Annotated in this window: 49 protein-coding genes (1 of these 49 running past the window's edge); 29 read left to right on the top strand and 20 right to left on the bottom strand. The window is 66.0% G+C overall.

The window, feature by feature from the left end:
* The 3 genes from CAG33_RS25105 to CAG33_RS25095 all read left to right on the top strand — a co-directional run.
* Positions 1 to 402: the 3' portion of a MaoC/PaaZ C-terminal domain-containing protein gene (locus CAG33_RS25105; protein ID WP_085582634.1), read on the top strand. The gene continues 453 nt to the left of window position 1, outside the view; the window shows 402 of its 855 coding nt (coding positions 454–855); its start codon lies beyond the left edge, outside the window; its stop codon occupies positions 400 to 402.
* Between the two features lie 356 nt (positions 403 to 758).
* Complete coding sequence (locus CAG33_RS25100) at positions 759 to 2,342, top strand: collagen-like triple helix repeat-containing protein (protein WP_085634059.1); 1,584 nt, start codon at positions 759 to 761, stop codon at positions 2,340 to 2,342.
* 133 nt (positions 2,343 to 2,475) lie between these two features.
* Positions 2,476 to 4,146 (top strand): ShlB/FhaC/HecB family hemolysin secretion/activation protein, encoded by a 1,671-nt coding sequence (locus CAG33_RS25095; protein ID WP_085640933.1) that lies wholly within the window; start codon positions 2,476 to 2,478, stop codon positions 4,144 to 4,146.
* A gap of 768 nt (positions 4,147 to 4,914) precedes the next feature.
* On the opposite strand, the gene CAG33_RS25090 is transcribed toward CAG33_RS25095, so the two are convergent.
* The 3 genes from CAG33_RS25090 to CAG33_RS25080 form a co-directional block, all read right to left on the bottom strand.
* Entirely contained in the window at positions 4,915 to 5,322 is a 408-nt protein-coding gene (locus CAG33_RS25090) for a response regulator (protein WP_085640931.1), read from the bottom strand.
* Between the two features lie 69 nt (positions 5,323 to 5,391).
* Complete coding sequence (locus tag CAG33_RS25085) at positions 5,392 to 5,604, bottom strand: Flp family type IVb pilin (RefSeq protein WP_085582642.1); 213 nt, start codon at positions 5,602 to 5,604, stop codon at positions 5,392 to 5,394.
* A 105-nt stretch (positions 5,605 to 5,709) separates the two neighbouring features.
* Positions 5,710 to 5,919 carry a Flp family type IVb pilin gene (locus CAG33_RS25080; RefSeq protein ID WP_085582961.1) on the bottom strand — a complete coding sequence of 70 codons (210 nt, stop codon included), beginning with the start codon at positions 5,917 to 5,919 and terminating at the stop codon, positions 5,710 to 5,712.
* Positions 5,920 to 6,262: 343 nt separating this feature from the next.
* Between CAG33_RS25080 and cpaB the strand changes: the two genes are divergently transcribed.
* From cpaB to CAG33_RS25040, 8 genes are read left to right on the top strand one after another with little or no spacing between them, the layout of a single operon-like run.
* Positions 6,263 to 7,213 (top strand): Flp pilus assembly protein CpaB, encoded by a 951-nt coding sequence (gene cpaB / locus CAG33_RS25075; protein WP_085640929.1) that lies wholly within the window; start codon positions 6,263 to 6,265, stop codon positions 7,211 to 7,213.
* Positions 7,214 to 7,233: 20 nt separating this feature from the next.
* Positions 7,234 to 8,457 carry a type II and III secretion system protein family protein gene (locus CAG33_RS25070; RefSeq protein WP_085640927.1) on the top strand — a complete coding sequence of 408 codons (1,224 nt, stop codon included), beginning with the start codon at positions 7,234 to 7,236 and terminating at the stop codon, positions 8,455 to 8,457.
* Entirely contained in the window at positions 8,454 to 9,644 is a 1,191-nt protein-coding gene (locus CAG33_RS25065) for a pilus assembly protein (RefSeq protein WP_085582648.1), read from the top strand. Before CAG33_RS25070 ends, CAG33_RS25065 begins: the two co-directional genes overlap by 4 nt.
* The gene (locus CAG33_RS25060) at positions 9,641 to 10,924 is read left to right on the top strand and encodes a CpaF family protein (protein WP_085582650.1); all 1,284 of its coding nucleotides are present in this window, start codon (positions 9,641 to 9,643) and stop codon (positions 10,922 to 10,924) included. Before CAG33_RS25065 ends, CAG33_RS25060 begins: the two co-directional genes overlap by 4 nt.
* Positions 10,924 to 11,808: a type II secretion system F family protein gene (locus CAG33_RS25055; RefSeq protein ID WP_085582963.1), complete on the top strand. Its 885-nt coding sequence runs from the start codon at positions 10,924 to 10,926 to the stop codon at positions 11,806 to 11,808. The genes CAG33_RS25060 and CAG33_RS25055 overlap by 1 nt, the downstream gene beginning before the upstream one ends.
* A 1-nt stretch (position 11,809) precedes the next feature.
* Entirely contained in the window at positions 11,810 to 12,694 is an 885-nt protein-coding gene (locus CAG33_RS25050; RefSeq protein WP_085640925.1) for a type II secretion system F family protein, read from the top strand.
* A 22-nt stretch (positions 12,695 to 12,716) separates the two neighbouring features.
* Positions 12,717 to 13,439: a tetratricopeptide repeat protein gene (locus tag CAG33_RS25045; protein WP_085582654.1), complete on the top strand. Its 723-nt coding sequence runs from the start codon at positions 12,717 to 12,719 to the stop codon at positions 13,437 to 13,439.
* 17 nt (positions 13,440 to 13,456) lie between these two features.
* Positions 13,457 to 13,729, top strand: coding sequence for a DUF3613 domain-containing protein (locus tag CAG33_RS25040; RefSeq protein WP_085640923.1), 273 nt, complete (start codon positions 13,457 to 13,459; stop codon positions 13,727 to 13,729).
* A gap of 219 nt (positions 13,730 to 13,948) precedes the next feature.
* Here the strand turns inward: CAG33_RS25040 and CAG33_RS25035 are convergent, their stop codons facing one another.
* The 3 genes from CAG33_RS25035 to CAG33_RS25025 all read right to left on the bottom strand — a co-directional run bounded on the left by CAG33_RS25035 (position 13,949) and on the right by CAG33_RS25025 (position 16,999).
* Positions 13,949 to 14,323: a DUF6124 family protein gene (locus CAG33_RS25035; RefSeq protein WP_085582659.1), complete on the bottom strand. Its 375-nt coding sequence runs from the start codon at positions 14,321 to 14,323 to the stop codon at positions 13,949 to 13,951.
* 1,308 nt (positions 14,324 to 15,631) lie between these two features.
* Positions 15,632 to 16,405, bottom strand: coding sequence for a response regulator transcription factor (locus tag CAG33_RS25030; RefSeq protein WP_085582965.1), 774 nt, complete (start codon positions 16,403 to 16,405; stop codon positions 15,632 to 15,634).
* Positions 16,406 to 16,528: 123 nt separating this feature from the next.
* The gene (locus CAG33_RS25025) at positions 16,529 to 16,999 is read right to left on the bottom strand and encodes a prepilin peptidase (RefSeq protein ID WP_085582661.1); all 471 of its coding nucleotides are present in this window, start codon (positions 16,997 to 16,999) and stop codon (positions 16,529 to 16,531) included.
* Positions 17,000 to 17,074: 75 nt separating this feature from the next.
* On the opposite strand from CAG33_RS25025, the gene CAG33_RS25020 reads away from it, so the two are divergent.
* Positions 17,075 to 17,515: a TadE/TadG family type IV pilus assembly protein gene (locus CAG33_RS25020; protein WP_085640921.1), complete on the top strand. Its 441-nt coding sequence runs from the start codon at positions 17,075 to 17,077 to the stop codon at positions 17,513 to 17,515.
* Positions 17,512 to 20,253 carry a PAS domain-containing sensor histidine kinase gene (locus CAG33_RS25015; protein WP_085640919.1) on the top strand — a complete coding sequence of 914 codons (2,742 nt, stop codon included), beginning with the start codon at positions 17,512 to 17,514 and terminating at the stop codon, positions 20,251 to 20,253. Before CAG33_RS25020 ends, CAG33_RS25015 begins: the two co-directional genes overlap by 4 nt.
* On the opposite strand, the gene CAG33_RS25010 is transcribed toward CAG33_RS25015, so the two are convergent.
* The 5 genes from CAG33_RS25010 to CAG33_RS24990 form a co-directional block, all read right to left on the bottom strand.
* A complete protein-coding gene (locus CAG33_RS25010; RefSeq protein ID WP_085640917.1) occupies positions 20,250 to 22,238 on the bottom strand; it encodes a pilus assembly protein TadG-related protein in 1,989 nt (662 codons plus the stop codon). The genes CAG33_RS25015 and CAG33_RS25010 overlap by 4 nt on opposite strands.
* Positions 22,239 to 22,576: 338 nt before the next feature.
* A complete protein-coding gene (locus CAG33_RS25005; RefSeq protein ID WP_085582670.1) occupies positions 22,577 to 23,134 on the bottom strand; it encodes a DUF4136 domain-containing protein in 558 nt (185 codons plus the stop codon).
* 52 nt (positions 23,135 to 23,186) lie between these two features.
* Complete coding sequence (locus CAG33_RS25000) at positions 23,187 to 23,798, bottom strand: DUF4136 domain-containing protein (protein ID WP_085640915.1); 612 nt, start codon at positions 23,796 to 23,798, stop codon at positions 23,187 to 23,189.
* A gap of 12 nt (positions 23,799 to 23,810) precedes the next feature.
* Positions 23,811 to 24,560 (bottom strand): methyltransferase domain-containing protein, encoded by a 750-nt coding sequence (locus CAG33_RS24995; RefSeq protein WP_085640913.1) that lies wholly within the window; start codon positions 24,558 to 24,560, stop codon positions 23,811 to 23,813.
* On the bottom strand, positions 24,557 to 24,862 hold the full coding sequence (locus tag CAG33_RS24990; RefSeq protein WP_085582676.1) for a MazG-like family protein: 306 nt from the start codon (positions 24,860 to 24,862) through the stop codon (positions 24,557 to 24,559). The genes CAG33_RS24995 and CAG33_RS24990 overlap by 4 nt, the downstream gene beginning before the upstream one ends.
* A 173-nt stretch (positions 24,863 to 25,035) precedes the next feature.
* Here CAG33_RS24990 and CAG33_RS24985 point away from each other — a divergent pair, with 173 nt between their 5' ends.
* Positions 25,036 to 25,329, top strand: coding sequence for a hypothetical protein (locus CAG33_RS24985; RefSeq protein ID WP_085582678.1), 294 nt, complete (start codon positions 25,036 to 25,038; stop codon positions 25,327 to 25,329).
* 50 nt (positions 25,330 to 25,379) lie between these two features.
* Positions 25,380 to 26,729, top strand: coding sequence for an MATE family efflux transporter (locus CAG33_RS24980; protein WP_085582680.1), 1,350 nt, complete (start codon positions 25,380 to 25,382; stop codon positions 26,727 to 26,729).
* Between the two features lie 4 nt (positions 26,730 to 26,733).
* Here CAG33_RS24980 and CAG33_RS24975 read toward each other — a convergent pair whose 3' ends face one another.
* From CAG33_RS24975 to CAG33_RS24950, 6 genes are all read right to left on the bottom strand, one after another.
* Positions 26,734 to 27,528, bottom strand: coding sequence for a DUF4123 domain-containing protein (locus tag CAG33_RS24975; RefSeq protein ID WP_085582682.1), 795 nt, complete (start codon positions 27,526 to 27,528; stop codon positions 26,734 to 26,736).
* Complete coding sequence (locus CAG33_RS24970) at positions 27,525 to 28,838, bottom strand: type VI secretion system Vgr family protein (RefSeq protein ID WP_085582684.1); 1,314 nt, start codon at positions 28,836 to 28,838, stop codon at positions 27,525 to 27,527. The genes CAG33_RS24975 and CAG33_RS24970 overlap by 4 nt, the downstream gene beginning before the upstream one ends.
* A 233-nt stretch (positions 28,839 to 29,071) precedes the next feature.
* Positions 29,072 to 30,985 carry an arginine decarboxylase gene (gene speA, locus CAG33_RS24965; protein ID WP_085582687.1) on the bottom strand — a complete coding sequence of 638 codons (1,914 nt, stop codon included), beginning with the start codon at positions 30,983 to 30,985 and terminating at the stop codon, positions 29,072 to 29,074.
* A gap of 219 nt (positions 30,986 to 31,204) precedes the next feature.
* Positions 31,205 to 31,576: a translation initiation factor Sui1 gene (locus tag CAG33_RS24960; RefSeq protein ID WP_085582968.1), complete on the bottom strand. Its 372-nt coding sequence runs from the start codon at positions 31,574 to 31,576 to the stop codon at positions 31,205 to 31,207.
* Positions 31,577 to 31,764: 188 nt separating this feature from the next.
* Positions 31,765 to 32,322 (bottom strand): NUDIX hydrolase, encoded by a 558-nt coding sequence (locus tag CAG33_RS24955; protein WP_085582689.1) that lies wholly within the window; start codon positions 32,320 to 32,322, stop codon positions 31,765 to 31,767.
* 3 nt (positions 32,323 to 32,325) lie between these two features.
* Positions 32,326 to 33,393, bottom strand: coding sequence for a DUF2333 family protein (locus CAG33_RS24950; protein WP_085582691.1), 1,068 nt, complete (start codon positions 33,391 to 33,393; stop codon positions 32,326 to 32,328).
* A 503-nt stretch (positions 33,394 to 33,896) separates the two neighbouring features.
* Here CAG33_RS24950 and gcbA point away from each other — a divergent pair.
* The 13 genes from gcbA to CAG33_RS24880 all read left to right on the top strand — a co-directional run bounded on the left by gcbA (position 33,897) and on the right by CAG33_RS24880 (position 51,973).
* Positions 33,897 to 35,567 (top strand): diguanylate cyclase GcbA, encoded by a 1,671-nt coding sequence (gcbA, locus tag CAG33_RS24945; protein ID WP_085582693.1) that lies wholly within the window; start codon positions 33,897 to 33,899, stop codon positions 35,565 to 35,567.
* 51 nt (positions 35,568 to 35,618) lie between these two features.
* Positions 35,619 to 37,565 carry a methyl-accepting chemotaxis protein gene (locus CAG33_RS24940; RefSeq protein ID WP_085640911.1) on the top strand — a complete coding sequence of 649 codons (1,947 nt, stop codon included), beginning with the start codon at positions 35,619 to 35,621 and terminating at the stop codon, positions 37,563 to 37,565.
* Between the two features lie 193 nt (positions 37,566 to 37,758).
* Positions 37,759 to 39,504, top strand: coding sequence for a protein-disulfide reductase DsbD (locus CAG33_RS24935; protein WP_085640909.1), 1,746 nt, complete (start codon positions 37,759 to 37,761; stop codon positions 39,502 to 39,504).
* Positions 39,505 to 39,636: 132 nt separating this feature from the next.
* Positions 39,637 to 40,089 carry a type II 3-dehydroquinate dehydratase gene (gene aroQ, locus CAG33_RS24930; protein WP_085582699.1) on the top strand — a complete coding sequence of 151 codons (453 nt, stop codon included), beginning with the start codon at positions 39,637 to 39,639 and terminating at the stop codon, positions 40,087 to 40,089.
* Positions 40,090 to 40,137: 48 nt separating this feature from the next.
* Positions 40,138 to 40,599 (top strand): acetyl-CoA carboxylase biotin carboxyl carrier protein, encoded by a 462-nt coding sequence (gene accB, locus CAG33_RS24925; RefSeq protein ID WP_085582701.1) that lies wholly within the window; start codon positions 40,138 to 40,140, stop codon positions 40,597 to 40,599.
* A 17-nt stretch (positions 40,600 to 40,616) separates the two neighbouring features.
* Positions 40,617 to 41,975 (top strand): acetyl-CoA carboxylase biotin carboxylase subunit, encoded by a 1,359-nt coding sequence (gene accC / locus CAG33_RS24920; protein ID WP_085582703.1) that lies wholly within the window; start codon positions 40,617 to 40,619, stop codon positions 41,973 to 41,975.
* 267 nt (positions 41,976 to 42,242) lie between these two features.
* On the top strand, positions 42,243 to 43,121 hold the full coding sequence (prmA, locus tag CAG33_RS24910) for a 50S ribosomal protein L11 methyltransferase (protein ID WP_085582707.1): 879 nt from the start codon (positions 42,243 to 42,245) through the stop codon (positions 43,119 to 43,121).
* Between the two features lie 30 nt (positions 43,122 to 43,151).
* Positions 43,152 to 44,441 (top strand): DUF3426 domain-containing protein, encoded by a 1,290-nt coding sequence (locus CAG33_RS24905; protein ID WP_085582709.1) that lies wholly within the window; start codon positions 43,152 to 43,154, stop codon positions 44,439 to 44,441.
* 185 nt (positions 44,442 to 44,626) lie between these two features.
* The gene (dusB, locus tag CAG33_RS24900; RefSeq protein WP_085582712.1) at positions 44,627 to 45,637 is read left to right on the top strand and encodes a tRNA dihydrouridine synthase DusB; all 1,011 of its coding nucleotides are present in this window, start codon (positions 44,627 to 44,629) and stop codon (positions 45,635 to 45,637) included.
* A complete protein-coding gene (fis, locus tag CAG33_RS24895) occupies positions 45,634 to 45,954 on the top strand; it encodes a DNA-binding transcriptional regulator Fis (RefSeq protein ID WP_085582714.1) in 321 nt (106 codons plus the stop codon). Before dusB ends, fis begins: the two co-directional genes overlap by 4 nt.
* Positions 45,955 to 46,037: 83 nt before the next feature.
* On the top strand, positions 46,038 to 47,645 hold the full coding sequence (gene purH, locus CAG33_RS24890; RefSeq protein ID WP_085582716.1) for a bifunctional phosphoribosylaminoimidazolecarboxamide formyltransferase/IMP cyclohydrolase: 1,608 nt from the start codon (positions 46,038 to 46,040) through the stop codon (positions 47,643 to 47,645).
* 155 nt (positions 47,646 to 47,800) lie between these two features.
* The gene (purD, locus tag CAG33_RS24885) at positions 47,801 to 49,093 is read left to right on the top strand and encodes a phosphoribosylamine--glycine ligase (protein ID WP_085582718.1); all 1,293 of its coding nucleotides are present in this window, start codon (positions 47,801 to 47,803) and stop codon (positions 49,091 to 49,093) included.
* Positions 49,094 to 49,195: 102 nt separating this feature from the next.
* Positions 49,196 to 51,973 (top strand): hybrid sensor histidine kinase/response regulator, encoded by a 2,778-nt coding sequence (locus CAG33_RS24880; protein ID WP_085582720.1) that lies wholly within the window; start codon positions 49,196 to 49,198, stop codon positions 51,971 to 51,973.
* Here CAG33_RS24880 and CAG33_RS24875 read toward each other — a convergent pair whose 3' ends face one another.
* Together CAG33_RS24875 and CAG33_RS24870 are read right to left on the bottom strand one after the other, a co-directional pair.
* On the bottom strand, positions 51,974 to 52,690 hold the full coding sequence (locus CAG33_RS24875; protein WP_085582722.1) for a hypothetical protein: 717 nt from the start codon (positions 52,688 to 52,690) through the stop codon (positions 51,974 to 51,976).
* Positions 52,691 to 52,752: 62 nt separating this feature from the next.
* Positions 52,753 to 53,547, bottom strand: coding sequence for a hypothetical protein (locus CAG33_RS24870; RefSeq protein WP_085722051.1), 795 nt, complete (start codon positions 53,545 to 53,547; stop codon positions 52,753 to 52,755).
* Positions 53,548 to 53,799: 252 nt separating this feature from the next.
* Here CAG33_RS24870 and CAG33_RS24865 point away from each other — a divergent pair, with 252 nt between their 5' ends.
* Complete coding sequence (locus tag CAG33_RS24865) at positions 53,800 to 54,396, top strand: MarC family protein (RefSeq protein WP_085582726.1); 597 nt, start codon at positions 53,800 to 53,802, stop codon at positions 54,394 to 54,396.
* Between the two features lie 62 nt (positions 54,397 to 54,458).
* On the opposite strand, the gene CAG33_RS24860 is transcribed toward CAG33_RS24865, so the two are convergent.
* Positions 54,459 to 57,671: TcdA/TcdB pore-forming domain-containing protein (locus tag CAG33_RS24860; protein ID WP_305880242.1), on the bottom strand; the 3,213-nt coding region annotated here is incomplete at its 5' end.

Here is a 57,671-nt window from a genome sequence, read left to right as displayed (position 1 = left end):
CGCGGCGTGAAGCTTGAGGGCGAGCCGCAGGCCTCGTCGTGGGAACCGTCGCTGCCCCTGACGGAAGTGGCGCAGTGGAACGCTCCGGCGGACATCGGCCGGCGATACGCCAAGGTGTCCGGCGACTGCAACCCGATCCACCTGAGCGGCCCCAGCGCGAAGCTGTTCGGCTTCCCCAGCGCCATCGCCCACGGCCTGTGGAACAAGGCCCGCACCCTCGCCGCGCTGGCCGACCGGCTGCCCAAGGCCAACCTGGAGGTGACCGTGCACTTTCGCAAACCGGTGCGCTTGCCCAGCGAGGTGACGCTGCTGGCCAGCGCCGCCGGTTCCAGCGGCGAATTGCGCCTGACCGGAGCCGCTGGACTGGAGCACATGGTGGGCGACTGGCGACCGGTCGCTTGAGCGGGGTTCCGGCCGGCGGCTGAGCCACCGGGCGGGAGCACGCTCCCTCGCCGAAGGCGGTGGGGCGACCTGGAAATTGTGTGTATATCACTTAAGTTTTTCCGCACCGCCCGCCCCTGCCGCGCCAAACGCCGCCATTGATTTGCAAGGCTTTTTTCGGCGCACCTATCACCACAGGATTAGTCCTTAGGCAGCATCCGCCGCCCCTTGCAGGAAGGCGTTAATACCAACTTGAGAATGGCGTGGATCCAACCGCTCGATTGAGATGACCACAACGGACGAAGGCATCGCCGGCGACAGAACCGGGGAGCCCTCGGCAACAACGAACGTTGTGACAGGTGCAAGGACTCTCAATCATGAACAATCAAGCGTGGTGCAAAACAGCGACAGCTCTGGCATTGATCCTCTCCCTCGGCCTCGCCGGCTGCAGCAGCGGCGGTGGCGGCCATCACAGCAGCTCCGGCAGTTCCTCGTCCGACGGCACCGCCGCCGGCACCAGCGGCACAGGCGGCTCGACCGGAACGGGCGGCACGGGCGGCACGGGCGGCAGCGGCGACACCGCCGGTACCGGAGGAACCGGTGGCACAGGAGGAACCGGAGGTACAGGCGGCACTGGCGGAACGGGCGGCACCGATCCGACCAACCCCACCAACCCGACGGATCCGACCGGCCCCACCAACCCCTCCGGCCCTCAACCCTTGGTGACCAGCACTCTGGTGCAGGACGTGGGCAACACCGTGGCAGGCGTCGGCAACGGCGTCGGTCAGGTCGGCGATGCGCTCAGCGGCCTGCCGGTGGCCGGCGGCATCGTACAGAGTTTCGCCACCACCGCCGGCAACGTCGTGAGCACCTTGGGTGACGGCGTGGCCAACGGCCTCGGCAAGCTGGGCACCACAGACAACGGCCTGGGCGTGACCGCCTCGGCGCTCGGCGGCGTGGTGCAGGATGCGGGCAACGGCGTGTCCGACCTGAGCGGCAAACTGGCCAGCGCCACCGGCAGCATTCCGGTGGTCGGCGGCGTGGTCACCCGGGTCGCGCCGGTGCTCGACGGCGTCGGCGAAAAAGTCACCATGCTCGGCGACACCCTGAGCACCGCCACCACCAGCGGCCCGCTCGGCTCGGCCACCCAACAGGTGAGCAAGCAACTGGTGCCGGTGATCGCCATGGTCGAAAGCACCACCGACAAGCTCGGCAGCGCCACAGGGCTGGGCGCCCCCCTCAACGGTGTGCTGCAGAAGGTCGGCGGCGCCGTCGACGGCCTGGGCAACAACGTCACCGGCGCCGGCAGCGGCAATGCGCTGACCAGCACCGTAGGCGGCGCCCTCAGCAACGTCGGCACCACGGTCGCCAAGGCCGGCGGGCTGACCGACAACGGCACCGGCGGCTCCACCGGCGGCATCGGCGGTGGCCTGGGCGGCACCGGCCTGCTGCAGACCGTCGGCGGCGCGGCGGTCAACGTCGGCGGCGGGGCGGCCACCGGCAACGGCAGCCTGACGGCGCCCGGCGGTGTCGTGGCCTCGGTCGGCAACGTGGTGGCTTCGGTCAACACCGTGCTCGGCGGCTCGGGCACCCCGATCACCAGCCCCACCACGCCGCTGGCAACCTTGGGCACCAACGTGGGCAGCGGACTGGCCCCGGTCACCACGGCCGTCACCAGCCTGACCCAGAACGTCGGCGCCGCCACCGGCGTCGGCAGTCCGGTGGCCAGCCTCACCGGCCAGGTCGGCACCACCGTCGCCAATGTGGGCGGCGCCATCGCCGGCACCGGCAGTAACCCTGTCGTCACCGCCGTGGGCAACACCGTGACCGCCGTGGGCGGCACCGTCTCCGCCGTCGGCGGCCTGGTCACCGGCGGCACCGGCAACACCGGCAATACCGGCGGCGGACTGGGGGGAGCCCTCGGCGGCCTCACCGGCGCGCTGGGCGGCACCCAACGCTAATTGCACCTGGCCGATTCGACGGCCATCCCTACAGCGCCTACGCTTGGTTGGAGGCGGAAGATCCCCGCGGATCTTCCGCCTTTTTCTTGGGAAAGCATCAGCCAAGTGCTGCGGTCTGAACATGGAGTGTCCTATGCGCATCATGGCGTCCCTGCTGTTCTTCGGTCTCAGTTGCACGGCCCTCGCCGATACCCTGCCCAGCTTCCTCAACAGCAACGAAACCATCCGCAACCTGCCGGTGCCCAACCTGCCGGCCGACGCCTACCGCCCCAGCGCCGCGCCGTTGCAGGTGCCAGAACCCGGCGCCACCGCTGCGCAACCGCTGATGATGGGCACCAAGATCCATTTGAAGACCGTGCAGATCGAAGGCGGCACGCTCTACCCGCTGAACGAACTGGCGGCCATCTACCAACCCCTGATCGGCCGCGAATCCAGCCTCGCCGACCTGATCGAGGCGACCCGCAGCATCAGCCGCCGCTACCAGCAGGACGGCTACCTGCTGTCCTACGCCTTCCTGCCGCAGCAGTCCTTCGACGACGGCGTGGCACGGGTGGTGCTGGTGGAAGGCTACGTGCGCGACGTGCAGGTGCAGGGCGACATCGGCCGGGTCAAGGGCCTGCTCGACCGGCTGGCGGCCAAGATCCAGGCCGAACGCCCGCTGACCCGCAAGACCTTCGAACGCTACACCACCCTGATGACCCGCATCCCCGGCGTCACCCTGCAGGCCCAGGTGCCGCCGCCCGGCACCACCGACGGCGCCACGACACTGCTGGCCCAGGCCAGCCGCAAGCCGTTCACCAGCACCCTGAGCACCACCGAGGACAACCGCAACGGCACCCAGGCCCTGCTCGGCGTCAGCAGCAACTCGCAGACGTCGATGGGCGAACAGCTGACCCTCAGCGGCCTGTTTCCGCCGGGGGACGACCACGAACATTACTACCGCGCGGACTACAGCCAGTTCATCGACGACGAAGGCTCGCAGCTGATCCTGTCCGCCTCACGCTACCGCGCCGACCCCGGCACCAATGTGCTGCTGGACAACGGTCTGCAACTCAAGCCGCACCGCGAGAACGACCGCTACTCCTTCGGTTTCAGCCTGCCGCTGATCGCTTCGCCCAACGAACTGCTGACCGCCGGCTCGCGCCTGTACGCGGTCAACGACAAGACCCGCTACAAGGTCATCGGCTACCCGCTGAGCGTCGAAGAACGCACCGACATCCGCGCCCTCGCCTTCGAAAGCGACTGGCGCAAGGCCGATGCCCGGCAACTGCGGATCCTCAGCGGCGGCGTCTACCAGGGCTTCGACAGCATGGGCGCCCACACCAACAACGACGCCATCGACCTGAGCTTCTTCCGCCTGCGGCTGTCCGGGGTGCAGAGCGACAAATTCCTCGACAACTGGCAGGGCGTGGCGTCGGCGGCGCTGTACTGGAGCGACGACACCTTGCCCGACAGCGAACGGGCGGTGTTCGGCGGCCAGAACTTCGGCCGCGGCTACCCCGACGACCAGGCCTCCGGCGACAAGGGCTGGGGCGTGGCCTACGAGATCAACTACAGCTTCAACCGCGAGGGCAACTGGGTGCGCATCCTGCAGCCGTACGTGGTGCTGGACCGCTCGCGCAGCTGGTTCAACCGTTTGCCGGTGCAGGCCAACGACCTGTCGTCGGCAGCGGTCGGGCTCAGGTTCGGCGACGCGAAGTACTACAACATCGCCCTGGAGGCGGCCAAGCCGATGTCGGACGAGGCGCTGGACACCTTCAACCGGCGGATGCGGTACAGCATCAGTTTCAGTTATCAGCTGTAGGTTGGTTTCCACAGTTTTGTTGGTGATGGGGGGTGTGCCGGCCCTGTCGGTGGCAAGTTGAGTCGTCGCACTGTAGTGCCCACAGGGATTGAGGTGGGCTGGGAGGGATTGGTTGGCTGGTAGGCCGTCATCGCCAGCAGGCTGGCTCCTACAGTTGGATCGGGTGGTGTCAGGTAGAGGTTGGTCGGCTGTCAGGCCGCCATCGCTGGCAAGCCAGCTCCCACAGGGTCTGAGGTGGTCTGGGAGGGATTGGTCGGCTGTCAGGTCGTCATCGCCAGCAGGCTGGCTCCTACAGTTGGATCGGGTGCAGTCTGGGAGGATTTGGTCGGCTGTCAGGCCGCCATCGCGCACGTCTCAAAAGGCCGAGTGTCAGCTCGCCTCGCTTTTGATCTTGATCTGCCGGCCCCTTCGGAAGGCTGAGCGGAGGGGTTCATCCGGGGGTGGGCGCGCAGCGCCGTTTGGCGCAGCCAAACACATCGGAAGGAGGTGCAGCGAAGCAAACCGTAGCCGATGCCCCCGGATGAATCCCGGAGCGAAGGAACCCCGAGCCTAGGCGAGGGGCCGGACGCCGGGGCCCAGCCTTTTTGGTTACTTTTTTCTGGGCCGGCATTCCGGGCGTTTGAAAAAAGTGACCCGCCGTAAGGGCGGAACCGCCAGCGGCAACACCCGAAGAAACGGATATACACACAAAACAACCCACAACCTGGTCGGCCCACAGGCCGCCAAGGCTAAAGGGTCAAAAGGCCAAAAGGCCAAAAGGCCAAAAGCTCAAGACACATTCACCTTCGGCTTAGGAAACAAATTATCCAGCGTCTCCAACAACCTGACGTGATAGATCGGCTTACGAAACAGATCCAGCACCTGCAACCGCAGCATGTCGCTGACGTCTTCCATGTCCGCATGCCCCGACGTCACGATCACCGGCAAATGCTCGCGGGACGTATGCTCGCGCAGTCGCCGGATCAGCGACATGCCGCTCTCCTCCGGCATCCGCAGGTCGGTGATCACCAGGGCAATGTCGGGATGCCGGGTCAGGTGGTGCAGGGCCAGCTTCACCGACGTCGCCGTGTGGCAGACAAACCCCTCGCCCTCCAGCAGCTCCGCCAGCTCCAGCAACGCGTCCTCCTCATCGTCAACCAGAAGCAACTGTTGGCGCGACAAAGAGGAGGCAGTCATGGGCAATCCCTGAAAGGCAAAAGGTGGAACCGAGTGTAGCGGGGCTTTCGCCGCAGGCGACCGGTCCGGCTACGGCATCTGCGCCGGAGCGGACTGCGCCGAGCCGCCCAGCGCCACCAGGATGTTGTTGAAGATCGCCAGCACCCTGCCCCCCACGGGGGTCACGAACACCACGACCACCACCGCCACCATCGCCACGACAATGGCGTACTCGATGGCCGACGCCGCATCGGTACGGGCCAGAAACAGACGCACACGCATCATCAGGTAATCAAGGAACATGATCGTTCTCCTTCCGACACCGGGGATCCGGTCGCTAGGGTAATGCCTGCACGCACCCTTTCAGGGGCCGCGGGCAGGCACCGACGAGAACAGGGGGGAATTCGCTCAAGGGATCACCGGACGGGTCACCGTTGTCCCGCCGAGGGAGGTCAGAATGGCGTTGAAGATGTTCAGCACCCTTGCGCCGACCGGGGTCACGAACACCACGACGACGACAGCCACCATCGCCACCACAATGGCGTATTCGATCGCCGAGGCGCCGTCATCCTTCTTGAAGAACAGCAGGGCCCGGGCCACCAGATAATCAATGATCATGCGAAGCATACGTCCACTCCTTTGCGCGCCTGGCGCCGATTCACGCAACGGCGGCAAAGCCTCCACCGTGCCATTTGAGCATTGCCAACAAAGCCCGGCGCAACAACTGTAAGAACGGATTAATCACAAAGGATTAATCCGTTCGTGACGCGGCGGTTTGCGTCTGCTAATTGGCCGCCGACCCTACTTTCGTAGGTTATTTTCCGGGCAGTAATGGCGTTTTGGCTCGGATCAGCTAGCGTGGAAATAGCCAAATCGTTGCATGTTCATAGCTGCCTGATTGCGAAGTTCCCTTGTTCAGGAAAGTGCGGGCCAGAGGTGCAGCAGGAAAGGGAGAGCCGTCATGAACAGTCGCGTCACCTTGGGCCTTGCGGCCCTGCTTATGCTCGGGGCAATCGTGGTGGGCTACTGGGGCCTGGTGCTCAGCCGCCAGCCGGCCCCCGTCGCCGAGGCCCCTACCGCCCCCGCCGCGCCGGCGGCCAGCGTCGAGAAAACCGTCGCCGCCGCCGAAGACCAGACCCGTCAACCGGTGGTGGTGCTGCTGCATGACGTGCCCCCCTTCACACCGCTGACCGCCGCCGACCTTGCCATCGAAAAGCTGCGCAGCGCGCCGGCCGGCAGCCTGGGCACCCTGGAGCAGGCCGTGGGCCGCATGCCCTGGCGCCACCTGAGCGCCGGCACCTGGCTCAACGAAGACAGCTTCACCGCCGGCGGCACGCTGGCGCGCATGATCCGCCGCGACGAGCGCGCCCTGGCGGTGGCGGTCGACGAGGTGATCGGCGCCGCCGGGCAACTGATCCCCGGCGACTACGTCGACGTGCTGCTGTACCTGCGCCAGGACGCCAGCAACCCGCAGCAGTCGGCGCAGACCGTGGTGCCGGCCCTGCGCGTGCTGGGCGTCGGCGAGCAGTACGGCCTGACCAACGACGGCCAGCCCGCCTCGCCGACCCTGGGCGCCGACGAAAAGCTCAAGCAGGACCAGCGCCGGATCGCCGCGCGCACCGTGGTGCTGGCCGTGCCCGAACCCCTGCTGAGCCGGCTGATGCTCGCCACCCAGGTCGGCACTTTGCGCCTGGCGGTGCGCAGCAGCGAAGAACAGCGCCTGGCCAAGTACTGGGCCGGCGAACACGAGGCGCCGCAACACCTCGACGCCGCCGACAGCCAACTCTTCCAGTTCACCCAACTGGCCCTGGGCAGCGCGCCGAAACCGCCGGCAGCCGAACGCAGCGCGGGCAGCCCGCGGGCGGCGGTGGAGATCATCCGCGGCAACCAGATCACCCAACAAACCCCATGACTGAGCAAGGATCCACGTGCATGCAGAGTCGCTTCCGGCCGACGTTCAAAAACGCGCTCATGGCCTTGCTGCTGACCGGGCTGTCGATGGACGCCGCCCTGGCGGCCACCGGCAACTGTGCGAGCCTGGGCCGGCTGCCGCCGGTGATCGAGATCGGCGAAGGGTTGCAGCAGGACATGCAGTCGCCGGTGGCGATCACCCGCCTGGCCATCGGCGACCCGAAGATCGCCGACGTGCATGCCAACGGCAGTTCCTCGTTCCTGCTCACCGGCATGGCCCCCGGCGCCACCAGCCTGATGGTCTGGACCGCCTGCGCCAAGGAGCCGCGCCAGAGCATGGTGTTCGTCCAGGGCGCCGCCACCGCCGCCCTGACCAGCGCCGGCGCGCTGCCGTCGGATGACCCGCAGCTGCCGTCGCAGGTGCAGACCGACATCCGCTTCGTCGAAGTCAGCCGCACCAAGCTCAAGCAGGCCACCGCCTCGCTGATCGGCACCCGCGGCAACTTCCTGTTCGGCTCCCCCGGCACCCTGCCGCCGGTGGACGGCGTGCCGACGCCGAAACTGCCGGTGGACAACTCGCTGTTCAACTTCTCGTGGATCGGCGGCAAGACCATGGCGATCATCAACGCGCTGGAGGGCAGCGGCTTCGCCTACACCCTGGCGCGGCCCAGCCTGGTGGCCCTGAGCGGGCAGAGCGCAAGCTTCCTGGCCGGCGGCGAGATCCCCATCCCGGTGCCCAGCTCCGGCAGCGACAGCGTGTCCATCGAGTACAAGGAATTCGGCATCCGCCTGACCCTGACCCCGACCATCATCGGCCACGACCGCATCGCCCTGAAGGTCGCGCCGGAAGTCAGCGAACTGGACTTCAGCAACGCCGTGAACATCGCCGGCACCACCGTGCCGGCCCTGACCATCCGGCGCACCGACACCAGCATTTCCCTGGCCGACGGCGAAAGCTTCGTCATCAGCGGCCTGATCAGCACCACCAACTCCTCCCAGGTCGACAAGTTTCCGGGCCTGGGCGACATCCCGGTGCTGGGGGCGTTCTTCAAGAGCTCGCAGATCAAGCGCGAAGAGCGCGAACTGCTGATGATCGTCACCCCGCACCTGGTGCAGCCGCTGTCGGCCCAGGCGCAGTTGCCGGCATTGCCGGGGGAAAAACTGCGCAACTACGACCCGAACTTCTACCGCATGTTCTTCCTGGAAAACGGCAACTTCGACAAGCGCAGCGGGTTATCCCAATGAGCCAGAGCCTGAGCCAGACGTTCCTCGCCATCACCCGCAACAGCACCGACCTGGAATGGCTGCAGAACGCCCTTGCGCCGCTGGGGCAAGTGGTGAGCGCCGGTGGCGGCAGCCTCGACGAACTGCTGGCGCTGGTGGACGTCACGTTCGCAAGCCTGGTGTTCGTCGGCCTCGACCGCGACCACGTGGTGGCCCAGTGCGCCCTGATCGAAGGGGCGCTGGAGGCCAAGCCGATGCTGGCCATCGTCGCCCTAGGCGACGGTATGGACAACCAGTTGGTGCTCAACGCCATGCGCGCCGGCGCCCGGGACTTCGTTGCCTACGGCTCGCGCTCAAGCGAGGTCGCCGGCCTGGTGCGGCGCCTGAGCAAACGCCTGCCGCCGGTGGCGCCGAACACGCAACTGGGCGGCCTCACGGTGATGTACGGCGTGCAGGGCGGCTCCGACGGCGCGCTGCTGGCCAACCACATGGCGCTGGTGGTGCAGAAGAGCGGGCAGCAGACGCTGCTGCTGGACCTGGGCCTGCCCCGAGGCGACAGCCTGGCGCTGCTGGGCCTGGAGAGCTCGTTCCACTTCGGCGACGCCCTGCGCCATCTGCGCCGGCTCGACGCCACCCTGATCGACAGCGCCTTCACCAGCGCCGAAGCGGGCCTGCGCATCCTGGCCTACGCCGACAACGACGAACCGCTGGAAAGCACCAGCGCCGCCGAGCTGTACATGCTGCTCAGCGCCCTGCGCCAGCACTTCCAGCACATCGTGGTGAACCTCACCGGCCAGCCCGACAGCGAAGCCCTGCGCACCTTCGTCAGCCACTGCGACAAACTGCTGTGGTACACCGACCAGAACGTCCTCGATTGCCGGCGCAACCTGGCGGTGTACAACCTGTGGCGGGAAAAGGGCATGAAGCTCGACCACGGCCGCCTGCTGATCGACCGCTACCTGAACAACGTCGCGCCGGACTCGGACACCCTCGGCAAGACCTTCAACCTGGAAGTCATCGCCGTGCTGGCCCTGAGCCCGGAACTGCGCCTGAACGCCAAGAACCAGGGCGTCAGCCTGTTCGAGCTGGCCCCGAGGGAGAAGCTCACCCAGAGCCTGCGCACCCTCGGCGAGCGGCTGGCCAAGCGCTCCGAAAGCCTGACCAAGCCGAAGGTCACCTGGTTCGACCGCCTGCGAGGCACCTCATGAGCCCGGAAAAACTGTTCGGCGCCCCCACGCGCAGCCCCGCCGGCAACGCCGACCACGAAGGCCTGAAACTGGTGCTGCACCGCTATATCATCGACGCCATCGAGGAGTCCGGGAAAAACCTGCTCGAAGGCTCGCGCCAGCAACTGGCGCAGTTCGTCATCGACAAGGTCGCCGAATACATCGCCCGCCTGCACCTGGCCATTTCCCGCTACGAGATGGAGCGCCTGGCCGAAGAGATCGTCGACGAGCTCACCGGCTTCGGCCCCCTCGAAGTGCTGCTGCGCGACAGCGCCGTCACCGAAATCCTGGTCAACGGCCCGCACCGGGTGTTCATCGAGCGCGACGGCGTGCTGCACCAGAGCGACCTGCGCTTCATCGACGCGCACCATGTCGAGCGGGTCATGCAACGCATCCTCGCGCCCCTCGGGCGGCGGCTGGACGAGTCGTCGCCGATGGTCGACGCACGCCTGCCGGACGGCAGCCGGGTCAACGCGATCATCCCGCCCATCGCCCTCGACGGGCCGTGCCTGTCGATCCGCAAGTTCCGCAAGGACATGCTCAAGAGCAGCGACCTGATCGCCATGCAGACCATCGACCTGCCGATCTTCGAGTGCTTCCAGGAGGCCGTGGGCCGGCGCTGCAACATCCTCATCAGCGGCGGCACCGGCACCGGCAAGACCACGCTGCTGAACATCCTCAGCCAGTTGATCAACCCCCACGAACGGCTGGTGACCATCGAGGACGTCGCCGAACTGCAACTGGGCCACCCTCACGTGGTGCGCCTGGAGACCCGCCCGCCGAACGCCGAAGGCCACGGCGAAGTGAAGGCCAGCGACCTGATCCGCAACGCCCTGCGGATGCGCCCGGACCGGATCATCCTCGGCGAGATCCGCGGCGTCGAAGTGCTCGACGTGCTGACGGCGATGAACACCGGCCACGACGGTTCCATGAGCACCGTGCACGCCAACAACGCCCAGGACGCGCTGCTGCGCCTGGAGACCCTGGTGGGCCTGACCGGCCGCAGTGTGGCCGAGCGCACCCTGCGCCAGATGATCTGCGCGGCGCTGGACCTCATCATCCAGCTGACCCGCATGCCCGACGGCCGCCGCTGCGTCAGCGAGGTGGTGGAAGTGGTGGGCGTGCGCGAGGACATCTACGTCACCAACACCCTGTTCCGCCTGGACCGGCGCACCGGCTTCGGCTTCCTGCGCGAGGCGGTCAACCCGGCCGGCGACAAGCTGCGCCACGAAACGGGCCTGGGCCGCACGGAGCTTTCATGATGATGGGGCCGGTGATCCTGATCGCCATTTGCCTGCTGTTGCTGGGGCTGTCGATCCGTCTGTTCCTGCACGGCGTGCACAAGACCGCCAACGAACGGGTGCTCAACCGCCTCGCGGCGGGCCAACCGCAGACGGCCGTGGCAAAGCCTACCTGGGCACCCCTGGAGCGGATGTTCCTGCAGGCCGGGCTGGGCCGGCCGAGCGAGCGTTTCGGGCTGTGGCTGACCCTGTGGACCGTCGCCCTGCTGCTGGGCTACCTGCTGGCCGACTGGTTCGGCCTGCTCACCGCGTTGCTGGCGCCGCCGTTGGCCCTGCGGCTGTACATCGCCTGGCTGTACCGCAGCCGGCTCAAGCGCATGATCGAGCAGTTGCCGCAGTTGCTCGACCACACGGTGCGCAGCCTCAAGTCCGGGCGCACCCTGAGCGACGCGGTGCTGGGCAGCATCGAAAGCAGCGAGGATCCGCTCAAGAGCGCCATGGGCCGGGTGCAGCGCAACGTGCAGTTGGGGGTCAACCTGCCGGACGCCGTGAGCGACTTCGCCGAACTCTACGAACAGGATGAACTGCGCATGTTCGCCCTGGGCCTGAAGGTCAACCACCGCTACGGCGGCAACGCCAGCGAACTGCTGGAGAACCTGATCAAGCTGATCCGCGAACGCGACCAGGGCGCCCGCCAACTGCGCGCCCTGACGGGCGAGACGCGGATGACCGCCTGGGTGCTGGGCTCGTTGCCGGTGCTGCTGGTCAGCTACTTCATGCTCACCAACCCCGGCTACATGCTGGTCATGTGGAACGACCCGGCGGGCCACACCATGCTGATCGTCGCGGTGCTGCTGCAGGTGGCGGGCAGCCTGCTGCTGTGGCGCATGCTGAGGAGCGTCTGAGATGGTGATCCTGGCGGCCTTCCTGCTGTTGCTCGGCGCCCTGCTGCTGGTGGCCAACCACCTGCTGACCGAACGGCGCCGGGTGCGCCAGGTCAACGAACGCCTGCAAGGCCACCTGGTGCGCGAGAACCGCGTCGGCCAGTGGCTGCGGGCCTTGGGCAGCAGTCGCTTCGGCCAGCGTTCGGTGAGCATCGACAGCGAAACCCAGACCCTGCTCGCCCGCCTCGGCTGGCGCCGCGCCAGCGAACGTTCGCTGTACGCCGCCTGCCAGATCGGCACGCCGCTTTTGACCCTGGGGCTGGGCCTGTTCCTGCGCGAAGTGTTCTTCCCCCAGGCAGCGAACGGCTGGCTGGTGCCGATGCTCGCCACCGGCGCCGGCTACCTGCTGCCCAAACGCCTGCTGGCCTACGCCGCCGCCCGCCGGCAGAAGACCATCGCAGTGGAAGTGTCGACGTTCATTCCGCTGCTGCGCATCCTGTTCGAGTCCGGCATGGCCGTCGAACAGGCCCTGCGCGTGCTCAGCCTCGAAGGGCAGAAGCTGTTGCCGGAGCTGACCCGCGAACTGCGCCTGATCCTGTCTCGCGTGGACTCCGGCCTCGAACTCGGCCAAGAACTGAACAAGACCGCCGCACAGCTGGCAGTGGACGAATTCACCGATACCTGCGTGATCCTGCAACAGCTGATCCAGCAGGGCGGCGGCGCGATGAAATCGCTGCTGGCGCTCAAGCAGTTGCTGGACGACCGACGCCTGACGCGCCTGCAGGAATACATCTCGAAGATGTCGGCCAAGATGTCGGTGGTGATGATGCTGTTTCTGTTCCCGGCCCTGCTGATCGTGCTGGCCGGCCCCGGTTTCACCGCGATTACCCGGGCGTTCGCGTCCTGAACCTGGCTAAGGAGAGCGTTTGATGAAAGCACTGATGGTCGTGGCGACCCTGTTGATGCTCGGCGGCTGCGCCACCGACGGCCAGGCGCCGTGGACGGCGATCCTCGCGCCGGCCAGCTGCAGCAAGCTGAGCTCCGAACAGGAGCTGGCCCTGAACCTGGCCGACGACCTGGCCAACGACGGCAAACTGCACGCCAGCCTGGCCAACCTGCAAAGCCTGCCCGACAGCCTCGGCGAGGTGCGCCTGCGCAAGGCCAAAGTCTATCGCCTGCTCGGGCGCAGCGAAGCCGAACCCCTGTACCGCAGCCTGCTGGGCTCGTGCCTGAACGCCGACGCCGAACACGGCCTGGGCCAGCTCTACGCGGCCCGGGGCGACAACGGCCAGGCCCAGGCCCACCTGCAACGGGCCGCCCGCCTGGCCCCGACCAACGAGAAGATCCGCAACGACCTGGGCGTGGTGTACCTCAACCAACTGCGCCTGGAAGACGCCCGCTTCGAATTCCTCACCGCCATCGAGCTTCAGCAGAACAACCCGCTGGCGACCCTGAACCTGGTCACCCTGCTGCTGTACCAGGACAACTGGCAGCAGGCCGCCGAAATCGTCAGCCGCGCCCACCTGACCCCGGAACAGTTCACCGAAGCCCAGCAGCGCGCCGAACGGCTCAAGGCCCCGGCCCCCACCCGGCCCGCTGCCGGCAACCAGGTCGCCGTCGTCGCCGACCCGCAGCCGTCGACACTCAAATGACCCCCAAGGAGGCCGCCATGAACACCCTCAAAGGCCTGTGCTGCCTGACCCTGCTGACCCTGCCCCTCGGCGCCCACGCCATCGACGCCGGCCCCGCCTCGGCCCAGCAGCAGGAAACCGAAGGCTGGCTGCTGCTGCAAAGCCGCAACAAGGCCGCCTCCCCCACCCCGCAGACCGCCACGGCCGCCGAGCGGGAACTGGCGATGCAGCGGTGGCTGAAGAAATACAAATACGAAATCCCCGACTTCTACGACCCGGATGCGGGCGGGAAGATCGAGACCAAGAACTGACGGGACATCCGTTGGGCCTTCATCGCCAGCAGGCTGGCTCCCACAGTGGATCTGCGTCGTGCATAACCCTGTGGGAGCTGCGGTGCGACGACTCGACTTGCCAGCGATGACGGCCTGACAGCCGACCAACCTCTACCTGACTGTCCCCAATCTAACTGTGGGAGCCAGCCTGCTGGCGATGGCGATGCACCAGGCGCCGAAGATGGCCGCGCCGAACGGTTACACGATACCCAGCCCGTTAGGCTTGACCCGATCCAGCGCGCGGTTCACCGACAGCTCGGCCAGCATGACGATCTGCTGGATCGCCAGCGCCGTGCTGCGCTGCGGGCCCTTGAGCTCGTTGGCGAAATTGCCGGACATGACATGGGCCGAGGCCAGGGACTCGCAGGCGTGAACCAGCAGGCTTTCGGAATCGATGTTCGGATGCACCCCGAACATCTCGCTGGGCTGACGCGGGTTGGCCGGCTCCGGGTTGAGATAGAAATCGAGGGCGCGGCGGGAGGCGTTGCGGTCCTTGATGAGGTCTTCGGCGCGCTTGTCTTCGGCGAAGGGGTTGGTGATGTTGTAGGGGGGATCGGGGATGACTTTGCTCATGTGAAGCTCCTACTTGGCAATGGGAGCCATCCGGTTGCCGTTTCCACACGGCAAAAGGGTGGCAGCTGTACGCAGGGTGGAAAACCGATAAGTAGGCAACCGGCCAGACCTGAGTCTGCCCACGCACAGCCGCCGTGACGCAGTTTGCAGACGAAAGAGGACGCCGGCAACGCTTACGGTGGTGATGCAATGCATCTACTTGGATTCGGGTTTCCACACCCGATCGCTGAGGTGTCAGCGACAGCCCAAGACTAGAGAGCGGGCTTCTGACGGACAACCTGAAAACCTTGTGGGAGAGTTCGTAAAATTTGAAACAGCCTTTAAACATTTCGGCTCTGAACCGCAGCCAGGTTCTATAGGGGATTGGGGTGGTCTGGGAGGAATTGGTTGGCTGGTAGGCCGCCATCGCCAGCAGGCTGGCTCCTACAGTTGGATCGGGTGGGTGTCAGGTAAAGGTTGGTCGGCTGGCAGGCCGTCATCGCTGGCAAGCCAGCTCCCACAGGGTCTGAGGTGGTCTGGTAGGAATTGGTCGGCTGTCAGGTCGTCATCGCCAGCAGGCTGGCTCCTACAGTTGGATCGGGTGGTGTCTGGTAGAGGTTGGTCGGCTGGTAGGCCGTCATCGCTGGCAAGCCAGCTCCCACAGGGTCTGAGGTGGTCTGGTAGGAATTGGTCGGCTGTCAGGTCGTCATCGCCAGCAGGCTGGCTCCTACAGTTGGATCGGGTGGTGTCTGGTAGAGGTTGGTCGGCTGGTAGGCCGTCATCGCTGGCAAGCCAGCTCCCACAGGGTCTGAGGTGGTCTGGTAGAAATTGGTTGGTTGGCAGGCCGTCATCGCCAGCAGGCTGGCTCCCACAAGGGATTGAGGTAGTCAGGGAGGGATTGGTCGGCTGTCAGGCCGCCATCGCGCACGTCTCAAAGGCCGAGTGTCAGCTCGCCTCGCTTTTGATCTTGATCTGCCGGCCCCTTCGGAAGGCTGAGCGGAGGGGTTCATCCGGGGGTGGGCGCGCAGCGCCGTTTGGCGCAGCCAAACACATCGGAAGGAGGTGCAGCGAAGCAAACCGTAGCCGATGCCCCCGGATGAATCCCGGAGCGAAGGAACCCCGAGCCTCAGCGAGGGGCCGTACGCCGGGGCCCAGCCTTTTTGGTTACTTTTTTCTGGGCCGGCATTCCGGGCGTTTGAAAAAAGTGACCCGCCGTAAGGGCGGAACCGCCAGCCGCCACACCCGCAGAAACGGATAAACACACCAAACAACCCACCGCCTGGTCGGCCCAGAGGCCGCCAAGGCCAACACCCCAAACCCCAAAAAACCTCAGTGAGCCGTCACCCGCTGCCGCCCCCCCACCCCACCCGGCGAAAGCGCCAACGCCAACTGCGTCCGGTTATGCATATGCGTCAACCGCAACACCTGCGACACATATAGCTTCACCGTGTTCTCGGTGATCCCCAACTCACAGGCAATCTGATAGTTGGTCTGCCCCTTGCCCACCAGCCGCGCCACATCGAGCTGACGCGGCGACAACTGATGGAAGATCGCCGGCATCTCCAGCTCATCGCCCTGCGCCGGCTCATCCTCGCGCACCGAAGGCCCGCGCCGGACCTTGTCCAGGTCCTGGTACAGATCGTCGATCGAGGACGACAGGTCCTGCAGCTTCTGGTTCAGGTGCCCCAACTGCAGCGTCTTCTGCCGCTCCTGCAAGGCCGCCTCCTGGCGCTGCAGCCCTTGCAGCAGCTCGTCCAGGTCGATGGGCTTCTGGTAGTAGTCGGCGATCCCGGCGCGCAGCGCCTTGATCACGTCCTGCTTGTCGGCGCGGCCGGTGAGCATGATCGCCTCGAACACCCGCTGCTTGCCCGCCAGGCGCTGCATCGCCTGCACCAGTTCGATGCCGTCCATCTCCGGCATGTGCAGGTCGCACAGCACCAGGCCGATGCCCGCGTCATCGTTGAACCGTTCGAGGGCCTCCACGCTGGAGACACAAGGGACGCAGCGGTAGCCGCTGCTTTCGAGAAATTCGCAGAGTTCTTCGACGATCAACGGCTGATCGTCGACCACCAGAACCTTCACCGCCGATGTAAGCTTGTTCACGTCCCACTCCATGCCCAGGCCAAAGCTGACCATTCCTGTACTGCCAACCGATGGCAGAAATACCCTGCTTTGAAAGTAGACGCACTTTCCGACTATGTACATAAGACTAGTGGCGTTTCGCGACTAATGGATCCAGGGCCAGGCGAGCCCGACACCAACCAGCACAAACGGCGCATATGGCAGCTTTTTTGACGAATCTGGCCCCAGATAGCGCAAACGCTCCCTAAGCCCTTGACTCATATGCAGCCAGACTCTTGGCGCCAGCAGCCACCAGGCCACGCTCGCCGCCGCCGCGCCGATCACCGCCGCCAACACCCAAAGACCGTCCGTCGCAAGACCCAAGGCTGTCATTAGTTTCACATCCCCGGCGCCCATCCGGCCCATGAGGTAGCCCGGCAGCGTGAACGCCAGCGCGAGCCCGAACGCCCAGCCGCCCTGAACCGCGTCCGCACCGATCCAGGTACGTCCGGTGAGCAGCAGCCAGGCCAGCGCCAACGCGCCCGCACCGAGGGTCAGGGCATTGGCGATCCGCCGCTGGCGGGCGTCCTGGGCGGCGCACAGCGCCAGCCAGGCCAGGAGGACGACAGTCTGCATCGGGTAAAAACCGTCCGTTTCCGCTGAATGATTCTATGCTGATACTACGCAGTGACTGTCAGGGTAGACGCACTCATGAAAACCGGCTTCCGGAAGTCGCAAAAAGGCGCGGTGGCGATCGAGTTCGCCCTGGTGTTCGTGATCTTTTTCGCCGTGTTCTACGGGCTGGTCAGTTACAGCCTGCCGTTCGTGCTGATGCAGTCGTTCAACCAGGCCACGTCCGAAGCGGTGCGCCGCGGCGTGGCGGTGGATCCCGCCACGGTCAACTATTCCACGGTGCTGGTGAACACCGCCAACACCACCTTGCAGCAGCAACTGGCCTGGGTGCCGCCGTCGTTCAACCTGGTGATCGGCGTGGACACCAGCGCGGTCTACAGCGCCGGCACCCTGACCGTCAGCGTCAACTATCCCACCAGCAAGCTGAATCAGGTGCTGCCGTTCCTGGTGTTGCCCGGCGTCGGCACGGTGCCCAGCCTGCCGGCCAACCTGACCGCCACGTCGAGCCTGCAATTTTGAGTTCGGGGGACAAGCTCCTCGGCCGCCTGCTCAAACGCGCACCGCCCGCCGCCCTCGACCTGCCCAACCTGCTCGGCTCGCCCGCCTCGGGCCTGCACCTGTACCTGGACGCCGACGGCCGCGTGCTGCAGGCCGCCGGCCCGCTGCGGCACCTGTTGGGCCAACACGCACCCACGGACAGCCCCCTGCCGCTCAACGCCTGGGTGCTGCCCCACAGCACGCTGGCCATCGAAGGCCGGCCGGCGGACTGGCAAGGGCAGCCGCTGGACCTGGACTTTCCCGGCCTCGGCGGCCAGCCCCTGCACCTGCGCGGTTGGGTGCAGCCCCAGGGCGACGGCTGGCTGATGCAACTGATGGACATCGCCGACCTGCTGCTCGAACGCCAGCAGTCGCGCCAGCGCGAAGCCTGCCAACGGATGGCCGGGCACATCGCCGAGCAGTTGCGCGCCTGCAGCCTGGTGCGTTTGCCGAGCGTCGTGGCCGAGCAGTTGCAGGCCATCGCCCAGCGTTGGCGCATCCCCTGCCTGGCGCTGGCCCTGCCGGACGAGCGCGAACAAGGCTGGCGCATCCATGGCAGTTATGGCGCCCACGACGCACCGGCGCTGTGGGAGGACGGGCAACGCCTGGGCACGCCGCTGGACAGCCTCAACGGCAGCGCGCCCCAGCGGATCGGCGCCCACCACGGGCTGGATGAGCACACCCGGGTGCAGGCCACGTTCGGCAACGCCGACGGCCTGGCCGTGCCGTACTGCGACGACCGCGGAACCGTGGCCTGGCTGCTCTGCGGCTTCTACCGGGCGGAGGATGGCGCGCCGCACCTGGCCGACCTCGACTGGATGCTGTTGGCTAGTGCCCTGGCCGGGCCGTTGCTCGGCCGCCTGCGCGAGCAGGAACACCATCGCCAACTGGAACGGCTGGAGTCCTTGCAGGGCCTGCTCGGCACCGGTTGGTGGGAGCTCTCCGGCAACGGCGAGTCGGTGCAGCTGGCGCCGGCGCTGGCGGCCGACCTGCAACTGGGCACCGAGGCCCTGCCGGTCGGGCACTGGCTGGAGCAGATCCACCCCGCCGACCGCGAAGAGCTGCGCAGCCGCCTCGCGGCCCTGCAACTGCACGGCGAAGCCCTGTCGCTGTGCGTGCGCCTGCACCGTCCCGACGCCTGGTACCGCGTGCAGGGCCAGGTCGCCGGCAGCGGCGAGGGCCGGCGGCTGGTGGGCTTCATGCTCGACATCAGCGACATCAAGAACCAGCAACAGCAGACCGCCGCCGCCCACGCGCGCCTGGACAACCTGATCGCCAGTTCCCCGGCGGTGATCTATGTCCAGCGCTACGTCGAAGGCGCGCTGCTGCCTTCGTTCTTCAGCGCCAGCCTGCAACCGCTGTTGGGCTGGCGCCTGGAAGACCTCGACGCGGCGGCGCTGGCCGAGCGGATCCACCCCGACGACCGCGACGGTTACTTCGAGCGCTGCCGGCAGCTGCTGCGCGAAGGTTCGGTGCGGGCCCGCTACCGCTTGCGTGACCATCGCGGCGATTACCACTGGCTGCTCGACGAAGCCCGCTTGCTGCGCAACGACCTCGGCCTGCCGGTGGAGGCGGTCGGCCTGTGGCTGGACGTCACCGACGCGACCGTGGCCGCCGAGCAGATCCGCCAGAGCGAAGAGCGCTACCGGATCCTGGTGGAGGACTCGCCGGCGATGATCTGCCGCTACCGCCCGGACCTGATCCTGACTTTCGGCAACCAGCCCCTGGCCCACTACCTGGAATGTACGCCGCAGCAGTTGCCGGGCACCGACCTGGGCAGTTGGCTGTCCGACGAACAGCGCGCCGCCTTCCTCCAGCGCCTGGCCGCACTGACCCCGGACAACCCGGTCAGCACGGCGGAGATCAGCCTGCAGTTGCCGGGGCGCGAGCACGCGTGGTGGGTGTGGTCGGACCGCGGCGTGTTCGATGAGCACGGCCGGTTGACCGAAGTGCAGGCCGTGGGCCGCGACAACACCGAAGTGCGCCGCTCCCAGCAGCAGCTCACGCAGAGCGCGAAAATGGCCACCCTCGGCGAAATGGCCACGGGCCTGGCCCACGAGATCAACCAGCCGCTGAACGTGATGCGCATGGCCATCGTCAACGTGCTCAAGCGCCTGGGCAACGGCGATGTGCAGGTCGATTACCTGACCGACAAGCTCAACCGCATCGACGCCCAGGTGCAGCGCGCCGCGAAGGTGGTGGATCACATGCGGGTGTTCGGCCGTCGCTCGGAGATCGAGCAGCAACTGTTCAACCCGGCCACCGCCATCGAAGGCACGCTGTCGCTGCTGGCCGAGGGCATGCGCGGCAAGGGGGTGGATCTGCGCATCAGCGAGACCCCGTTCGCCGTGCACTGCCGCGGCTACGTCGATCAGCTTGAGCAGGTGCTGATCAACCTGATGGTCAACGCCCGGGATGCGCTGCTGGGCAAGCGCGAATCCGACCCGGCGTTCAAGCCGTGGATCTCGATCTACGCCGAGCGCGACGAGCACAAGGTGCGCCTGTGGGTCGAGGACAACGGCGGCGGCATCGACCCGCGGCTGCTGGAGCGGATCTTCGAGCCGTTCTTCACCACCAAGCCGGTGGGAGTCGGCACCGGGCTGGGGCTGTCGGTGAGTTACGGCATCGTCGAGAACATGGGCGGCCACCTGAGCGTGCGCAACTCGGCGGACGGGGCGCGGTTCTGCATCGAGCTGCCCATCGCCCCGGACGAGGCCTAGATGACCAGATAGGCCTTGCCGGTCTGGCCGCAGGTCATGTTGGCGCCGACGTCCACGCTCATCAGGTTGATGCCGAGGCTGGCCAGGAGGTTGTTGAGCAGAGGGTCGAGCAGCGGGCTCACCAGCCCGGTGATCAGCGGCTGGAGAATGTTGCTGACGTCCACGATCAGACTCGCGACGCCGGTCAGAGCCATGCCCAGCGGATTGCTGCCAACCGGTTTGTAGACAATCAGATTGATGCCGGCCAGCGTGTTGGACAGGCTGGCGACGATGTTGCTGGTGGGCGCGGCGGGCAGCACGCTCGGCGGCAATTTCAGGTTCGGCGGTGTGGTGAACGGGGTGCTGCTGGAGAACAGCAGATCCTGAGTGTTCTGGGCCACGCTGGTATCGACCATGATTGCGATGCCACCCGCCCCGTATTTAACGTGGGTCGTCGGATCGCAACTACCGATCCCGAGAATCTTGTGGCAGGTCACAGTGCCCAGATCCACCAATGGGAACGGCGTGACGGTGGGTTCGGCGGCGGAAGAGAACGCGTTGGTCGAGTCAATCTGACCGAGTTTGAGATCAGCGATGGAGGAGACGGTTCGCGCTGTCAGGCTTTTCGTACCGGTGTTGCCTGTCGGGCAGCTGTAATCGGTGACGTAGCTTTTGGCACCGCCGGCATCCAGGCTGATATCGATTTGCGTATAGGGCAACAGCTTTGGATCGAGTTGTTCGCAAGCAACGCAAGCCACCGAATTCAGCACCGCAACCAAATTCAGACTCAGCAACGCATTGAGCGTCGGGGTCAAACCGCCCACCAGCCCCAGCACCGCATTGGTCAGCCCGGTCACCCCGGACAGCACCGGCAAGTTCACCGACAACATCGTGCGCACCTGGGCCGTGCGCACGTAGATCCGGTTCGTCCCCAGCGGATCGGCCTTGGCCAGCGACGGGTCGCCCACGGCGGACAACTGCGGCGGCTCGATCACCTTGACCCGCACCGTGACGTTGGCCAGCCCCAGCACGTTGACCGGCAGCGTCGCGGCCACCGCGCTCTTGCTGTTGGCCAGTTGCACCATGCCCTGGATCAGTTGCAGCAGTTGCAGGTTGGCGTCCAGCCCGGCCGCCGTGGTGCCGGTCTGCAATTGCAGGATGTCGCCCAGCTTGACCGGTGAGGCATTGGCGGCCGCCACTTGCAGCGTGCCGAGCGCGGTGATCACCTCGGCGGTGGCACCGTTGAGCTGCACCACCTTCGCGGCGGCCTGGATCAGTTGCGTCACCGTGGCCTGGGTGTTGAGCAGTTGGCTGTAATTGCCGGCGGCCACGTTCAGGTCGATGGCCAGTTGGTTCAAGTAGCTGAGCAGGTTGATGTCGGTGTTGAGCAGCCCGTTCCAGCCCAGCGCCGTCAGGTTGACGTTGCCGCCCAGCAGTCCGGAGAACAGCGGGTTGAGGATGTTCGACTGGGCGGTGCTGATGGTGGCCAGGTTGCTGCGGATGCTCAGCTGGGCGAGCGGCGGCTGCGGCTTGGCGGCCACCGCCGAAGCGGTGAGTTGGGTGTTCAGGCTGACCGGGGTGCCGGTGAACAGCGCCTGGACGCCGCCGGCGAAACTGGTGGTGAGGATGTGCGTGACGACGACTTTGACGGCGCCCGTCTGGGTCGCGTCGACGGTGAAGGTGCGCAGGCCCGAAGCGGCGGTCTGCACGGTGCCGCAGGTGGCGGCGAGGGTGTTGTCGGCATCGGTGGTGAAACCGTTGCGCGCAGCGTTCTGCGTGGCGTACGCAGCCGCCGTCAGCCCGCCGGCGCAGGTGCCGCCGCGGCTGACCGCTTCCAGGGCGGCATTGTCCGCCACCCGCTGCAATTTGCGCTGTTCCATGTAGAAGCGGCCGCTGTCGACCACCAGCAGCAGCATCACCACGGCCAGGCTCAACGTGGCGGCCGCCATCAACCCGATGGCCCCCCGCTGCCGGGTGGGGCCGCAAAACCGCGAACGAGGCGACATCGCGCACTCCTTTGCCGGCGCACGGCCGAGCGCTACCTCCATTGGTGCCCCTGAGTGTAGACGCGGCGGCGCGACACTGCTGGCAACACGCCAGCCCATCGGTTGGCGACGTGGATCGGGCTGATGCATTGAGGGCGGCCGGTCAGGCAATAGAATGCAAGCCGCGCTGGCCTCATCGCTGGCAAGCCAGCTCCCACAGGGTTCGGCGGTGACCGCAGGCTAAGCGCTCACCCAAGATCCTCTGTGGGAGCCAGCCTGCTGGCGATGGCGGCAGGTCAGGCAATGGAAATGTCAGCCGTGCAGGCCTCATCGCTTGCAGGCAAGTTCCCGCCAGGAGCCTAACGCGGCGGGTAGTTGGCCAGGATCCGGCCGACGGTCTCGCGGATCGCGCTGCTGCGGTCGGACGGGTTCGGCGTGCGGCTGAGCATCTGTTCGTCGCTGCCGCGCCAGACCAGTTTGCCGTCCTTGCCGTCGATCAGATCGATCTGGATGGTGGCGACCTTATAGGTGACGTTGCGGGTTTCGTTGTACATCGGCGCGCCCCAGTAGCCGTTCCAGGGGCCGCCCCAACCGCCGCCGTAGTTGGTCGTCACTTGCTGCTGGCGGTCTTCGACGATCAGGTAGGTCTGTACGTTCAGGTCGCCCCGGGCCCCTTGGGCGGCCGGGCGCAGGCCGCGTTGGTCGAGCTGGTCGGCGACGGCCTGGCGGATGCGCTGTTCGGTGAGGTCGCTCTTGATCCGCGGGTCGTCGGGGCGGTATTGCAGGGCAGGTTCTTTCCAGCTCCAGCTGCGGTAGGCGGCGAAGTCGCGGCTGGCGTCGAAGTCATGGTTGACCTGGTTGGCGGCGCAGGCGCCGAGCAGCGCGGCCACAGCCAGTAGAGCGAGACGGCGGAACATGGTTTTTCTCCGGTGGAAGACATGAACCCGGGGGCTTCGCGTTGCCTTGAAGCTAACTGGGAGGATACGCCGACATGGCCTTTTCCACAGCCTCGCGGATCGCGTCGGCACGTTCGATCTGGTTGCCGCGGGTGCCGGTTTCGGCGCTGGCGCTCCACACCGGTTGGCCCGTGCCGGCGTCGAACAGATCGACCCGCACCACCACGACCTGCTCCTGATAGGTGCGCACGACCGGCACGGTGTTGTACATCCCGTAACCCCGGCCATAGCGGTCATAGCCGCCGTATCCGCCGTAGTAGCCGTAATCGTCCTGCACCTGGCGCAGACGGGTCTCCAGCCGGAGGTCGGCGCTGACGAACAGGTCGGCCGGGCGGTTGTCGCGCAACGGCCGCAATCCGCGCTGATCGAGGGCGTTGCTGACGGCCTCCGCCACCTGCGCCGAATCGGCCCAGGCCGTGCCCGGCGGCAGACGCCCGTTGAGCCACGCCCAACTGCGGTAGCGCCCGTAGTCCCGCGGCGGCGCCGGGTAGGCGCTGCGGTCGAACACCGTGGCGGCCTGCGGCGGCACCGGCGGCAAGGGGCGCGATTGCGCCACGTAAGGGTTGCTGCCCTGGCAGGCGGCCAACCCCAGGCAGATCAGCAGTAACCCGCAATGCGTCTTCATTTCGTGCTCCGATCAGATCGGCCGGCAGATCCAGTGCAGGTAACGCCCAAGCCCGGCGAAGCTTGGGTGGCGGCGGTGGGCAAGCTCCATTTCCAGCAAGTCCGGCAGTGCGGCGCGGGACTGGAACTCCACCGGCATGTAATCGTGGAAAACCCGCACGCCGCTCTGGTTTTCGACCTGCCACAGGCCCGCGAGTTGCGCGGCCAGCTCCCGCGGGTCCAACGGTTGCTGCGGGGTCAGGCTCTGCTTTTCGCCGGCCATGTCGTTCTTGCGCAGCTTCTTGAAATGGCCCTTGAGCAGGTTGCGGTAGACCAGCGCATCGCGGTTGTAGAACGCCAGCGACAGCCAGCCGCCGGGCGCGGTCAATTGATGCAGCACCGGCAGGATCGTGTGCGGCTCGGCCAGCCATTCCAGCACCGCATGGCAGACCACCAGGTCATAGGGCTCGCTGAGCAGCCCGGGCAGTTCCTGCCACGGCGCCTGGATGAACGTCGCCTGCCGCCCGGCCTCGGCGAAGCGCTGGCGTGCGCCTTCGAGCATCGGCTCGGCCGGCTCGGCCAAGGTCACGGCGTGCCCGCGCTCGGCCAGCCACAGCGACATGTGGCCCAGCCCGGCGCCGATGTCCAGCACCCGCAGCGGCCGATCCGGCAACGCTTCGGCAAGGTCCGCCTGCAGCACCGCCAGACGGATCGCGCCCTTGGCGCCACCGTAGATCTTTTCGGCGAAGCGGGTCGCCAACCGGTCGAAGTGACGGTCGCTCATGCGCCGAACCGCCGTTCGCTGTCGGCCAGCTTGCTGCGCACCACCTCGTTCATGTCCAGCCCCAGCTCGCTGCACAGCAGGAGCAGATAGAGGACGATGTCGCCGACTTCCTGGCCGGCATGGGCGAGCTTGTCCGCCGGCAGTTCGCGCGACTGGTCTTCGCTCAGCCACTGGAAGATCTCCACCAGCTCGGCCATTTCCACGCTGGCGGCCATGGCCAGGTTCTTCGGACTGTGAAATTGCCGCCAGTCGTTGCGGTCGCGGATGGCGTGCAGGCGTTCGGTCAGTTCAACAAGGTTCATCGGGCTCTCCTGAATGCGCATAGCTTCGGGGGGATGCCCGGCGAAGGCAAGGGGCGCAGGTCCGGCGGCGCAGTGGGATTCACTGTGGGCACGAAGCAAAACCACTATGCTTGCAGGGAACCGGGCCGCGCTCGCGGCGGTCCAAGGTTCAGCCTTTTGATCAGGATGGATACATGCAGGCAGAAAGCTTTTTCGAATGGCTGGGCCAGGCGCTCGGCTCGGTCATCCGCTTCATCGTCGACGGTCTGAGCGGCCTGTTCAACCTGCTGGGCAACGCCGGCGGCAACTTCATCGACGGCCTGGCGCGCACGCTGGGCATGGACACGTCGATCATCAGCATCGTCACGCTGATCGTCGGGCTGATGCTGCTGTGGTCGGCGATCCGCGCGTTCATGAACGTGCGGATCGTCGCCGGGATCATCTGGCTGCTGCTGGGCCTGTGGCTGCTGAGCTGGATCATCCACTGACGCCATCCCCGCAAGCAGCCGCTACAATGCGGGCACCTCAAGGAGCCCGCATGTCCAACCTGACCGCCGACTGGCGTGACCGTCCGACCCACCGCCGGGTCTGGGCCCTCGCCGCCCCGATGATCCTTTCCAACATTTCCGTGCCGCTGGTGGCGCTGGTCGACAGCACCGTGATCGGCCACCTGCCCCATGCCCATCAGTTGGGCGCCGTGGCGGTGGGCGCCAGCCTGTACACGTTCCTGGCCTGGGCCATGGGTTTCCTGCGCATGGGCACCACCGGGTTCGCGGCCCAGGCGGCGGGACGCCGCGACGGCGCCGCGCTGCGCCAGATCCTGCTGCAAGGCCTGCTGCTGGCGATGGGGCTGGCGGTGCTGCTCGGCATCCTGGGCGTGCCCCTGAGCGGCATCGCCCTGCACGTCATGCAACCGTCGGCGGAGCTCGACCAACTGACCCGGGAGTTCTTCCACACCCGTCTGTTCGGCCTGCCGGCGGCCCTGGCCACCTATGCGCTGGTCGGTTGGTTCCTCGGCACCCAGAACGCCCGGGCGCCGCTGGCGATCCTGCTGACCACCAACCTGATCAACATCGTGCTCAACCTATGGTTCGTCATCGGCCTGGACTGGGGCGTGGCCGGTTCGGCCCGGGCTTCGGTGGTGGCCGAATGGTGCGGCGCCCTGCTCGGCCTGTCGCTGACGTCGAAGGCCCTGCGGGCCTATCCCGGCCGCATCGTCTGGGCGACCCTCAAGCGTTGGGGCAACTGGCGGCCGCTGCTGACGGTCAACCGCGACATCTTCATCCGCAGCCTGGCGCTGCAATCGGTGTTCTTCCTGATCACCGTGCAAGGCGCGCGGCTGGGCGACGCCACCGTGGCGGCCAACGCGCTGCTGCTCAACGGCCTGCTGCTGACGGCCCACGCCCTCGACGGCCTGGCCCATGCGGTGGAAGCCCTGTGCGGGCACGCCATCGGCGCCCGCGACCGCACCGCCCTGCGCCGCTCGCTGGTGGTGGCCGGCGGTTGGTCATTGCTGGCCAGCATCGGTTTCGCCGTGGGGTTCCTTTACGCCGGGCACCTGTTCATCGACCTGCAGACCGACATCCCGAGCGTGCGCAGCACGGCGTACCTGTACCTGCCCTATCTCGCCGCCCTGCCGCTGATCGCCGTGTGGAGCTACCTGCTCGACGGCCTGTTCATCGGCGCCACCCGCGCCAGGGAAATGCGCAACTGCATGCTGCTGACGGTGGTGGCGCTGTTGCCCCTGGCCTGGCTGCTGCAGGATCTGGGCAATCACGGGCTGTGGATCGCGTTCCTGCTGTTCATGGCGCTGCGCAGCCTGACGCTGGGCGCCCAGGCGCTGCGGCTGGGCCGCGACGATGGCTGGTTCAGCGCCACCGCCCACTGAACCCTCAGGGGCCGTCGCGCTGCCACAGGCGATGCAGGTGATCGAGCCGCTGCTGCGGGGTCAGGCCCGCCGGCGGCGGCACCAACGGCGCACGGGGATGCTGCAGCCGCAGCCACAGCCAGCCGTCGAGCACGGCGCGTTCGCTGAAGCCCAGGCCCAACCCCTCCTGGACATATCGCCACAACGCCGCGTAATCGGCGTTCAACGCCCGGCTCCAGCGCCAGGCATGCTGCTCCAGCAGGCACGTGCGCAAACGCCTCTGCTGAAGCGCCGTAAGACTTTGATCCACCGCCAACGGCGTCACCGCAAGCCCGGGATTGCGCAGCTGCTGCCAGCCCAGGCTGCCGAGCGCACGGTCGGCCCAGGAGCCGCCGTACCAGCGCAACCGGCGGATCGGCCCGAGCCAGCAGCTCAATTGCGCCGCATCGCAGGCGTCGAAGAAATAACTGGCGGTCTGCGTGTTGTAGAACCCGAACAAGGCCCGGTGATGCAGGCCCACCGAGACGGTCAGCATGCAGCGCAGATGCGCCAGCAAGCGTTCGACCGGCGCCTCGCAGCCGATCAGCAGACCGCGCCAGGTCTGCGGATCGCTGTGGCACAGGGCCGTCAACGCCGGGCTCCCCGCCAGCGCGACCAGCAGCGGCCCTTGCTCGCGCACCGGCTGAAACTCGGTGGCCTCGAACAGCCACACCTGATGCTGATGCGCAAACCCCTGACGCAGCGTGGCCTGCACCTGGGGCGTCAGCGGGGCGTCCAGCAGCAGCCATTGCGCCTGCGGCTCCGGCGACCGGCCGCTCATGCGGCGCCGCCCGGCTCAAGCGCGCCGAGCAGCCGGCAACTGCACAGCGGCTGCGGGCAATGGGCAAAACTGCCTCCGCCGGGGATCAGGCACAGCAACAGCAGCGGCTGCGCCGAGCCCAGCCATTGCGCCAGCCCTTCGCTGCGCGGCGCCTCCATCGGCGGGTCGTCCTCGCCATCGGCTCCGGCATCGAACCCGGCATCGACCGGCGCCTGAAGAATGCCGCTGATGACAGGCCGGTCGGGATCCCCCTCCAGAAACCCCACCACCACTTCAACGCCTTCGCGCAGCGCCGCCGGGGGCACATCGGCCAGGCCCGGCGCCAGGGCAAGCCAGCAATGGCTGGGCGCCGCGCCTTCACCCTGGTAGAGCCAGTCGAACTGCACCGCCACCCGCCGCAAGGGGTCGGGCGGCGGTTCGTCCACCCCGACCACCCAGGCCCGCTGCAGGCTGTGCAGGGCCGGGATGGCGGCCGGCGGGGGAACGGGCGCCGGACTGCCGGGTGCAACGCAGGCGATCCGGTTGCGGTAAGGAGGATCCAGGGCCGTGCCGGCCTGATGCTCGACCCGCGCCACCAGCCAGTCCCGTTCCCCGCCCATGGCCGCAGGACCGCTCAACGACAGCCTCCGGCCGCTGCGCAGCAACGGCATCCGCGTGCCGCCCTCGGCGGTCTGCGCCCGGCCATCGGTGCGCGCCTGCCACGGGTGCACGCCCGCGCCGTCCAACGGGCCTACGCTTATCTGGGGCAACTTCGCCGGGTCGTCGCCGAACACCAGGCAATGCCCGTCGCGCCGGTGTTCGAAGTGATAGTGGATCTGCGCCTGCGCGCACAGGCGCTGGACGAACTGCAGGTCCGACTCGCGGTACTGGGTGCAGAACGTTCGGGCCGGGTATTGGCCCGAAAGCCGAAACTGCCGCTGGACGCCGACGATGCCGTGCTCCTTGAGCACCTGGTCGAGGATCTGCGGCACCGAACGGCCACTGAACATCCGCTGGCTGCAGCGCAGCGCCAGGCAGCTCAACGCCGGCGCCAGGCGCACCCGGCACAGCCGGGCCCCGGGGCCGTGCTCACGCTGGACAAGACTGTGCAGGCGCCCGTGCACGCCCTCGGGCGCCGGGCCGAACTGCAGGAACGCCGCGCGGAACATCAGCCCGGCCAGGTCGAGGTGCGGATCGTCGATCAGCACATCGACCTCGAAGGCATAAGGCTCGGCGAACCCTTCCCGACCGGTGAAGGCCAGCACTTCCAGGGGCTCGGGCAGTCCCGCGACGTCGAGACGAAACAACGGCTCGTTGACTGGATCGAACATGGGGCGGATCTCTACAGGAGGGACAGCCGGGGATTCTCGCCGAGAGCCTTGGCCGAGTAGAGGGCCGAAGTACAACTTAGGAAATGACCTACGTGAAAAGCAGACCGCTTCACTTTGTCGGTCTAGGCAGCGAACTGTTTCACGCGGAAATTGAGAAAAGCCCTACCGGGCCATCCGAATTTTCCACAACGTCAGGAAAACATTCAGATGTCCCGGCAGGGCTTTGCCGTGTCTCAGGAAGACAGGTAGGAGGAGCGGGTCAGGCCCAGGCGCAGGGCATCGAGGAACTGGGTGCGCTCGTTGGCGCTGATGCGGGCACTGGCGCACTTGTCGCGGTAGTGGGTCATCAGTTCCTCCGGCGACAGGTGCACATAGCGCAGCATGTCTTCGATGGTGTCGTGGGTTTCGATGCCGGCGTGGTACACGCTGCCGTCGGCGTTCTGGTAGATGTTCACCGAGTCGGTGTCGCCGAACAGGTTGTGCATGTCGCCGAGGATTTCCTGGTAGGCGCCGACCAGGAACACGCCCAGCAGATAATCCTCGCCATCGTTCAGTGCGTGCACCGGCAGGCTGGTCTCGATGCTCTGCTCGTCGACGTACTGGTTGATCTTGCCGTCGGAGTCGCAGGTCAGGTCCTGCAGCACGGCGCGGCGCAGCGGCTCTTCATCCAGGCGGTGCAGCGGGATGATCGGCAGCACCTGGTCGATCGCCCAGGTGTCCGGCAGGCTCTGGAACACCGAGAAGTTGCAGATGTACTTGTCGGCCAGCTTGTCGTTGAGTTCGTCCAGCACCTGACGGTGCGAACGCTGACGCGCCTTCAGCGAGTTGTGCAGGCGACGGCACACGGCGAAGTAGCACTGCTCGGCCAGGGCCTTTTCGGCCAGGGTCAGCTTGCCGTCGGCGTACTGGGCCGCCACGTCGCTCATGTAGTGGGTGGCGCGCCAGTAGGTTTCGGTGACCATCTCGATGTCGGTCGGGCCGAGCAGGTCCACCAGCCACTGCACGGTTTCCGGCAGCGCTTCCTTGTTTTCGATCTGCGGCACGTCGTCGTTGTGTTTCTCGACGTCGGTCACCTGCACCACCAGCATGGCGTGGTGGGCGGTCAGCGAACGGCCGCTCTCGGAGAAGATGTGCGGGTGCGGCAGGCTCTGCGCGTCGCAGAACTCCTTGAGCATGCCCACCACCACGCCGGCGTAGTCGTCCATGTCGTAGTTGATCGAGCTGGCGTTGCGCGAGTGGGTGCCGTCGTAGTCCACGCCCAGGCCGCCGCCGACGTCGATGTGATCGACCGGCAGGCCGAGGTTGCGCAGCTCGCCGTAGTAGCGGATCGCTTCCTTGAAGCCGTGCTGGTAGTCGGCGAGGTTGGCGATCTGCGAACCCATGTGAAAGTGCAGCAGGCGGATGCCCTGATCCAGGCCCGCCGCGCGGAAACGCTCGACCACCGACAGCAGCTGCGCCGCCGACAGGCCGAACTTGGACTTCTCGCCGCCGGTGTCCGCCCACTTCGACGAGGCCAGCGACGACAGGCGCACGCGCAGGCCGACCTGCGGCTTCACCCGCAGGGAGGCGGCCTCTTCGATCACCAGGCCGACTTCCGATTCCTTCTCGATCACGATGAACACGTTGTGGCCGAGCTTCTGGCCCATCAGCGCCAGGCGGATGAACTCGCGGTCCTTGTAGCCGTTGCAGACGATGGTGCCGCCCTTCGGCGCCAGCGCCAGCACCGCCAGCAGCTCAGGCTTGGAACCGGCCTCAAGGCCGATGGACACGTTCTGGGTGGCGATGATGTTCTCGATCACCGCTTCTTGCTGGTTGACCTTGATCGGGTACAGCGCGGTGTACTTGCTCTGGTATTCCAGACGCTCGATGTTCGCGTCGAAGGCGCCGGTCAGCTGACGGACGCGGTCTTGCAGGATGTCGGGGAAGCGCACCAGCAACGGCAGGGACAAGCCGCTCTTGCGCAGCTGGTCGACCTGTTCGAACAGGTCGATGGGCGAACTGCTCGGGCCGTTCGGACGAACTTCGACGCGACCGGCGTCATTGATCGCGAAATACCCGGCCCCCCAATGGCGGATCCCGTAAACACTGCGGCTGTCCGCAACTGTCCATTGGCTGCCATCGTCTTTGCGTGTGCGTCGTACGGACATCGAAGTCCCCTATAAAGAAGTCATGAAGCGTCGCCTGACAGTCAGGCCGGCGCAGTCTAAAGAATGAAAATGACGGTTCGTCAGCGGGCGGTAGACCGCGCCCGCTGTCACGAGTTTAGAGACCGGTCATGAACAGGCTCTGTGAAAACCAATGAGACGACGCCGGACCTGAAGGGATTCAGGGCCGGATCAAGCCGCGAGTGGCTTTCACAGAGGCTGCTAGCCGCCGGACTTCTTCGCCTTGAAACCTTGCTTGATCAGCTCGGCCAAGAGTAGCTCGACATGATCGCCCTGGATTTCGATGACCCCGTCCTTCAGCGCACCGCCGGTGCCGCAACGTTTCTTCAACGTCGCCGCCAGCTCCTTGAGCGCGTCGATGGCCAGCGGCACGCCGGTGATGGTGGTCACCGTCTTGCCGCCACGGCCCTTGCTCTCGCGTCGCACGCGGGCAATGCCGTCGCCGGCCGGGATTTGCGTCTGTCTGCAGATGCAGGCGTCCACCGGTTTACTGCATTCCGGGCAATGACGACCTGCGTCGGTGGAAAACACCAGGCCGCCCAAGGCGGCGAAGGATGCGGCTTTTTTGGCCACCGGCAATCCTCTCGGGAGGACAAAAGACTGGCCGCCGCCTTGGGCAAGGCGATCGACCGCGAAGCCCCACTCAGGCAGGGGCAGCGCTACTGCACCGACGCTTTCGGGAAAGCGGGCCGGCGCAGCTTGAAAAGGTCGCGCAGTGTAACGGCAAAAAGCCGACTTGCTAAGAGCCAATCGGCGCCAATTTACACCTTCTTTGCGACGTCGTTGCCCCGGGCCTTCAGATAGCGTTCCAACGCCGCCAAGGAGTCCGGGCAGTAAGGCTTTTGCGTGATTTCCAGCATGACCTGTCCGACGGGCATGAAGCATGCCTCCAGCACTTCTTCGGGCTGCAGCTTCAGGGGGCCGTCCCACACCGCCGAGAACGCCGAGCACCACAGGCGGCTTTCGCTGTCCTCGAAGAAGAAATGGTCGTGGGCGGTCAGTTCGACGCCGCTCACGCCCAGCTCCTCTTCCAGCTCGCGGGCCGCCGATTCGGCGTAGGTTTCGCTGGCCAGCACCATGCCGCCGGCCGCCACGTCCCAATACCCGGGATAGATCGCCTTGCTCAAGGTGCGCCGGTGCACGCACAGCTCGCCGGCAGAGTTGAACAGCATGATGTAGGTGCCGCGGCCAATCAGCCCGCGCTCACGCAGCTCGGCCCGCGCCAAGGAGCCGAGCAGGTTGTCCCGCTCGTCGACCCAGGCGATGCGTTCGGCGTCCGAGGCGGCGCGGTGGGCCGCCTCGTCGGGAAGGTCGCTCATGGCTCAACCCTGGTTGAGCAGTTGGCGCAGGTCGATCACGGCGGCGTTGGCCCGGGAGATGTAATTGGCCATCACCAGCGAGTGGTTGGCCAGCACCCCGAAACCGCTGCCGTTGAGGATCATCGGGCTCCACACCGGCTCCTGCGAGGCTTCCAGCTCGCGGATGATCTGGCGCACGCTGACCGTGGCGTTCTTCTTGGCCAGCACGTCGGCGAAGTCCACTTCGATGGCGCGCAGCAGGTGCGACAGCGCCCAGGCCTGGCCGCGGGCTTCATAGAAGACGTTGTCGATCTGCATCCACGGGGTCTCGACCACTTCCTCGTCGACCTGCGGCACTTCGCCCACGGCCGGCACTTCGGTCTTCAGCGCAGTGTTGAGCTTGACCCGGCCGACGCTGGCCGACAGCCGCTGCGACAGCGAACCCAGACGGGTGCCGACATCGCCCAGCCAGTTGTTCAGGTTGTCGGCGCGGGCGTAGAACAGCGCGCTCTTCTGGTCGGGGCTCGCCAGGCGCGCCTGGTAACGGGTCAGGGAATTGATGCCTTCCTGATACTCCGACTCGCTGGACGGCAGGATCCAGCTCTTGTTGTCGAAGTTGAAGCGCGGCTCGGCCTTGGCCAGGTCGGCGTCTTCGGCCGACTGCGACTGCGAACGGGCGAAGTCCTTGCGCAGGGCCCGGGTCAGGTCGCGCACCTGCACCAGCACGCCGTATTCCCAGCTCGGCATGTTGTCCATCCACAGGCCCGGCGGGAAGCGGTCGTTGGAAATGTAGCCGCCCGGCTTGGTCAGCAACGTGCCGGCCACGGTCTTGAGGGTCTCGACGGTGGTGTAGCCGACCACCATCTGCTTGCCTTCCTTCTCGGCGGCGACCTGCGCGTTCTGCGCCACGGGAAACAGCGCCGGCTCCTGGCTCCAGTACCAGCCAAGGCCAATGGTCACCAACAGGTAAATGCCCACCAGGGTGGCCAGCGCACGGCTGAACAGCAGGCCGCCCAGATAGCTGCGGGTGGCCGACTTGGGTTCGGCGGCACGTTCAGGCGCGCTGCCCGCGCGGTTCTTCCAGTCCAGCATGGCGATATCCTTTCAGACTTGGGTTCAACGGTTCGACAGCAACCATACAGCAACGTGCCTTGCCCCGGCACCCGCCGTTGCGGGCATCCGGGAAAAACAGCGCTGCCGCGTCCCGAAAAAGGAAGGCTGGGCTGGGATTGGCATGGCGCCGCTCCTTGTTCGTTGAAACATGGGGTCATGACCGGGCAAACGTCTTCTAGGGGTTTCCCTGACCCTATCAACGATAAACACCCTGGAAACCGATGCTGGAGAAAAGCAGAACGCCCTGTAGGACAACATCCGAAACGCGTCGGGAAATCTCTTCAACCATAAGAGGAAACTTCCTGTAAGCCCAGCCTACGGGCACTTTTCGCAAGCGCATGTCCCGGCCGAAACCGCCAAGTCGAAAACTGAATGGTGCTGCGCCGCAGATTATTGACGTACGACACTCATGTAAGGGAAAAGAGGTGCTAGCATAGAGCCACCAGTCGATCTCAGCATGCACCCTAACTAGTAGTCAGGATATGACCGAGCCAGAAGACCCCAGCCGTGAGCGCCTCAAGCACCACTTTGCCCAGCGGGTAATTCATCAGGCACGTCAGATTCTTGAGATATGGCAGCGCCTGCAACGCAGCGAATGGTCCACCGCCGACCTCGCCGAGCTGAGCGAGGCCAACCTGCGCCTGCTGCGTTTCGCCGAGCGCTTCGAACAGCCTGAGCACACGCAGCTGGCCCGCCACATCAGCCAGTCGCTGGAAGCCGTCGACGCCAACCGCGGCCGGCTGAGCAGCGGCCTGATCACCGACCTCAACCGCTTGATGCAGCGCCTGTCGCGCACTGGCCTGCGCCACGGCGACCAGCTCGACCAGACGTTCCTGCCGCCGCTGCGCAAACCGATCTACGTGCTGCTGCAAGACCATGACCGCGCCGAGCGGCTGGCCAAGCAACTGGAGTTCTTCGGCCTCACCGCCCAGGCGCTGGACAGCGTGTCGGCGTTCCGTTCCTCGATGGTCGAGCGCCTGCCCGCCGCCATCGTCATGGACGTGGACTTCAGCGCCCCCGGCGTCGGCCTGACCCTGGCCGCCGAAGCCCAGCAGGGCCTGGAGGAGCCGCTGCCGCTGCTGTTCTTCAGCCTGCACGAAACCGACACCCCGACCCGCCTGGCCGCCGTGCGCGCCGGCGGCCGGGAGTTCCTCACCGGCACCCTCGAAGCGTCGAGCCTGCTGGAGAAGATCGAGGTGCTGACCTGCGTCGCCCAGTACGAACCCTATAAAGTGCTGATCATCGACGACTCCCGCGCCCAGGCCCTGCACACCGAACGCCTGCTCAACAGCGCGGGCATCGTCACCCGCACCCTGATCGAGCCGATCCAGGCCATGGCCGAACTGGCGGATTTCCAGCCGGACCTGATCATCCTCGACATGTACATGCCGGCCTGCACCGGCACCGAACTGGCCAAGGTCATCCGCCACAACGACCGCTACGTCAGCGTGCCGATCATTTACCTGTCGGCCGAGGACGACCTGGACAAGCAGCTCGACGCCATGAGCGAGGGCGGCGACGACTTCCTGACCAAACCGATCAAACCGCGCCACCTGATCACCACCGTGCGCAACCGCGCCGCCCGGGCGCGCAACCTCAAGGCGCGGATGGTGCGCGACAGTCTCACCGGCCTGTACAACCACACCCACATCCTGCAACTGCTGGAGGACTGCTCGTTCCGCGCCCGCCGCGAGGGCAAGCCGCTGAGCTTCGCCATGCTCGACATCGACCACTTCAAGCGGGTCAACGACAGCCACGGCCACCCGATGGGCGACCGGGTGATCAAGAGCCTGGCGCTGTTCCTCAAGCAGCGCCTGCGCAAGACCGACTTCATCGGCCGCTACGGCGGCGAGGAATTCGCCATCGTCATGCCCGACACCGACCTGACCGCCGCGCACAACGTGCTCGACGAGATCCGCCAGCGCTTCGCCGAGATCCACTACCCGGCGCAGCCGCAGGATCTGTGGTGCACCTTCAGCGCCGGTGTCGTGGAGATGAGCGAGGACTCCGACAGCCTGATGATGGCCACCCAGGCCGACGAGGCCCTGTACCGCGCCAAGGGCGAAGGGCGCAACCGGGTGCAGGTCGCCCGGGACTCAAAGCAAAGTGCCACTTTTTCATCGGAATCCACTGATTCGGTCATAACCCTGTAACAGAACCGCAATAAATTCAGGCGCTTACCATTTCTGCCGTTGGTAGCCGTCATGCGCCTGAAGTTGCTCACCAATCTCAACACGCTGTTGCTGGTCGCCGTGTGCGTGGCCCTCGGCGCCACGCTGTGGTGGTCGCAGAGAGCCCTGGAGCGCCCTTACCTGCTGATGGAGCGCTACCTGGGTCTGTCGCAGCGCTTTCAGAACGATGCGGCACGCAACGTCGAAGACTACCTCGCCAGCGGCGACGCCCTGCGCCTGAGCGGCGCCACCGCCGCCCTCGACGACCTGCAAAAGGAACTCGGCGAACTGCCGCCCGCCCTGGCCGACACCCTGCGGCCGAGCCTTTCGGACCTGGACGATTTCAGCAAGACCGACCTGCTGGCGGCCGGCAAGCTGGCCGGCGACCCGCAAGCGCTGCTGGTGCAGGCCGAACGGGAGCTGAGCGCCAGCCTCGACCAGCTCAGCACCTACGCCAACGGCAATGCGGCGTACCTGGCGCCGCTGCTCAACGCGGCGCAGCACCTGGGCAAGCTGACGCTGGCCCGGGACAAACTGGTCAGCAGCGGCCGCAGCGAACTGGCCGCCGACGTCGAACGGGAAGTCGCCAACCTGCGTGCCCAGGCCCAGGCCATCGATGCCCTGCCGTTGCTCGGCGTGATCAGCCAGAGCGAATCCGGCAGCGACGACTTCGCCGCGATGATGGGCATCGAAAGCACCGAAAAGGCCGCCGCCGAAGACGCCGGCGTCGGCCTCAAGCGTGAACTCAACAGCCTGCTCGGCCGCTACCCGGCGGAGCTTTCGCGCACCCGCGAGCAGATCCAGAAGCGAACCGACCTTGCCGCCGCCACCCACCGGAAGATAGCCGCCGTGCAGCAGGCCATCGCCGGGCTGGAGCCGGCCGTGCGCGCCCAGCACGGCCAGATCCAGGGCGAGGTGCGGCTGATGCAGGGCGTGATGATCGGCCTGATCCTGTTGATCGCGCTGCTGATCGACACCTTGCAGCGGCGCCTGGCCCGCACGCTCACCAACCTCGCGCCGGCGCTGTCGACCTGGGCCGAGGGCGACTTCAGCCGCGACATCCGGCTGGGCAAGACCAACCGCGAACTGCACGACATCGAAGCCTCGCTCAACCGCTTGCGCGCCTACCTGGTGGATCTGGTCGGCACCATCCGCGGCAACGCCGAGCAGGTGGCCGGCAGCAGTCGCACCCTGGCCGAGCTGAGCAACGACCTGCACAGCGGCGCCGAACACCAGGCCGGGGACACCGCGCTGATCCGCGACTCCCTCAGCGAACTGGAAGCGACCATCCAGCAAGTGGCCGGCGACGCCCGCCAGGCCGCCGACGCCAGCCGCCATGCCGGGCAGGCCGTCGAGCACGGCCAGCAGGTGATCGGCCAGAGCCTCACCGGGCTGCATGCGCTGGTCGGCGAGGTGCAGGGCAACGCGCAGATGATCGAACACCTGGCGGAGGAGTCCGCCACCATCGGCGGCGTGCTGACGGTGATCCGTTCGATCGCCGACCAGACCAACCTGCTGGCCCTCAACGCCGCCATCGAAGCGGCCCGGGCCGGCGAGATGGGCCGCGGCTTCGCCGTGGTGGCCGAGGAAGTCCGCTCGCTGGCGCAACGCACCGCCGGGGCCACCGCCGAGATCCAGACGCTGATCGCCGGCCTGCAGACCGCCGCCCGTCAATCGGTCGAAGGCATGCGCACCCAGGTCGAACACGCCGAAGCCACGGCCAACCAGGCCCAGGCGGCGGACGGGGCGCTGGACAAGATCGTCGGCGCGATCAAGACCATCGCCGCCACCGCCGTACGCATCGCCGACGTCACCGCCCAGCAGAGCGGCGCGGTCAGCGAGATCCGCGACCACAGCGAGCGGATCCATCAACTGGGCGGGGACAACCTGCTGCGCATCGGCCAAGGGCGCGAGCAAGGCGAAAACCTGCTGGAGCTGGGCGGGCAACTGCACACGGCGGTGCAGGCTTTCCGCGTCTGACCGGCGGCATGGGCGGGCTGGGCCTGCGGGAGCAACCGTCTTGCGCTGCCGGGCCCCATCGCCGGCAGGCCGGCTCCCACAGGCACGATATCGCACGCAACATGGCGCTGCGTCAGGCCAATCGCCGCAGCGCGTCCTGCAGCCCCCGGCACCGTCCGCTATCATGCCCTCAATTCCGATACGCGAGATTGTCATGCGCCGCCTGCTTTGCCTCCTGCTCTTGATCCTTGCCCTGCCGGCCGGCGCCGCCGGGCTGTTCGACAGCAAACCCAGCGCCTCCCTGGGCTCGATCAACAACAGCGCCGACTTCCTGCCGGTGCGCGAAGCCTTCCGGCTGAGCCTGGTCGAAACCACGCCGCAGTCGGTCAAGCTGCGCTTCGTCGCCACCGAGGGCTATTACCTCTACCGCCACCGCTTCCAGTTCCGCGCCGACCCGTCCGACGTGACGCTGGGCGCCGCGCAACTGCCGCCGGGCGAGCAGAAGCACGACGAGTTCTTCGGTGACGTGGAGGTCTACCACGGCATCACCGATGTCGAACTGCCGCGCAACGATGCCCGCCCCTTCACGCTCGCCGTCACCTATCAGGGCTGCGCCGACAAGGGCTTGTGCTATCCGCCGGAGACCGAACGGCTGAACATCGAAGGCAGCGCTTCGGCCGGCACGGCGCCGCCCGCCTGGGACTGGCGCGACCTGGCGCTGTTCTTCCTTGCGGGCCTGGGCCTGACGTTCACGCCCTGCGTGCTGCCGATGCTGCCGATCCTTTCCGGCGTGGTGCTGCGCGGCCAGGTCGGCGGGTTACGCGGCTTCAACCTGTCGCTCGCCTATGTGCTGCCGATGGCGGCGTGCTTTGCCCTGCTGGGGGCGCTGATGGGACTGTTCGGTGCGCAGCTCAACCTGCAGGCGCGGCTGCAGTCGGCGTGGGTGCTGGTGCCGTTCGCCCTGTTCTTTGCGGTGTTCGCCCTGGCGATGTTCGGCGTGTTCGAGCTCAAGCTGCCGCACGTCATCAGCAGCCGCCTCGACCGTATCGCCGGACGCACCGAAGGCGGCTCGTTGTGGGGCGCGGCGGTGCTGGGCGTGGTCTCCAGTTTGCTGGTGTCGCCGTGCGTCTCGGCGCCGCTGGCCGGTGCGCTGCTATATATAAGCGCCAGTGGCGATGCGCTGGGCGGCGGGCTGAAGCTGTTCATGCTCGGTCTGGGCATGGGCGCGCCGCTGTTGCTGGTGGCCACCGGCGGCGCCGCATGGCTGCCCAAGAGCGGGCCATGGATGATGTACGTGAAGAACGGCATCGGCGTGCTGTTGCTGGGGCTGTCGATCGGTTTGCTCAGCCGCGTGCTGCCGGGCCAGGTCACGTTGCTGCTGATCGGGCTGCTGGCCGGCGGCGTGGGCCTGTTCCTCGGTGCGCTGGAGTTCGTCTACAAGCCGCCGCGCAAACGCCTCGGCCAGTTGCTGGGGATGTTCCTGCTGTTCTATGCGCTGGCCTGCTGGTACGGCGCGTTCAGCGGCCAGACCGACCCGCTGAACCCCATTGCTCCGCGCATGGCCCAACATGACGCACCGGCCCAGGACAGCGGTCGGTGGCAGACCGTCAGCACCCCGGTGGAACTGGACCGCGTGCTGCTGGAGGCGAAGGCCGCCGGCACCCCGCTGCTGCTCGACTGGTACGCCGACTGGTGCATCAGCTGCAAGGTCATCGAGCACGAAGTGCTCAACGACGCCACGGTCATGGAGCGGCTCAAGGGCTACCGGCTGATCCGCTTCGATATCACCGCAAGCACCGCCGAACAGCGCTCCCTGCTCGACCGCTACACCCTGTTCGGCCCGCCGGCGCTGATGTTCTTCGGCAAGGACGGTAACGAACGCCTTGATGTGCGGGTGATCGGCGAGATCGGCGCGGCCGGCTTCCTTGAGCGGATCCGCCAGGCGAATGACCGGATTTAATCACTCGGTCACATACTTTGCGCAAACATCGGGCATCGTGCTGGCTATTGCAGAGAACTGGACAGTCACAAAGTCTTTGCGGCATAGTCGCCGGGTTCCGACGAAGGCTCACCCCAAACAAGGTACACGCAGATGGCAACGCTATTGGTGCTGCACGGCCCCAACCTGAACCTGCTCGGCACCCGGGAACCGGGCACCTACGGCTCGACCACCCTGGCGCAGATCAACCAGGACCTGGAGCGCCGCGCCCGCGAAGCCGGCCATCACCTGCTGTACCTGCAGAGCAACGCCGAGTACGAACTGATCGACCGGATCCATGCCGCCCGCGACGAGGGCGTGGACTTCATCCTGATCAATCCGGCGGCTTTTACGCACACAAGTGTCGCATTACGTGACGCGCTGCTGGCGGTGAGCATCCCATTCATCGAAGTGCATCTGTCCAACGTGCACAAACGCGAACCTTTCCGCCATCACTCCTACTTCTCCGATGTTGCGGTGGGAGTGATCTGCGGCCTTGGCGCCAGCGGTTACCGACTGGCCCTGGAGGCCGCCCTGGAACAGCTTGAACGACAGGCAACGGCTTGAACAACAAGCGTTAAACGCCCCTGACCGACCCTTGGGAGTTGATGATTCATGGATATCCGTAAAGTTAAGAAACTGATCGAATTGCTGGAAGAGTCCGGCATCGACGAGCTCGAGATCAAGGAAGGCGAAGAGTCCGTACGCATCAGCCGCAACAGCAAAGTTGCGCCGCAGCAGTACTACGCGCCGGCGCCTGCTCCGGTCGCCGCCCCAGCCGCACCGGCCGCCGCCCCAGTGGCTGCAGCCGCCCCGGCCGCCGCTGCCGCTCCAGCGCTGAACGGCACCGTCGCCCGTTCGCCGATGGTCGGCACTTTCTACCGCAAGGCATCGCCGACCTCGCCGGCCTTCGTTGAAGTCGGCCAGACCGTGAAGAAAGGCGACACCCTGTGCATCGTCGAAGCCATGAAGATGATGAACCACATCGAGGCGGAAGCCAGCGGCGTGATCGAATCCATCCTCGTCGAAGACGGTCAGCCGGTTGAGTTCGACCAACCGCTGTTCACCATCGTTTGAACTGCGGAGAGCCTTTGATGACTGCGAAGTTGGAAAAAGTTCTGATCGCTAACCGCGGTGAGATCGCCCTGCGGATTCTGCGTGCCTGCAAAGAGATGGGCATCAAGACCGTCGCCGTTTACTCCAAGGCCGACAAAGAGCTGATGCACCTGGGCCTGGCGGACGAATCCGTCTGCATCGGCCCGGCTTCCGCCGCGCACTCCTACCTGCACATCCCGGCGATCATCGCCGCCGCCGAAGTGACCGGCGCCACCGCCATTCACCCAGGCTACGGCTTCCTCGCGGAAAACGCGGACTTCGCCGAGCAGGTCGAGAACTCCGGCTTCGCCTTCATCGGCCCGAAGGCCGACACCATTCGCCTGATGGGCGACAAGGTCTCGGCCAAGCACGCGATGATCACCGCCGGCGTTCCGACCGTACCGGGCTCCGACGGCCCGCTGCCGGAAGACGAAGAGACGGCGCTGCGCATCGGCCGTGAAGTCGGCTACCCGGTGATCATCAAGGCTGCCGGCGGCGGTGGCGGTCGCGGCATGCGCGTGGTGCACAAGGAAGAAGACCTGATCGCCTCGGCGAAACTGACCCGTTCCGAAGCGGGCGCAGCGTTCGGCAACCCGATGGTGTATCTGGAGAAGTTCCTGACCAACCCGCGCCACGTCGAAGTGCAAGTGCTCTCCGACGGCCAAGGCAACGCCATCCACCTGGGCGACCGCGACTGCTCGCTGCAGCGCCGTCACCAGAAGGTCCTCGAAGAAGCGCCGGCACCGGGCATCGACGAGCAGGCCCGCAAGGAAGTCCTCGCCCGCTGCGTCCAGGCGTGCATCGACATCGGCTACCGCGGTGCCGGCACCTTCGAGTTCCTGTACGAGAACGGCCGGTTCTACTTCATCGAAATGAACACCCGCGTTCAGGTGGAGCACCCGGTTTCGGAGATGGTCACCGGCATCGACATCGTCAAGGAGATGCTCAGCATCGCCGCCGGCAACAAGCTGTCGTTCACCCAGGACGACGTGGTCATCCGCGGCCACTCGCTGGAGTGCCGGATCAACGCCGAAGACCCGAAGACCTTCATGCCGAGCCCTGGCACGGTCAAGCATTTCCATGCACCGGGCGGCAACGGCGTTCGCGTCGATTCGCACCTGTACAGCGGTTATGCGGTTCCGCCGAACTACGACTCGCTGATCGGCAAGCTGATCACCTACGGCGCCACCCGCGACGAGGCCATGGCACGCATGCGCAACGCCCTGGACGAAATCGTGGTGGACGGGATCAAGACCAACATCCCGCTGCACCGTGACCTGACCCGCGACGAAGGCTTCTGCAAAGGGGGCGTGAACATTCACTACCTCGAGCACAAGCTGGCCGGCGACAAGCACTAAGCTTCAGCCTGCGCACGACAAGGCCGCCTCCGGGCGGCCTTGTCGTATCCGCACCTCCGCTTCCTTGTGGAAGCGAGCCTGCTCGCGATGACGTCGGCACATTCAACACATACGGTGAATGGCACACCGCCTTCGCGAGCAGGCTCGCCCCTACAGGGGAAAGGCTGCGGTCAACACTGCTCCCACAAACGCCGTGCGCTCGCGTAAACTTGCGCGCTTCGCGCAGACCGCTAGGCTGCACATCAATCTTTTTCACAGGTGCCCGCCATGCCTTGGCTGCAAGTCCGTCTCGCCATCAGCCCAGAACAAGCCGAAACCTACGAAGACGCTTTCCTTGAAGTGGGCGCCGTTTCGGTGACCTTCATGGACGCCGAAGACCAACCGATCTTCGAGCCTGAACTCAACACCACCCCGCTGTGGTCGCACACCCATCTGCTGGCCCTGTTCGAGGGCGGCACCGAAGCCGCCGCCGTGCTGGCCCACCTTGAGCTGCTGACCGGCAGCCCGCTGCCCGAGCACCACAGCGAAGTGATCGAAGACCAGGACTGGGAACGCAGCTGGATGGACAACTTCCAGCCGATGCGCTTCGGCCAGCGCCTGTGGATCGTGCCGAGCTGGCACGCCGCACCCGAGCCCGGCGCGGTCAACCTGCTGCTGGATCCGGGTCTGGCGTTCGGCACCGGCACCCACCCGACCACCGCCCTGTGCCTGGAATGGCTCGACGGCCAGGACCTCAAAGGCTGCAACGTGCTGGACTTCGGCTGCGGCTCGGGGATCCTGGCCATCGCCGCCCTGCTGCTGGGCGCCAAGGAAGCGGTCGGCACCGACATCGACGTGCAGGCGCTGGAAGCCTCCCGCGACAACGCCGGGCGCAACGGCATCGCCGACGAACTGTTCCCGCTCTACCTGCCCCAGGATCTGCCGCAGGAAAAGGCCGACGTGCTGGTGGCCAACATCCTGGCAGGCCCCTTGGTCTCCCTCGCTGCGCAACTGTCCGGCCTGGTCAAGCCCGGCGGACGCCTGGCGTTGTCCGGCATCCTCGCCGAACAGGGCGATGAGGTCGCCGCCGCCTACGCCCAGGACTTCGACCTGGATCCGATCGCCAACCGTGACGGCTGGGTGCGCATCACCGGCCGTCGGCGCTAGAATGGCCGCCTGCACAATCCGGATCCTCGCATGACCGACAGCTTCGTCACCCAGTGCCCGCATTGCCAAACCAGCTTTCGCGTCAGCCACGCCCAATTGAGCGTGGCCCGCGGAGTGGTTCGTTGCGGCTCGTGCCTGCAAGTGTTCAACGCCGCCAAACAGCTGCTTGAACAGCGGGCCGGCAGGGAAACGGCCGTGCAGGCCGCGCCAGCGCCGAGCGAGCCGCCGCGCCCCGCGGAGCCGGCAGCCGCCGTACCGCAGCCTGCCGCCCCTGTCGAACCGGCACCGCCGCGCGCCATCAGCCAGAAGCAATGGAGCGCCGCCGAGCTGGACCTCGACAGCCTGGACCTGGACGAAGAGCTCGCCCGCCTCGAACAGCGGGAAATCCAGCCGATCACCGAGTCCGGCCGGCCCCGCGAAGAGTCCCTGAGCGCCCGCCGCGACAGCCACGAGCCGGACGACGGGGCCTGGCCCGACAGCCTGTTCAGCGAACCGGCGGACGAACGGATGGCCGCGCCGGCGCCGGACGACGAGCCACCGGCCGTCGAGCCGGAGCCGGCCAGGCCGCAGCGCACGGAGCCGTCGCTGTCGCTGGAACCTGTTGATCTGGACGACGAGCCGCCGATCCCGCAACTGCGGCTGCACGACCCGATCGACCCCGCCGCCCGCCAGGAGCGCCTGTCCGCGGACGACGAGCCCGAAGGCGAACTGCCGTCGGTCGAGCCCCTGCGCAAGAAACGCGAACGCGGCGAGCGCGCAGCCCCCGGCGTACGCGCCGAAGTGCTGCAGGACCTGACCGACGACCCGCTGCAGCTGGACTGGCAGAAACGCCGCTCCCCTTGGGGCCGGCGCTTTCTCTGGCTGCTGCTGATCATCCTCGCCGCCGCCGGTTTGGCCGGCCAGTACGTGGCCTACCATTTCGACGAACTGGCCCGCCAGGACCAGTACCGCCCGTGGTTCCAGCAACTGTGCCCGCAGATCGGCTGCACGGTGCCGTCGAAGGTCGACATCGCCAAGATCAAGAGCAGCAACCTGGTGGTGCGCAGCCATCCGGAGTTCAGCGGCGCGCTGGTGGTCGATGCGATCATCTACAACCGCGCCCCGTTCTCCCAACCGTTCCCGTTGCTGGAACTGCGCTTCGCCGACCTCAACGGGCACCTGATCGCCAGCCGTCGCTTCAAGCCCGGCGAGTACCTCAACGGCGACCTCGAAGGCATGGCGGAAATGCCGCCGCAGACGCCGATCCACATCGCGCTGGACATCCTCGACCCCGGGGCCAAAGCGGTGAACTACAGTCTGAGTTTCCACTCCCCCGAGTGAAACGCCCGGCCGCTGCGCGATTGGCGGCGGTTTTCTGACTTTGCCCGGCTCGACCAAACCGCTGGCGATAACAGAATAACTGTTCAGATTTTGTTCAATTCAGCCTTTATCCAGTCATCGAGAGCGGGTATCATGCCAACCCTTTTTCGAACTCTCATGATCCGGCCCCACTTCAGGGAAGTCCTATGTCGGCGGTACGCATCGGCCCATACACATTGCAGAACGGCTTGGTCCTCGCCCCGATGGCGGGGGTCACCGACCAGCCCTTCCGGCAGCTTTGCAAGCGTCTGGGCGCCGGGCTCGTGGTCTCGGAGATGGTCACCAGCGACATGAGCCTGTGGAACACCCGCAAGTCGCGCATGCGCATGATCCACGAAGGCGATCCCGAGCCGCGCTCGGTGCAGATCGCCGGCGGCGATGCGCAGATGCTGGCGGACGCGGCCCGGGCCAACGTCGGGCTGGGCGCGCAGATCATCGACATCAACATGGGTTGCCCGGCCAAGAAGGTCTGCAACAAGGCCGCCGGCTCCGCGTTGCTGAAGGATGAGGCGCTGGTCACCGAGATCCTGCACGCCGTGGTGGCGGCGGTCGATGTGCCGGTGACCCTGAAGATCCGCACCGGATGGGATCGCGAGAACAAGAACGGCCTGACCGTGGCGAAGATCGCCGAACAGGCCGGGATCACGGCGCTGGCGGTGCATGGCCGCACCCGCGCCGACCTGTACACCGGTGAGGCCGAGTACGACACGATCGCCGCGATCAAGCAGGCGGTGTCGATCCCGGTCTTCGCCAACGGCGACATCGATTCGCCGGAAAAGGCCCGGCACGTGCTCGACGCGACCGGCGCCGACGGCCTGCTGATCGGCCGGGCCGCCCAGGGGCGGCCGTGGATTTTCCGTGAGATCGAGCATTTCCTGCGCACCGGCGAAAAGCTGCCGGCGCCGGAGCTGATCGAGGTGGAACGCATTCTGCTTGAGCATCTGGCCGCCCTCCACGCGTTCTATGGGGACGTGATGGGCGTGCGCATCGCCCGCAAGCATGTGGGCTGGTATCTCGCAACCCTGCCGGGCGCCAGGGAGTTCCGCGCCCGCTTCAATCGTTTGGATGGTACGGAAACACAATGCGCCAACGTTCGGGAGTTCTTCGCCGAACGTTACAAGAGCCTGACAGGGGACGGAGAAGGGGTGGCCGCATGACGATGATGACCGAGACTTTAGTGAGTGGAACAACACCCGTGAGCGACAACGTGAATTTGAAACAGCACCTCAATACGCCGAGCGAAGAAGGCCAGACCCTTCGCGGGAGTGTCGAGAAGGCGCTGCACAATTATTTCGCCCACCTCGAGGGCGCAACCGTCACGGACGTGTACAACCTGGTGCTCTCCGAAGTCGAGGCTCCCCTGCTCGAAAGCGTGATGAACTACGTCAAGGGCAACCAGACCAAGGCCAGCGAGCTGCTCGGACTGAACCGCGGCACGCTGCGCAAGAAACTCAAGCAGTACGATTTGCTGTAAGCATTCAATACCAACCAGAAAGGCGCCCGCGTGAAACCGGTCGCCTTTTTTGCTGACTTCCCTTGCTTTTGATGGAAATTGAGATGACCGACCAGACTACCCGCCTGCCGATCCGCCGCGCCTTGATCAGCGTTTCCGACAAGACCGGGATCCTCGAATTCGCCAGGGAGCTGGAAGCCCTGGGCGTGGAAATCCTTTCCACCGGCGGGACCTTCAAGCTGCTGCAGGACAATGGCGTGTCCGCAGTGGAAGTCGCGGACTACACCGGTTTCGCCGAAATGATGGACGGCCGGGTCAAGACCCTGCACCCGAAAATCCACGGCGGCATCCTCGGCCGCCGCGGCACCGACGACGCCATCATGAACGAGCACGGCATCAAGCCGATCGATCTGGTCGCGGTCAACCTCTACCCGTTCGAAGCCACCATCAGCAAGCCCGGCTGCGACCTGCCGACCGCCATCGAGAACATCGACATCGGCGGGCCGACCATGGTGCGTTCGGCGGCGAAAAACCATAAAGACGTCGCCATCGTGGTGAACGCCAGCGACTACGCCAACGTGCTGCAGAACCTCAAGGCCGGCGGCCTGACCTACGCCCAGCGCTTCGACCTGATGCTCAAGGCCTTCGAGCACACCGCCGCCTACGACGGCATGATCGCCAACTACATGGGCACCGTGAACCAGGCCACCGACGTGCTGAGCACCGAAGGCCGCAGCGAATTCCCGCGCACCTTCAACAGCCAGTTCATCAAGGCCCAGGAAATGCGCTACGGCGAGAACCCGCACCAGAGCGCGGCGTTCTACGTGGAAGCCAAACCGGCCGAAGCCGGCATCGCCACCGCCACCCAGCTGCAAGGCAAGGAACTGTCGTACAACAACGTGGCCGACACCGACGCCGCGCTGGAATGCGTGAAGAGCTTCGTCAAGCCGGCCTGCGTCATCGTCAAGCACGCCAACCCGTGCGGCGTTGCCGTGAGCCCGGACGCCGAAGGCGGCATCCGCCAGGCCTATGAGCTGGCCTACGCCACCGACACCGAGTCGGCGTTCGGCGGCATCATCGCCTTCAACCGCGAACTCGACGCCGAGACCGCCAAGGCCATCGTCGAGCGTCAGTTCGTCGAAGTGATCATCGCCCCGAGCGTCAGCGAAGAAGCCCGCGCCGTGGTGGCCGCCAAGGCCAACGTGCGCCTGCTGGCCTGCGGCGAGTGGTCGGCCGACCGCAGCCCGGCCTGGGACTACAAGCGCGTCAACGGCGGCCTGCTGGTGCAGAGCCGCGACATCGGCATGATCAGCGCCGACGACCTGAAGGTCGTGACCAAGCGCGCGCCGACCGAGCAGGAAATCAACGACCTGATCTTCGCCTGGAAAGTGGCCAAGTTCGTCAAGTCCAACGCCATCGTCTACGCCAAGAACCGTCAGACCATCGGTGTCGGCGCCGGCCAGATGAGCCGCGTGAACTCCGCCCGCATCGCCGCGATCAAGGCCGAGCACGCCGGTCTGCAGGTGGCCGGCTCGGTCATGGCGTCCGACGCGTTCTTCCCGTTCCGCGACGGCCTGGACAACGCGGCCAAGGTCGGCATCACCGCAGTGATCCAGCCGGGCGGCTCGATGCGTGACGCTGAAGTGATTGCCGCTGCCGATGAAGCCGGCATCGCCATGGTCTTCACCGGCATGCGCCACTTCCGTCACTAAGTACACGACCCACTGTAGGAGCGAGCCTGCTCGCGATAGCAATAGACCAGTCAACGCAGTATTGACTGATACACCGCCATCGCGAGCAGGCTCGCTCCTACAGAAAAGCATCCCAGCGGTGCTCCATAGAATTAGCGTCATCCGAGGTTTCTGAAATGAATGTTTTGATCATCGGCAGCGGTGGCCGTGAACACGCCCTGGCCTGGAAAGTGGCTCAGGATCCGCGCGTGCAGAAGGTTTTCGTGGCGCCGGGCAACGCCGGCACCGCCATTGAGGCCAAGTGCGAAAACGTCGCCATCGACGTGCTGGCCCTGGAGCAACTGGCCGACTTCGCCCAGAAGAACGTTTCCCTGACCATCGTCGGCCCGGAAGTGCCGCTGGTGGCCGGCGTCGTCGACCTGTTCCGCGCCCGTGGCCTGGACTGCTTCGGCCCGACCCAGGGTGCCGCGCAGCTCGAAGGTTCGAAGGCCTTCACCAAGGACTTCCTGGCCCGCCACAAGATCCCGACCGCCGACTATCAGAACTTCACCGAGATCGAGCCGGCCCTGGCCTACCTGCGTGAAAAAGGCGCGCCGATCGTGATCAAGGCCGACGGCCTGGCCGCCGGCAAAGGCGTGATCGTCGCCATGACCCTGGCCGAAGCCGAAGACGCCGTGCGCGACATGCTCGCCGGCAACGCCTTCGGCGACGCCGGTTCGCGCGTGGTCATCGAAGAATTCCTCGACGGCGAGGAAGCCAGCTTCATCGTCATGGTCGACGGCAAGAACGTCCTGCCGATGGCCACCAGCCAAGACCACAAGCGCGTCGGCGACGGCGACAGCGGCCCGAACACCGGCGGCATGGGCGCCTACTCCCCGGCCCCGGTGGTCACCGCCGACGTGCACCAGCGCGTGATGGATCAGGTGATCTGGCCGACCGTGCGCGGCATGGCCGCCGAAGGCAACGTCTACACCGGCTTCCTGTACGCGGGGCTGATGATCGACAAGGCCGGCAACCCCAAGGTCATCGAGTTCAACTGCCGCTTCGGCGACCCGGAGACCCAACCGGTGATGCTGCGCCTGCAGTCGAGCCTGGTGCTGCTGGTCGAGGCCGCCCTGGCCCAGGCGCTGGACAAGGTCGAAGCGCAGTGGGATCCGCGCCCGAGCGTCGGCATTGTGCTGGCCGCCGGCGGCTATCCGGGCGACTACGCCAAGGGCGCCGCGATCAACGGCCTGGACGCCGCCGCCGCGCTGGAAGGCAAGGTCTTCCACGCCGGCACCGCGCAAAAGGACGGCCAGATCGTGACCGCCGGCGGCCGGGTGCTCTGCGCCACCGCCATGGGCGACAGCGTCGGCGCAGCCCAGCAACAGGCCTACCGCCTGGCGGCGGCGATCGACTGGGAAGGCTGCTTCTACCGCAAGGACATCGGCTACCGCGCCATCGCCCGTGAGCGTGGCGAATCCCGCTGATCGGTTGTCCGTGACGCCCGGCCGGGGGGCCATCCCCCGGTCGGGCTGTTCCGACGCTGCGCATCGTTATATTCTGGCATCAACCTACGAAGGGATTTCGCCGTGCGCTGGCTCAGGATCGCCATAGGCTTCACCGTCACGCTGTTGACCCTGCTCTGCATGCTGCCGGCCCAGGCCGGACAAGGCAGTGGCTGGGCGGTATTGCTCGACGAACAGGGCAACCTGCAACTGAGCGACATCCGCTCGCCCCGCTACACCAACCAATTCAGCCCCATCGACCTCGACCGCCTCACGGCGGCGGAGCCCGATGGTGCACTGTGGCTGCGCTTCAGGCTGGCCGCCGGCAAGCACGAGCAAGTGCTGCGGATCTTCGCCCCTGACCTGTCGCGCCTCAATCTCTACGTGCTGGACGGCGACACGCTGATCGACCAGCGCGAAAGCGGCACCGGCCAGCCCCAGGTCGACCGGCCGCTGCCCAGCAGCGACTTCCTGGTGCCGCTGCCCCAGCGCGACAAACCCCTTGAGGTCTACCTGCGGCTGGTCTCCGACCACCAGCTGCGCCCGCACATCACCCTGCAGTCGGCGGTGATGTCGGCGGCCAACCAGAACCAGACCCTGCTCTATGGCCTGCTGTTCGGCTGCCTGGGCATGCTGATCCTGCACAACCTGATCCGCTACGGCTACACCCGCTCACGCAGTTGCCTGTGGCTGGCGGTCTGCGAGGGCCTGCTGGGGCTCAGCCTGCTGCTGCTGCTCAACCTCGCCGGGCCCTGGCTGCCGGACTGGCACGCGATCCAGACCCCGGGCGCCTATCTGGCCCTGCTGCTGACCGCACCGGCCGGCCTGATGTTCGCCTTCCGGTTCTTCGCCCCGATCGGCCCGCACCCGCTCAACAAGCTGCTGCTGGCCGACATCCTGATCACCGTGATCTGCGGCCTGCTGCTGTTGTTCGTCAACACCCTGCCGCTGAACATCATCACCTACGCCCTGGTGGCCCTGGCCGGCCTGAGCATGCTGCTGGTCGGCGGCTACCACTGGCAGAAGGGCTACCGTCCGGCGCGGCTGTTCGTCGCCGCCATGGTGGTGTTCAACATCGGCACGCTGATCATCCTGCCGGCCCTGCTGGGCCTGACCCTGGTCGCGCCGCAGGGCCTGATCATGACCCTGATGGGGTTCATCTGCATCAGCGGCCTGCTGATGAGCATCGCCCTGGGCGAGCGTCAGCGCAGCATCACCGAAAGCCGGTTCAGCATCAGCCGCGACCTGGCGGCGAGCAACGCCGAGATCAACGCCAAGGCCGAGTTCCTGGCCAAGATCAGTCACGAGATCCGCACGCCGATGAACGGCGTGCTGGGCATGACCGAACTGCTGCTGGGCACGCCGCTGTCGGTCAAGCAGCGCGACTACGTGCAGACCATCCACAGCGCCGGCAACGAACTGCTGACCCTGATCAACGAGATCCTGGACATTTCCCGCCTCGAATCCGGGCAGATCGAGCTCGACGACGTGCAGTTCGACCTCAACGCCTTGATCGAAGACTGCCTGAGCATCTACCGCGCCAAGGCCGAACAGCAGAACGTCGAGCTGATCAGCTTCATCCAGCCCCAAGTGCCGCGGGTCATCAGCGGCGACCCGACCCGCCTGCGCCAAACCCTGCTGAGCCTTCTGGAAAACGCCCTGAAGAAAACCGACGAAGGCGAAGTGCTGATCGTCGTCGCCCTCGACGACCGCAGCGTCAAGCCGCGCCTGCGCATCGCCGTGCAGGACAGCGGCCAGCCGATGGAGCAGGAAGAGCGCGACGCGCTGCTGCACGCGGAACTGCACAGCAAGCACTTCCTGTCGGCCAACCGCCTGGGCGGCAACCTGGGGCTGGTGATCGCACGGCAACTGATCCGGCTCATGCAGGGCGAGTTCGGCATCAAGAGCGGCGCAAGCCAGGGCAGCACCCTGTGGCTGACCCTGCCGCTGGATCCTGACCGCCTCGAACACCCGACCTCCGACCTCGACAGCCCGCTGCAAGGCGCGCGGGTGCTGGTGGTGGACGACAACGACACCTGCCGCAAAGTGCTGGTGCAGCAGTGCAGCGCCTGGGGCCTGAACGTCAGCGCCGTGCCGTCGGGCAAGGAGGCGTTGGCCCTGCTGCGCACCAAGGCGCACCTGCGCGACTACTTCGACGTGGTGCTGCTGGACCAGAACATGCCGGGCATGACCGGCATGCAGCTGGCGGCCAAGATCAAGGAAGACCCGAGCCTGAACCACGACATCCTGCTGATCATGCTCACCGGCATCAGCAATGCGCCGAGCAAGATCATCGCGCGCAATTCCGGGGTCAAGCGCATCCTGGCCAAGCCGGTGGCCGGCTACACCCTCAAGACCACCCTGGCCGACGAGCTGAACCAGCGCAACAAGGGGCAGGCCGTGTTCCAGCCGCAGCCGGCCGTCCCCGGCGCGGCGGTCAAGGTGCCGAGCGACTTCCGCATCCTGGTGGCCGAAGACAACACGATCTCCACCAAGGTGATCCGCGGCATGCTCGGCAAGCTCAACCTGCAGCCGGACACCGCCAGCAACGGCGAGGAAGCCTTGCAGGCCATGAAGGCCCAGCGCTACGACCTGGTGCTGATGGACTGCGAAATGCCGATCCTCGACGGTTTCTCCGCCACCCAGCAACTGCGGGCGTGGGAAGTCGGCAACCAGCGCATCCGCACGCCGATCGTGGCCCTGACCGCGCACATCCTCGCCGAACACAAGGAACGCGCGCGCCAGGCCGGCATGGACGGCCACATGGCCAAGCCGGTGGAACTGTCGCAACTGCGCGAACTGATCGAACACTGGGTGGCCCAGCGCGATCAGCAGAACCGCAACACGGTGCGAACGCCCTGATCAACCGGCCGGTTCGCAGCGAACACTGTCCGGCGGGCTGAAGTCGATCTCCCTGATGAGATCGACATGCGGCTCCAACCGCTTGGCCAGCGTGTCACGGACGGGATCGAACAGCGGCGCGGCGAGGTCAGCCTGAAAGAAGCGTTGCTCCAGCGGCCCATGGAGCGTGTCCGCGGAGAAGACCCAGGCGTACGGATTGCCCTCGGCGGCGGCCGAAGACTTCAGCGTCACATAGGCGGCGTTCAGGCGAGGGCCGGGTTGCGCCACAACCACCATGAAGCGGTAGCGGTCACTTGCGGCTACCTGATCCTCCCCTTCGGCACCCACCGCTTGCCGGATCCTCCCTTGCAGAAACGCGACGGCAGGATCCGAGACCGGCAATGCCGCGATGGCCTGCAGGACCGGCACCCAGTCCCCTGCCTCGGCCAGCGACGGCTGCAGAACGTCGATCATCCCGCCCATCGCCTTGAACCCGACGCCCTGAGCCGGCGTGACCGTGCTCCACTCCACTTTCCTTTGCAGCCATTGGCCCTTCAGAACTTGCTGCCAGATGGAATACCAATCATCCGGATCGGCCGTGAGAGGAAACTTCTTGTTGGCCGCCAACTGCGCAAACAAGATTGAATGTTGAACATCTTGTATTTCTTGCTCAGCCATCCCGTACGGAAACAAAACGATGGCGCCTGAGTTGGCATAAACCGAGTATTGCTCTTTCATCTTTGCCTCCTGCACATGAAAAAGTGGCGACCACTGTGTGGTCGCCACTCAATGACGTCAAATCAGATTTCCCATTCGCTGATTTGCTTGACGGCACGGTCACCCAACTTGCCGGCAATGATGTCGCGGGTCTTTCCGATGATGGCCGGCACCATGGTCATGCTGGATTCGCCCTTGTACAGGTCCACCGAACTGCTGTCCCAATTCACGAAAAGAACCTTGGTCTGGTTGACCCGGTTGATGAAGCGCACCGCGCCCAGGGTCAGGATCACTTCCTGCCCCTCGGTCTCAAGGCAGGAACCTACCGCAAAACCGCCGGTGCCCTTGTTCTTGATGTTCTGGTCGAAGACCTGAAGCGGCTTGTCGCTGGCCTGCAGCGAAGCCATCGCATCGGTCGCCACCTTCAGCAGGAGCGCCGAGGTCGGCCCGGGAACCGCCGCAGCGGCCAGGGCGGAACCCAGGATGGTCAGCGCCAGTTGATCCATCTTGAAACTCTTGCCGGACGCCGAAGTGGAATCGTAGTACTTCTTCAGGATGATCCAGCCGGCGTCCTGCATGACGGTGAGAAAGGTCTGGTACCACTCCTTGCCCTGGCTTTCCAACGGGTACTTCTTGTTGGCGGCCAACGAGGCGAACAGATAGGTGTTCAGTACATCCGCACGGTTCTGCTCGGACATGCCCGACACGAACGCCAGAATGGCATCGCCCACGACAGAAGCGCGGTCAGGCACTTCGATATTGAAGGGCGTCAACCTGTTGAGGCTGCGCGGGGCCAGGGTGATGTCCTGCGGCGTCACATCATAGGCATTCAGTCGTTCCAGGCGGTCGGCTACGGTTACAACAGTGTTTACATTCATGCTTCGTCTTCCTTAGTTAATTAGTTCGACTCTTCCCGAGCCGACAGGACTAACTTACGAAACTCATCAAACCCCCACAAGCCAATGAGTATTTCCAATAAATAACAATAAAAACTTACAACCGCCGACAACTCCTAAATAACGCCAAAAACAACAAAGACAACTAACCAATAAACAAAACACCGAATGCGCCGACAGACCGTCCGGCGCCTGATAGACTCCGCTCAACTTTCGCCGACGCGGGTTTCCATCATGCTCCACGAGTTGTTCAGCGTTTACCTGAAGATGCTGGTGCTCTACAGCCCGTTCTTCGTGCTGTCCTGCTTCATCAGCCTGACCCGCGGCTACTCGCGCAAGGAGCAGCGGCGGCTGGCGTGGAAGGTGGCGATCGCCACGCTGGTCTCCAGCGTCCTGCTGTACCTGTTCGGGCGGGTGATCTTCGATGTGTTCGGCATCACCGTGGACGCGTTCCGCATCGGCGCCGGCAGCGTGCTGTTCATCTCGGCGCTGGGCATGGCCCAGGGCAAACCGGCGGTGCAGGCCGACAACGTGCAGCAGGACGTGACCATCGTGCCGCTGACCATTCCGCTGACCGTCGGTCCCGGCACCATCGGTGCGCTGCTGGTGATGGGCGTCAGCCAGCCGCACTGGGACGACAAGCTCGCGGCGATCATGAGCATCGCCATGGCCAGCTTCACGGTCGGCGTGGTGCTGTTCCTGTCGAACCGCATCGAGCGGATTCTCGGCGACCAGGGGTTGCAGATCGTCAGCCGGTTGATGGGGCTGTTCGTCTGCGCACTGGCGGCGCAGATCATCTTCACGGGGGTAAAGGGTTATCTGGTGCCTTGAGCCGGTCACGCAAAGAGCGCCGCAGGCAATCAGGCCTGCGGCGCTTTCCTTTCGGCGGACCGTCAGTCGGGCCCAGCGCTTGCGAGGCGGCTGCGCGAAGGCGCCAGCAACGTCCCCAGCGCGGCACCGCCCGGCGCGCCCTGTGCAGTGCGCATCAGCTGGACAAGGCGCGAAGCCGACATGGTGGGATAGGCCCCGAACGCAAGAAACACTTCGCCGCGCAGCAGGGGATCGTCACTGCACACATCCCTGAGTATCAGGCAATGTTCGCTGTCGGGGTCGATCAGCACCAAATGGCCGTCAACGATCTGCAACTGCAGCCTCTGCGGATCGTCCAGCAGCCAGACCAGCTTCGCCGGAACCGTCACGGCGTCTGCCGGCACGGGCCGACAGTCGACGATGACTGAATCGCGCTCGAGCCAGAGCGCCGTCGGCAAAAAGTAGGTCACCGCGCCCTGCCCCGCCCGCAGAACCACGGTGCCGACGCCGTCAGGCACCAGCGCAGGCAGATCCGTCACCCGGTTCTGCCCTTCGACCACCATCACCTCGGCATCGCGCTGCACATGCGTGAACGGCCCGAGGCGTTTCGCGTCCGGGTAGACGAGCACACACCGGTCCTGCCGGTCATGCAGCAGCACTTGCTCGCGGCGTCGGGTGCCCAGCAGCTCGTCACCGTCGCGCAGGGCCGTGCCGACGACCCGGACCAGGCAAGCGTTCTCCACGTCGTACCATTGCCGCACACCGGGTTCCGCTTCGGTGGACACAAACCCGTCGTGCTCTACGGAGCGCAGCAGGGCTTGAAGGTTCGGGATCAGATGATCCCCTTGGGCAGTCACCCAGGCGTGGTTGACGCCGGTCACACGCTCAGTTTCCCCGAAGCGCAGAACCAGTTCCACACCGTCCACGGTGGTGCCTCTGAGCCCGGCGCCCTCGCGCCTGACGTCACTGAAACGCCAGTCATCCCACTCCTCCTGCGGTGCGGGCAGCAGGCCGCTGCGCAGCAACTGCGCACCGTTGGCGAACGCTTGTTCCAGAAGCCCGGGATCGACAAAGGCCTGAGAAAGAATCCTGCCGCCGGACGGATCGAACAGCCAGGCCTGGCGCCTGTCCGGCGCCAGACCGAGCAAGCGGACCCGATCACCGTTCGCCGACGCGCACAGCAGCAACCGCTGATCGATGTACCAGGCGCCCAGATGCCCATGCCCTCCATGTTCGAGCAAACCGATGAGGGCGAAGCGATCCACCGGATAACGTTGCGCGACCGCCTTGAGCGTCTCCCACCAGCGGGAGCGGCCCTGCAGCCAGTGCTCGGTCAGCCCGCCGAACTGCAGCCGGCCGTCGGTGTTCAGGTTGAAGAAGTGCCCGTCTTCGGTGATGGCGACATAGCCACCCGGCGTCGTGACCACCTGTTTGAGCCGATCAGGCTCGATCCACGCATGCGACCAGCGCCCCTCCCCCGGCATCCGCTGCAACCGGCAAAGGCGTTGGGCCGAGCGGTCGTAAACCACGTACACCTCTTCGTCATTCGCCGGAACCAGCAACGTCAACCGATCCAGGTTCCTGGTCGAGTCGTCCCAGCCCCGCGGTTGCCCCGGCGCCGGCAGAGGGTTGATCAGCAGACGGTCGCGACCGCGGATCCAGACCAGGTCCCGCCGCGCCTCATCCATCTGCCAACACACCGAAACGTAGGGTGCCGGCGCCCATCCGATCGTCGTGTCGCTTTCCTTCGCGGACGAGCCCGCTTGCGGCCAATGCTCCCCCAACACCGACGCCCAGCGCGCCAGCCTCTCCCCGGCAAAGGCCTGTGCCCGCAGCTTGGGGGTTGATCCGCAAGTCACCGAGCAAAGCAGCAATTGCCGGTCATGAATCAGGTAACCCAGTTCTTTGACACGCCCTCGGTCGACGGACATCTGCACCACGTGAATCATCCCCTGGGCATCGGCTTCGATGCGTTGGATCGAACTTTCGCCGGGCATCAGCAGCAATCGGTACTCCGCCTGGGGCAGGCCGCTGACGGCATCGACTTGCCAGACCAGAAAGGATGACGGGTCATAGAAGTAGGCCGAGCCGCCGGACACCAGAGCCAACTGCGTCTTGTCGGAACCGCTGATTGCCAGGTCGCGCATGTACAGGAAACGGTCTTCGTGCGCGTCGTACCAGGCCTTGGTGTGACGCGGCGTCTGCGGTGGCTCGAACGGGATCAAGTAGTTGTCGACCGGCGTGTACGGCAGAACCAGGCGATGGTCGTGCGCAAGCGTTTTGTAGCGTTCAAGCAACGCCGTCTCATCGAGGCCGTCGGGTGCCGTGTCCTGCAGCAGATCCAGTTTCGCGGAAACCAGGTCGACGCTGAACACACGCCGGTCGGCCAGAGCCAGCGCGACGTCATGCCGGCCCTTGCCGATGAACTTGACGCGAATGCCGTCGATCAGCAGTCCCCCTTCCACTTTCTTGATTGCCTGCTCGCTGGCCCAATCGGCCCGCAGCACCCAACGGCAATGTGTGAAGCGGGTCGAATGCAATTCGACCGACACCCCCGGGTTGAGCAACAGCGTGCAGGTGCCGCCCGCGCCCTTGAGCGCGTAGGTCAGCAACCCGTGCCATGCCGGCGGCACAATCGGTACCGCCAGCTGCCGCTCGGCCGCATCCAGCCGCACCTCGACGGTCGTGGGGAGGTAGTTGGGGAACAGGCGATGCACGATGTAGTGACTGGGGAAGGAGTAGAAGGAGAACAGGAATTTCCATTGCCCGCTGCCATCCTTGCGCTCAAGACGGCGCGCCGCATCGAAACCGGCGTCATGACGCCATGACGCGAACGGCAAGGCCTGGTATTCATAACTGTAGTTCGTGTTCGGCGTGCACGGCAGAACGACGCATTGCCCGGCGGGCAACGGTGCCTTGATCCGGCTGGAAATCCCCCACGTCTGACGGATACCGAAGGCTTCCTTGTCATCCGGGTTGATGCCCGGTACGCCGAAGTGGTCGCGCAGCCTGAACAGTTTCGGGCTGCCGAGCGTCAAGGTGCCGGTGCCCAGGTCGACGCATTCGATGATCAGGGAAGACGGATCCACCACCCACGCCTGCAACGCCTCGTCGAAGCGGTAGACGGCGCCGTTCCAGGCCTTTTCCAGATGGTCGAAAAACAGCCCGACGGTTTTCGCCTCTTCGGCGATGATGGCGAAGCCCTGGGCCAGCGCCGCCGCCCCGATCGCCAGGCCACCCAGGATGACGCCCGCCCCGCCGAGTACCGCAGCGGCCGCGGCGGCCCCCGTGGCGGC

Source organism: Pseudomonas sp. B3(2017) (genome assembly GCF_002113595.1).
In the GTDB taxonomy this organism is placed as follows: Bacteria; Pseudomonadota; Gammaproteobacteria; order Pseudomonadales; family Pseudomonadaceae; genus Aquipseudomonas; species Aquipseudomonas ekonensis.
The sequence above is the reverse complement of the archived record's forward strand: the minus strand, read 5'-3'. Positions and strand labels throughout refer to the sequence as shown.

Coding starts and splice junctions, on each gene's coding strand:
- CAG33_RS25020 (WP_085640921.1), top strand. CDS start 17,075: ATGAAAACCGGCTTCCGGAAGTCGCAAAAAGGCGCGGTGGCGATCGAG.
- CAG33_RS24985 (WP_085582678.1), top strand. CDS start 25,036: ATGCAGGCAGAAAGCTTTTTCGAATGGCTGGGCCAGGCGCTCGGCTCG.
- CAG33_RS25095 (WP_085640933.1), top strand. CDS start 2,476: ATGCGCATCATGGCGTCCCTGCTGTTCTTCGGTCTCAGTTGCACGGCC.
- CAG33_RS25070 (WP_085640927.1), top strand. CDS start 7,234: ATGCAGAGTCGCTTCCGGCCGACGTTCAAAAACGCGCTCATGGCCTTG.
- CAG33_RS24875 (WP_085582722.1), bottom strand. CDS start 52,690: ATGAAAGAGCAATACTCGGTTTATGCCAACTCAGGCGCCATCGTTTTG.
- CAG33_RS25000 (WP_085640915.1), bottom strand. CDS start 23,798: ATGAAGACGCATTGCGGGTTACTGCTGATCTGCCTGGGGTTGGCCGCC.
- prmA (WP_085582707.1), top strand. CDS start 42,243: ATGCCTTGGCTGCAAGTCCGTCTCGCCATCAGCCCAGAACAAGCCGAA.
- CAG33_RS25085 (WP_085582642.1), bottom strand. CDS start 5,604: ATGTTCCTTGATTACCTGATGATGCGTGTGCGTCTGTTTCTGGCCCGT.
- CAG33_RS25060 (WP_085582650.1), top strand. CDS start 9,641: ATGAGCCCGGAAAAACTGTTCGGCGCCCCCACGCGCAGCCCCGCCGGC.
- fis (WP_085582714.1), top strand. CDS start 45,634: ATGACGATGATGACCGAGACTTTAGTGAGTGGAACAACACCCGTGAGC.
- CAG33_RS25025 (WP_085582661.1), bottom strand. CDS start 16,999: ATGCAGACTGTCGTCCTCCTGGCCTGGCTGGCGCTGTGCGCCGCCCAG.
- CAG33_RS25050 (WP_085640925.1), top strand. CDS start 11,810: ATGGTGATCCTGGCGGCCTTCCTGCTGTTGCTCGGCGCCCTGCTGCTG.
- CAG33_RS25040 (WP_085640923.1), top strand. CDS start 13,457: ATGAACACCCTCAAAGGCCTGTGCTGCCTGACCCTGCTGACCCTGCCC.
- CAG33_RS25055 (WP_085582963.1), top strand. CDS start 10,924: ATGATGGGGCCGGTGATCCTGATCGCCATTTGCCTGCTGTTGCTGGGG.
- CAG33_RS24950 (WP_085582691.1), bottom strand. CDS start 33,393: ATGCTGGACTGGAAGAACCGCGCGGGCAGCGCGCCTGAACGTGCCGCC.
- cpaB (WP_085640929.1), top strand. CDS start 6,263: ATGAACAGTCGCGTCACCTTGGGCCTTGCGGCCCTGCTTATGCTCGGG.
- purH (WP_085582716.1), top strand. CDS start 46,038: ATGACCGACCAGACTACCCGCCTGCCGATCCGCCGCGCCTTGATCAGC.
- dusB (WP_085582712.1), top strand. CDS start 44,627: ATGTCGGCGGTACGCATCGGCCCATACACATTGCAGAACGGCTTGGTC.
- CAG33_RS25045 (WP_085582654.1), top strand. CDS start 12,717: ATGAAAGCACTGATGGTCGTGGCGACCCTGTTGATGCTCGGCGGCTGC.
- CAG33_RS24865 (WP_085582726.1), top strand. CDS start 53,800: ATGCTCCACGAGTTGTTCAGCGTTTACCTGAAGATGCTGGTGCTCTAC.
- CAG33_RS25035 (WP_085582659.1), bottom strand. CDS start 14,323: ATGAGCAAAGTCATCCCCGATCCCCCCTACAACATCACCAACCCCTTC.
- CAG33_RS24935 (WP_085640909.1), top strand. CDS start 37,759: ATGCGCCGCCTGCTTTGCCTCCTGCTCTTGATCCTTGCCCTGCCGGCC.
- CAG33_RS24940 (WP_085640911.1), top strand. CDS start 35,619: ATGCGCCTGAAGTTGCTCACCAATCTCAACACGCTGTTGCTGGTCGCC.
- speA (WP_085582687.1), bottom strand. CDS start 30,985: ATGTCCGTACGACGCACACGCAAAGACGATGGCAGCCAATGGACAGTT.
- CAG33_RS25005 (WP_085582670.1), bottom strand. CDS start 23,134: ATGTTCCGCCGTCTCGCTCTACTGGCTGTGGCCGCGCTGCTCGGCGCC.
- CAG33_RS24990 (WP_085582676.1), bottom strand. CDS start 24,862: ATGAACCTTGTTGAACTGACCGAACGCCTGCACGCCATCCGCGACCGC.
- aroQ (WP_085582699.1), top strand. CDS start 39,637: ATGGCAACGCTATTGGTGCTGCACGGCCCCAACCTGAACCTGCTCGGC.
- CAG33_RS25080 (WP_085582961.1), bottom strand. CDS start 5,919: ATGATCATTGATTATCTGGTGGCCCGGGCCCTGCTGTTCTTCAAGAAG.
- accB (WP_085582701.1), top strand. CDS start 40,138: ATGGATATCCGTAAAGTTAAGAAACTGATCGAATTGCTGGAAGAGTCC.
- CAG33_RS24870 (WP_085722051.1), bottom strand. CDS start 53,547: ATGAATGTAAACACTGTTGTAACCGTAGCCGACCGCCTGGAACGACTG.
- CAG33_RS24970 (WP_085582684.1), bottom strand. CDS start 28,838: ATGTTCGATCCAGTCAACGAGCCGTTGTTTCGTCTCGACGTCGCGGGA.
- CAG33_RS24955 (WP_085582689.1), bottom strand. CDS start 32,322: ATGAGCGACCTTCCCGACGAGGCGGCCCACCGCGCCGCCTCGGACGCC.
- CAG33_RS24980 (WP_085582680.1), top strand. CDS start 25,380: ATGTCCAACCTGACCGCCGACTGGCGTGACCGTCCGACCCACCGCCGG.
- CAG33_RS25010 (WP_085640917.1), bottom strand. CDS start 22,238: ATGTCGCCTCGTTCGCGGTTTTGCGGCCCCACCCGGCAGCGGGGGGCC.
- CAG33_RS24975 (WP_085582682.1), bottom strand. CDS start 27,528: ATGAGCGGCCGGTCGCCGGAGCCGCAGGCGCAATGGCTGCTGCTGGAC.
- CAG33_RS25065 (WP_085582648.1), top strand. CDS start 8,454: ATGAGCCAGAGCCTGAGCCAGACGTTCCTCGCCATCACCCGCAACAGC.
- CAG33_RS25090 (WP_085640931.1), bottom strand. CDS start 5,322: ATGACTGCCTCCTCTTTGTCGCGCCAACAGTTGCTTCTGGTTGACGAT.
- purD (WP_085582718.1), top strand. CDS start 47,801: ATGAATGTTTTGATCATCGGCAGCGGTGGCCGTGAACACGCCCTGGCC.
- gcbA (WP_085582693.1), top strand. CDS start 33,897: ATGACCGAGCCAGAAGACCCCAGCCGTGAGCGCCTCAAGCACCACTTT.
- CAG33_RS24905 (WP_085582709.1), top strand. CDS start 43,152: ATGACCGACAGCTTCGTCACCCAGTGCCCGCATTGCCAAACCAGCTTT.
- CAG33_RS25100 (WP_085634059.1), top strand. CDS start 759: ATGAACAATCAAGCGTGGTGCAAAACAGCGACAGCTCTGGCATTGATC.
- accC (WP_085582703.1), top strand. CDS start 40,617: ATGACTGCGAAGTTGGAAAAAGTTCTGATCGCTAACCGCGGTGAGATC.
- CAG33_RS24995 (WP_085640913.1), bottom strand. CDS start 24,560: ATGAGCGACCGTCACTTCGACCGGTTGGCGACCCGCTTCGCCGAAAAG.